Source organism: Paenibacillus sp. JJ1722 (genome assembly GCF_048282685.1).
In the GTDB taxonomy this organism is placed as follows: domain Bacteria; phylum Bacillota; class Bacilli; order Paenibacillales; family Paenibacillaceae; genus Paenibacillus; species Paenibacillus polymyxa_B.
This window is the reverse complement of the sequence record NZ_CP182500.1, coordinates 2,627,672-2,685,342: the sequence shown is the minus strand read 5'-3', so window position 1 is coordinate 2,685,342 and position 57,671 is coordinate 2,627,672. Positions and strand designations below refer to the sequence as shown.

The following is a 57,671-nucleotide window of genomic DNA, read 5'->3' as shown; positions in this document are numbered from 1 at the left end:
TAAAGCTGATGCACGATACCAATCCTGCTTGGGGACCACTTTTCGTACAGCATCCCGGCGATATTTCACGTCATCTGCTCTATCACCCTGCCACTCCAAACCTGATTTCCCTCTAAACAAGCCATAATCAGAACCCGCAAAATAGTTTGCTTAAGGACAAGCAGCCTTTTTGCGGGTTAGTTTAATTCTAATCCCTAAAAAAGACGCTAACATCCCCCTCAACGGCTACACGTTAGAAAGTCCATGAACACTTGGTATTTTTGCTTCTGCACAGGCTAATAATGATAGGTGAGAATTTGCAAGTAAAAAATCAGCCATAAAGGAGTGAAACACATGTCTGTTGATGTTTATCTTAACTTTAATGGAAACTGTCGCAAAGCAGCGGAGTTTTACGCAGAGGCATTTGGGACTGAGAAACCACATATCATGACGTTCGGTGAAGCACCACCCAATCCCGATTATCCTCTACCAGAAGAAGCCAAAAATTTGGTCATGCACACGCGGCTTCAAATTGATGGTAGTAATGTCATGTTTTCAGACGTTTTTCCTGGTATGCCTTTCGTAGCCGGAAACAACATCAGCCTCGCCATCGTCAATAAGGACGAAGAGAAAATTCGATCGTACTTCCATAAGTTAAAAGAAGGGGGGACCGTAAACATGGAGCTTCAAGAAACATTCTGGAGCAAATGCTACGGTAGCCTTAAAGATAAGTTTGGAATTGAATGGCAATTGAGTTATGACAATGAAGAATCGCCCAAAGAACAATAAAAAAGACGTTAACCCAGCCATATTTTGCATGGACATGGGTTAGCGTCTTTTCATTATGCATTTAACTGGCTTTCGACAGCAAGTAAAGGAAATAAGGGGTAACCAGTATGGTGATAATAATTCCGGTTGGAATATCAGCTCCAAAACTAATCGTCCGAGTAAGTGTGTCAGCAATCAAAATGACGAGTGCACCAACTAATGCCGTCGTAGGTAGCAATAGCTTATGATTGGGTCCTACTAGCTTGCGTGCTAGATGGGGACTGACCATGCCTACAAAAAAGAAATTTCCGCCAAGTGCCACGCTACCAGAAGCGAGCGCAACGGCAGCAATCGTCAAGCCGATAAACTCCCTTTTAATTGCTACGCCGAGCCCCGATGCTGTCTGATTCCCCAAATTCAACGTATTGAGTGTGTTCGACCTGTAAAAAACGTAAAAGCAAATGATAAGCACCCACGGGAGCAGCACCATAATATAGCTCCAGTCGTCCCCCCACAGGTCTCCAGCCTGCCATCTCAGAGCAAAGTCATACTGTTGCTTGTCTAGCCGGAGTGTCAACATCAGAGATAATGCGCTGTAGCCACTGCCCATAGCGACACCGGTTAAAATTAAGCCTGTAGGCGAGATGTCTCTTCCCCGCCTGAAAGCAAACATAAAAATCAAAAATGCTGCCGTAAGGCCGCCTGCAAAAGCCAGTCCTGGAAGAAGAATAGGCGATAGCAATCCTTCACTAGCGAACAACGTAATATACATAAGTACAAATAACCCTGAGCCTGAGCTGATGCCGAGCGTCCCCGGGCTAGCCATGTCGTTTTTGAGCAAGCTTTGCATAATACAGCCTGATATCCCCATGCCAATACCTACCAATATAGAAAGCACAATACGTGGCAGTCGAAAGTCAAACACGATCAGGTTCTGTTTGCTCGTTCCTTCGCCAATGATGACCTTGAAAACTTCGAGTGGAGAAAGGTTCATTTTCCCAACATTCATACTGAGTACAGCCACTAGCAGCGTCAGCACTACTAACAGTAAAATAATGCTAATCCCCCTGGTATTACGGGACAGTTTCAACTAAACTCCCTCCTCTGCTTGCGCACAAGGTAGAGAAAATAGGGTACGCCCACCAAGGCAAAAATAATGCCAAGGGGTGTTTCGTGAGGGCGATTGATCAGTCGTCCGAGTAAATCCGCCGCCAACAGAAAGACTGCTCCATACAAAGCTGAGGCCGGGATAATATACCGATAATCCGTTCCGACCAGATGGCGCATAATGTGTGGCACGATCAAACCAACGAAGCCAACAGGGCCGACCACAATAACCGATAACCCTGTTAAAATTAATACAATTAAGGTTGAAAACAGCTTAATCCTATTCGCACGAATACCCAAGCCTGATGCCACATCCTCCCCGAAGCTCAAAATCGTAATCGAGGGAGAAAGCGCGATGGCACAGACCAAACCCACTACAAACAGTGGCGCAATGAAAGCTAATTCGCCCCACTTGGCACTGGCTGTACCACCAGCAGACCAGTAATCAAGGGCTTGGCCAATCTCATACTTAATAGCGATAAACGTACTAAACGCACCAAAAAGCATGGAGATGGACATTCCTGCTAACACCAGTCGCTGAGGCGTCATTCCTCGCTTGCCTATAGAAGCGATGTAATACGTGATGCCAGTAGTGATTGCTGCACCTAGGCAAGAATACAGCATAGTTTCTCCGTAGGTACGACCAGGCAAAAAGGCCATACATAACGCAATAGCAAATGTCGAGCCTGAACTTATGCCAATGAGTCCCGAATCCGCTAGTGGATTACGAGTGGTTCCCTGCATAATTGCCCCACACACAGCCAAGCTGCACCCTACTATGATATCTGCCACGGTACGTGGAAAACGCAAGGTGTGAATAATCTGATGTTCCGTAATGTTGGGATCAAACTGAAATATAGCCCCCCACGCCAGCTTCAAGCTCATTTCCGCAGCACCAAAGGTAATAGATGCTGCGGTAACCACCAGGAGCAGGAACACGCCCATGATCATATAGCCTATAAAATGAAATATTCCTTTTTTATTTGGTTCTTTGTGAGTAGACATCGATTACACCCTTAGTTGGTCAATTATGCAACGTTACTTAGTCTGTTCCAGCAATTTGCTAATAATATAATCTAGCTGCCCCGTCATACTAGCAACGTCCGAATAATAGAACAGTCCTGCATATTTCGCTGGAATTTCGATGATATGTCCGTTTTTAACGGCTGGAATACTGCTCCAGATTTTTGTCTTCGCATATTCGGATTCTTTGCCTTCCTGCTTAAACCAAAGGACATAATCTCCAAAGTATTCAGCAGCTACCTCGTAGGATAAAGAACCTCGACGCTCTCCGGAGCTTTTAACCAATGTGTTGAGCTTTTCCGGTTTGTGAAGTCCAAGATAATTGTAAAGCAACGTTCCTCCACGTGAGCCTGTTTCATAATAAATTCCATAGGAGCCACTGCCCCAGTCCTCGAAAATGCTAAACGTTTTGTCCTTGAATATGTCGGAATTTAGTTTTTCTTTGGCCTGACTCAGCTTGCTTTCAAACAGTGAAATCACTTTGTCTGCTTCTGCTTCATGTCCTGTGGCCTGACCAAGAAATTTCAAACGTTCTAGGGAGGTCATTTTATCCTCAGGTATCACAAGAACAGGCGCAATTTTAGAGAGCTTATCATAATCCTTTGTATCATATGTAATGATGAGATCAGGATCATACTTCATAATTTCCTCAGTTTCCCACTTTTCGATATTGGGGATGTCGTTAAACTTATCGTAAAAAGGCATCGTTTCTTGTTTCCACCCCATGACTGCGGCCGGCTTAATCCCTAGTGTAAATACATCGCCAACATACCAGTTCACTACTACCCGTTGAGGATTAGCGGGCACCTTCACATCTCCTTTTACCGTAGAGACTGTACGCGTATCAGAATCACTGCTTACCTCTTCCTTCGTGGGCGACGCGGGTTTAGCAGATGAATCAGAGGAACTGCCAGCATTCCCACAACCTGAAATAACAAAAATCACTACGAATAGTGCACATAAAATCATGTGAAATTTCTTGTTCATCATACGATGCATGTTGTAAATCTCCTTTGAAATATAGTAAGTGCAAAACATACTTAAAATTAGTGATATTGATAATCATTATCACTAATATAAAATTGTAAATTTTATATTAGTGATTGTCAACTGTTTCTTTATTTTTTTGTTTTACTTTAATGGGTTCTCCAGTGCTCCCCTTCTATTCGCTTCATGCCATTCCTGGTAGATTCCTCCAATTTCATAAAATGCTTTGTTCATTGCAGTTGTCAGCTCCTTCGTGATTTCCTTGGTATATTTTAAATGAGTATTTATGTTATCCACTTTATATTTGCGAAGTAAATTTAGATGAGCAATGATGTGAATTGTATCTTCGATGATCCAATAAATCACATCCTCTTCCTCTTTCGTAAGCTTGTTCAGCATCTGTATGCCTCTTTCATACATCTGGAGCGTATAACCCCGCTTGCCCACTTGCACATACGGGCTCAGATCATCATAAAAATCCGTACGGAAAGGTCGTCTTACATATTGCTCATACTGGTCTTCATATATTGAAGTTTGTTCAAGCTGTTTAATAGTCATATCTATGAGTTCTTGTTCGCTATATATTTTTTTCATCAGATTTTCCCTTCCCTTTCTCTACTAAATAAATTCAAGTCATAATCATGTTAGATCACAAGTGATGCAATAAGAAGTCAAATTCTTTTTTTACCAACCATTAACAATTCTGTTTGATGCAAACGATAATTAGAATAGAGGGAATTTCCTCAATATATCCAACTGAAGGAGACAGGCGAATGAATAGAGTATGGACGAAAGCATCAGCTATTCTATTGGTAGTGGTATCCTTAATATTCAACGGAACGTACGCACTCGCAGCTTCGGCAACATCAACGTATATCGTTACGTTTCAACAAGCAACCTTGGTATCCAACGATCACGTAGGCAACGAATGGGCCATTGCTGCCCAGGTGGCAGATCAATCCATTAGTGAAGGTAACAGCGTGAAGGTGAAGGTCAAATCGAATGGTAGCATAAAGCTGTATGCGTACGCTGAGGAACAAGACAAAATTCCTGATGAAGGCGAAGCCACCAAGAATGTAAAGGTCTCCTCGGTTTCTGCTAAAGGTTCTACCGTTAAGTTAAGAGTGACGGTTACTGAAAACCGTGGACGTTATTCAGGTCATCAAGCCGTTTGGGAATTTACGTACAAGATTAAGAAACAATAATAGAATGCTAAAAAAAAGACCGTCACTCCCCAGGAGCGGCGGTCTTCGCTTTTACAAGTCGCTGTAACTGGGCACGTACCATTTCGGTATATAGGTTTGAAAGTAATTATACGCCTCCAAAACCTCTTCAGCTCGTTGCACCATATCGTCTACCTCTTCTTTGCCAAATGGAATGGCCCAGTGAATCGATGAAAGCTGATTGCTTGCAATATACAGAGCCATTAATCTAAAAAATAAATCAGGTACATGGTTATTAAAATAACTGTGGATACGGCCCGAAGCGAATAAAGGACTTAATGCTGCACACCAGGTAATTCTATTGAATTCCTCCCAAGGATCACCATAATCCATTCTATTAAAATCAATGATACCCAGTTCACCAGATGGGTTAACCACCATATTGCCTACATGATAATCCCCATGCTGAAAAGTCTGGGGACGATTTTCTAATAGATGGCGGTTTTTCTCAATAAAGCTTATGGCTTGATCTGCTCCCTTTAGGGGAATACCGCATGACTTATAGTTTGTAATATATCTGTTGATTTTGGCATTATAATGTTCAGCCCATGGGACTCGATCTTGCTCCGCATGAATCTCATGCATTTTTTTTAGTGCATCTCCTGCCTGAACTCCGAGTTGATACTGTTGTGCTGCGGTTAACGTGAGGATAATCTCTTCAGCATCTTTCCCTTCGATCCAGGTGAACAGAGAATACACAGATTGACCATCATGACAAATCCCAAATTCAAGCGGCCGGGACATGAACAGATTCTCCACGTGATTCAGCTTTGTTACAGCTTCAAACTCGCGTTTCTTTTTATCATAATGAATCATATCCGACATTCTTAGCAGCAAGTCCCTACCGTCAGTGGTTTGAATATAATATTTTTTGTCACTAGACCAGCCTTTATGAATCTCTTCCACGCTGCTCCACATGCTGGCACCCGGTATTTCACTAAAGAGTCGATTCACGCTCATCCCCCCACGTTAAGATAGCCTTACTTACTATATTTGCTTTCCATAGTTTACCTTTGAAATGACAGAGGAATCAATCTTCTTCCAGGAAAAACTCAAATAAAAAAGGCTGAAAAGACAAGTCGTCTCTTCAACCTCAATATTCACTGGGTTGCCATCGTGAACACCCATCACTTGTATTGTCAAATTAGTAAGAATAAGAAAACTCATGTTTAAATTCGTCTACCCGTTGAATGGTTTTCAAAATATTGCGACCTTCACGTGTGCCATCAATAATACGACGAGCTTGTTTACTATCCCCGATATTAATAACTTCTACTTGATGTTCTTTACCATATTCGAGCAAGCTGTCCATCAGCGGACTGTACGAACGCATACCCAAGCATACGAATCCAAGATCAAAAGGAATCTCAAACTCCTGTTCTCCATGCTTTACTTTGAAGCGGTCGCTGCACACTTCTGTCAAAGCTGTTTCCGTATGGACGTTCACTTCCCGCTCCTCTACCATTTTCATCATAGAAATGCGAGTAATCATATCCAGGTCTTTACCCAGTAGCGGCATCATCTCAATGATGGAAACCTCTTGTGCCCCACGCTCTGCGTAATATTCGACAACATCCAGTCCCACAGCTCCGCCACCAACTACAGCAATGCGTTTACCTTCAAACTCCTGGAATTTCTCCATGTTGTGCAAAAGATCAAAGATGGAGAACACTTTTGTGCCCGGTTTGCCCAGTTGTTCATGCAAACCTGCAATTGGCGGAAGAAGTGGTGTGGACCCCGTCGCATTGACAATAATATCAGGATTCAGGGCACTAATCATCGCCAAATCGGCTCGGGTCCCTGTTACAATGTTCAGATTGGTTAACTGTTTGGTGCGTTGAATCAGATAATCAGGGAAATCATTGATGCGTGTTTTGTCCGGCAAGCGGGCAATATCACGAGCCAAGCCACCCAACTCTGGTTTCTCCTCAAAGAGGGTTACTTTGCAGCCTACTTCGGCTGCCGTACATGCTGCTTCCATCCCAGCGGTACCCCCACCGATCACAACAACCTGAACATTGTTTTTAACACGTTGTTTCCGGTATTCAGCTTCCTTGAACAGATCCGGATTTACCGTACAGCAAATCGGTTTACTTTTGGAGATACGATGATCGGCACAACCAATGTTGCAAGAGATACATTTTCTAAGCAAATGTTCGTAGCCGTTTTGCACTTTAAGCACCCAGTTCGGTTCTGCAATCAACCCTCTACCCATAGCCAGCAGATCAGCGTCACCTCTCTCCAAAATATCCTGCGCAGCCTGTGGGCTCCGAATATTACCTGAGGTCATCGTGACCTTCCCGAATTTTTCTTTTACCGCTTTAGCCATATATGAGCGCCAACCATCCGGCAGGTTCATCCCGTCAATCTGGAACTGGATGGAATCATTCAGAGCAGCAGAAACGTTCAGAATATCTACCTCATCATTAAGATACTCCAATAACTCGAGTGTATCTTCCAGTGTGTTCCCACCTTCTGTGAACTCTTCCGCGCTAAAACGTAAGCAAATAGGGAAAAATGGACCGACCACTGAACGAATTTCATCAATGACTAATCTGGCAAAACGAGTACGGTTTTCTGCGCTTCCGCCAAATTCATCCGTGCGTTTATTATACATCGGTGAAAGAAACTGACTCAGCAAGTAGGAGTGTCCCGCATGAATTTCAACACAGTCAAATCCTGCTCGTTGCGCTCTTCCCGCTGCTTCTCCGTATTTGCGCACAATGGCGTAAATTTCTTCTTTTTGCAGAGGTCTTGGAATAGCTCCGCCCTTTTTAGAAGGAATATTCGAAGAAGATACAGGCTGAACTCCGTTCAGTCGTCCCGCATAAGCCGAAGCACCCGCATGGTTAATTTGTACAGAAACACAGGCTCCATAAGAGTGCAGGGCTTCTGTTAATCTAAACAGTCCGGGAATAAACTGGTCGTTATCCATACGCAACTGGGTTGTTCCGTTTGTACCCATCGGGAAATCCAGACAAACATTTTCTACTGTTATCAAGCCGGTACCACCTTTGGCCCGTTGCACGTAATAGTCAATATGATCCTGAACAAAGCTTCCGTCCATGGCAGCAAAGTTAGTTCCCATCGGGGGCATAACAATCCGATTTTTCAAGGTCATGCGTCGTATGGTTAGAGGTTCAAAGATAGCAGGATAGTGGTTCATTGTTCTTCCTCCTTGCGAGTTTACAAATTTCATGTTCAAGTTTCCATAAAGCATTCTCATATGTGATTTTTTTCACTTTTGGGAATATCGAGATGTTATTGAGTACGATCATTCCTTATGACTTGATTTTATATCATCTAATCCATAAATTCTAATGCTATTTTATGTATCAAATCATAGTTTCAGTCTATAGATTAACTGGATTTAGACATAAAAAAGGAACAATCCTATGAGAAATGTTCCTTTAGTGTGAAAAATCATGCTTATATTCCGGACCATCTACCGATCCGTTCTTTTGAAACCGTTGGGTACACGCTCCAAAATCCCTTCCCTAACATATTTGTCCAGCAGCCCACACATTGCGGCATATCCATTTTTTCTGAATAAAGGTACGTAGGCTGTGGCTTTAGGAGAGATTCGAAGTTGTGAACTGTGCGAGCGATTGGTCTATACCCTTACGCCTCATTTCTATTTTCCTTCCTCCTATCCATCACTAGAAGTATTCCATTCAGAAACCAAAAATCCCCTGCCCGAAAAGCCGGGTGAGTCCAAAGAAAGGAAACACCTCAGCTTGACGTCAAGGGAGACTTGTCTAGATTATACTTTTAAATCACCATCATAGGTGGCAATCATATTGTACAGTTCAGGACGACGGTCACGGAAAATGCCCCATTCAATCCGTCCTACTTCCAGCTCATCCAGGTCAAATTCAGCAGTAAGCACTTCCTCATCGGTACGACCCGCTTCTGCGATCTTGTTACCTTGATGCCCAGCAATAAAGGATGAACCGTAGAATGTAATACTGGAGTCCTCGTCTGTTTCAGTTCCGATCCGATTGGAAGCAATGACTGGAATCAGATTGGAAGCAGCATGACCCAGCATACAAGTCTGCCAGTGATCTTTGGAATCAATGGCAGAATCCTGCGGTTCCGAGCCAATAGCTGTCGGATAGAACAAAAGTTCTGCACCCATGAGCGCCATACAACGGGCCGCCTCAGGATACCATTGATCCCAGCACACACCTACCCCAATTTTGGCATAACGTGTATTCCATACTTTAAAACCGGTATCGCCCGGATTAAAATAAAATTTTTCCTCATACCCAGGACCGTCTGGGATATGACTTTTGCGGTATTTACCCAACACTTCACCGTCTGCATCAATTACAGCAAGACTGTTGTAGCGCGCGTAGTTTTTCTTTTCATAAAAACTGATTGGCAGCACAACCTGTAATTCTTTGGCGATCTTCTTAAAATGGTTAACCGCCTTGTTGTGCTCCAGCTCAGTTGCATATGAATAATAATCAGACTTTTCCTTCTGACAGAAGTACGGAGTTTCGAACAACTCCTGCAGCAAAATAATTTGTGCGCCCTGCGCAGCCGCTTCACGTACTAGCTTCTCTGCTTTGCTTATATTTTCTTCGATATTGGTAGAGCAGCTCATTTGAGTCGCTGCCACTTTTACTTTTCTCACTTTAGTCCTCCTTTTAGATGTTGTATCGTTCAACGCTTTACAGCAGGCATCTGCTGGGTCGTACAGTGTACGTTACCGCCTTCACGGATGACCGCCATACCGTCTACAGTCCGAATGGTGCGATCTGGAAATACATTTGCCAGCACTTGCTCAGCTGCAAGATCGCTCTCAGCGGCAGTGCCGCCAAACACTGGCAAAATGATACCGCCATTCACAAAGTAGAAGTTAATATAGCTCAGTGTCAATCGGCTGTCTTCATAATCCACACGCGGCGGCTGACCGATCCGAATCACTTCCAGCTTACGGCCTTGGGCATCCGTTGCTTGCTCCAGAATACGCAGATTTTCCTGCGTGATTTCGTAATTTTCATCCTCAGGATCATCACATACTTGCATAATGACCTTGCCAGGAGCTGCAAAGCAAGCAATATTGTCCACATGGCCATCTGTTTCGTCGCCACTAAGACCACGTTTTAGCCAAATTATTTTCTCTACACCTGTATACTCACATACATACCGTTCAATTTCTTCTCTGTTTAATTCCGGATTTCGGTTGGAATTGAGCAAACACTCTTCGGTTGTAATCAGTGTGCCTTCGCCATCTACGTGCAGTGAGCCGCCTTCCATCACAAGCGGTGCATCAAACCGTGGAACTCCAAGTTTGTCCAAAATTTGCGGCGCAACCTGATCATCCAGGTCCCATGGAGCGTATTTACCACCCCAGGCGTTAAACTTCCAGTTTACACCTGCCAGCTGACCATGCTCGTCTGTGAGAAAAGTAGGGCCATTGTCACGCAGCCACGCATCGCTGTGTTCAATCGGCAGCAGTTCTACACGTTCCCCAAGTTCAAGCGCCTTAACGCTCTCCAGATCATCCGGATTTACGACCACAGTAACTGGTTCAAATTCCGCCATGGCGCGTACAATTCCGGCATAGCCCTTGCATACATCAGCATGCATATTCGGGTAAACCATTGAAGATTTTACAGGCCAAGAAATATACGTGCGTTCATGTGGCGCCCATTCAGGCGGCATCTTATAATGTGAATCCTTAATTTGCATGTAATGAAGCTCTCTTTCTTTTTCATAATGTAGACTCCGCTCCTATCATACAATAATATGATCTTTGTCTCAATCGAAGCGGAAAAGTTTTAATAATTTACAATCACATTTGAGTAAATTACTTTGAAAACGTGATTGCTTTCACCGTATTCCCATCAAAATCCTTCACAGTGAAATGTGCTCCCTCCAGCACACCGTAAGAGGATGGATAGTTATCTTTTGGCAGCGAGATCGAACCGGGGTTCAGTATAAAGACCCCATTTTCCACATCCGCTACCGGAATATGAGTATGTCCCTGGATGAACACATCTCCCGCTTCCAGTGGTGGTAAATTTCCGATACTAAAGCCATGTCCGTGCGTGACATAGATTCTCCGTCCTTCATGATACAGCCAAGCATAATCACCCATCATAGGAAACTCAAGTAGCATCTGATCCACCTCTGCATCGCAATTCCCGCGCACAGAAACCGCAATGTGGGACTTGTACTTATTCAGCAGAGCGGCCACTTCTGCCGGATTATACCCTTCTGGTAACGGATTACGTGGTCCGTGGTACATATAATCTCCGAGCAAGACAAGACGATCGGCTTTCTCCTCCCTGAACTTTTCCAGTGCCAATTGCAACCAGTGCAGCGAGCCGTGAATATCTGAAATAAACATCAATTTCATGATTGTTCTTTCCTTTCTGAATAGGCTAAAAAACATTCCACTTAAGTACATTATTGCATTATTCCCTGAACAAATCTGTGCAAAAATTTTCTCTCGTTTGATAATACTCTTTTAAGAAAATAAACTACAGCTCCGAGTGAGCTGTAGTTTATTATTAGTTCCTTTTGTACTTGGTCTTATCATCTTCGGTGATTTTACGGATTACCGTGCAAGGGTTTCCAGCAGCAATCACACCAGAAGGGATATCTTTGGTAACAACACTTCCTGCACCGATAATGGAGTTATCGCCTATAGTAACACCAGGCAGAACGCTGACATTACCACCGATCCACACATTATTGCCGACTGTAATTGGAAATGCAATCTCCAATCCCTCATTACGTTGTTCTACATCAAGAGCATGACCCGCAGTATAAAATCCGCAGTTAGGAGCAACAAACACATGATCACCAAAAACGATTTTTGCCCCATCAAGCAAAACTAGATTATGGTTACTATAGAAATTTTCACCGATTTCAATGTTATAGCCATAGTCACATACGAAAGGTTGCTCAATCAAGAATCTATCAGTTGTTTTCCCAAGTAAAGTTTTGATGAGTGTTTCTCGTTCTTCGATATTTCTAGGATGGAGCTGATTATATTCGTGGCAGAGAACTTTAGCGTGTAAACGTTCTTCAATTAACTCTTCATCATAATTAGCATTGTATAGGAGTCCTAGTTGTGATCTTTCTTTTTCTGTCATGTCCATCCTCGCTTTGCTTATTTAGATACAGAATTCAGATTTCTTTTAAAGCTTCATTGTAGGATTCCACATGCTCACTCTTCAGAACTGGAAAGCTACTCACATTGAAATTTCCACCAAATTACCTTCTGGATCTTTAATTACGCTTTCATAATAGCCGTCACCTGTCAATCTTGGCTGACCCACAACTTCATATCCTGCATGCATGAGCTGCTCTGTCTTTTCATTCACCCGTGCTTTACTTCCAACGGAAAATGCCACATGAGCCCAGCCCGTAATATTTATCTGTGGTGAATGATCTACTCCCGTTTTACGCATTACCTCTAACCTTGCTCCATCCTCAAAGGTGATAAAATAGGACTCAAATCCTTTTGTAGCGTTATAATATTTATCGTTAGATTTTCCATCAAAATATTGCTCGTAAAAGCTTTTCATCTTTTCTAAGTCTCTCACCCAGATCGCTACATGCTCAATCTTCATTATTTTCCTCCTTCTGCAGCCCTCATCATTAATTTATACTGGACTCAATTTTTAACATCGTTATTATTAACGTTTTAATAAGTCTCAATATATCTCAGTAATTAATTTTTGTCCAATCTATTTATCATCAATTACCAATAAATAACGCTTACGAATCATTCATGAAAGCTCTTTCGTCCTCAGCTTGTAACCCGGTTGCTAATACCCCTAAAAAATTAGCGACCGCTTCGTAAAAGAGAAGAAGCGGTCGCTATCTATAAGCCTTCATTGTAAATTTAATACTTAATCACTGGTTTATTTATAAATTAACGTTTCAAGCTTTCACCGTTCGTAGCAATAACTTCTTTGTACCAATGGAACGATTTCTTCGGATATCTTTCAAGTGTACCGCTGCCATCATCATGACGGTCTACGTAAATGTAGCCATAACGTTTTTTAAGCTGAGCGGTCGATGCGCTGACAAGGTCAATACATCCCCAAGACGTGTAGCCCAAAACCTCTACTCCGTCCTCAATAGCTTCTCCAACTTGAACCAAATGATCATTCAGGTAGTTGATCCGGTAGTCATCTTCAACCGTTTTTTCGCCTTTTTCATTCGTGATCAGTTCATCAACGGCGCCCAGGCCATTTTCAACGATGAACAGTGGTTTTTGGAAGCGATCATAGAACGTATTCAGGACATAACGCAGACCTTGCGGATCAATTTGCCAGCCCCACTCACTTGCCTCGAGATGCGGATTGCTGACACCACCAAGGATGTTACCTTTACCTTTGACTTTTTTAGCTTCGTCAGCTGTCTCACAAGTACTCATATAATAGCTGAACGAGATAAAATCAACGGTATGCTTCAAATCTTCGGCATCACCTGGTTCAAAGTGAATAGAAATTCCGTTTTCTTTAAAGAAACGTTTCATGTAACCTGGGTATTGACCTCTTGCGTGAATATCGGCAAATGCCATGTTTCTGTGATCAAATTCCATCGCAGCAATCACATCGTCCGGATTAGGTGTCAGCGGATAAGTAGGCATGCTCAGCACCATACAGCCAATTTTGAAATCAGGGTTGATCTGATGACCGATTTTTACTGCTCTTGCACTCGCTACAAGCTCATGGTGAATAGCTTGATAAAGATCTTGTTCACTAAGTTGATCTTTTGGTGTGCTAATTCCTCCACTCATGAATGGTGCTTCAAGAATGGAGTTGATTTCATTGAAAGTCAACCAGTATTTAACTTTATCTTTGTAGCGATTAAATACAGTTGTAGCATAGCGCTCATAAAAATCAACAAGCTTACGGTTTACCCAACCATCGTATTCTCTGGACAAATGTAAAGGTGTTTCATAGTGAGATAATGTAACGAGTGGCTCAATTCCATATTTGTGAAGTTCATCAAACAAATCATCATAAAATTGCAAGCCTTTTTCGTTAGGCTCCAGTTCGTCACCTTTAGGGAAAATACGTGACCATGCGATAGAAGTACGGAATACTTTGAAGCCCATTTCTGCAAAAAGTTTGATATCTTCTTTATAATGATGATAAAAATCAATACCGATCAACTTCATGTTATCTTCTGTTGGTACATCCGTAACGGGCCCCCAGCCACCACGAGGAGTTACATCCTGAATGGACCAGCCTTTTCCATCTTCTTGATAAGCGCCTTCGAGCTGATTAGCAGCAACTGCTCCGCCCCACAGGAAATCTTTTGGAAACTGTGTACTCATATTTTCTCCGCCTTTGCTGATGTTTTTCATTAACTAGGATAGAAATACGTTACCTCTATGCTAATGTGTTATAAAGTACTTCTAACTGAATCTTAAGGTTTGTAACGCGTTTCATGTCAAGTATTATTTTAAAAACTTCCAGAGCTTATAATTGTATTATCTCCAATAATTACCCCCATATTTATAACTCTTCTATTATTGAGTAAAATGGCTATTCTTCAAATGGCGGATCTACATGAATGTCTCTATCTGGTTCAGTGCTTACCCAGCGAGTAAAGATAACCTGAAAACCGGCTCGAGTCGGCGCGCAGGCAAAAGGACCCGCCTGTTGTCCCGTTTCATAAGGAAAACGTGCTACACGTACGGTGCGCCAGCTTTGATTTTCGGTTCGGGCTCTAATGATAACTGCATCCTGTAGCTGTGAAGCACGAATCGTCACATTTTTCCCTACCCAATCAGGTACAGGAGCTAATGACCAATCGGAATAGCCATCCGTGACTACGACTGCCAGTTGAGGAATTCCATCATTTAATTCGATTCCGGCTTTAATCCACTTTTGCTGTCCTTGATACAGCATTATACCGGCCTGATCGTAGAGCTCCGTAAATGAGCCTAATTGAAACGTGACTTCGATGGCAGAGCCTTCTTCCCAGTCTGTAAGCAGGGAATGTCCGCTACTGCGTTCAAATCCATACAAAGTTTTTTCCCAGTAGTCGCTTCCTTCTCTGGTTTCAACTTTAAGGAACTGATCTTCTTCTATGGATGATACAGGGTGATTAGTCCATGTCCCTGTAGTCCATGCAATCGATTTTTGAGTCATTAATCTCATCCTCTCATGCTTTATTAAACGATGCCCTATTTCCTTTTCTCCACCAATTGCAAATTGTACGTCAGACTTTCAAGGGTCACCGAAATCAACCCACGCATGTATTCATCATGCGTATCATTTTTCACAAAAATCTCGGGCATATGTTCTTTGGGTACATCTTTTAGACAGCCGTTATAAATATCGTCCAACAGAGTCGGCTTGGATAACTCTCCAGTCAAAGCGATAGATACAGGGTCTATGATCGCAATAATGGAAGTTATCGTTTTGATCGCCAAAGGAACAAATCCCTCTGTGCTATTTAACTGTTTAAGCTGTTCCTCTCTTGTTAAATCAAAGGGTAAGAAGGAAACCTCCCCAGCAAATTTGGTATTTCCTTTTAACAAATGTCCATCGACAATAAAACCCGCGCCGGGGAAATTGTCTTTGGGAAACGTAACAATAGCAAAGGTTTTATCCTCATCATAATTCTGCATGTTATAAAATCCGTAGACTGTCAAATGCATATCATTTTCAATGGTAACTTCTAATCCGTATTTATCTTGAAGCCGTGGACCTACAGGGACTCCTATGAGCAGGTCGAGATCACAAACATCGATAATCCCTTGATGAACAACCCCGGGGATGCCAATCCCAATGGCTTTGACGTTTCCATAGTTATTAATCAGCTCTCCAATTTGGGTTTCTATGACCTCATAATCAATATGAGGCACATTGGAAGTATTCTCGATGATGATATCACCAAGCAAATTGGCAACAGCATAAGTAAGAGAATGTATACCGCCTTCCGTTTTCACATTTAAACAGATAATATAAGAATAGTCAGCGTTATATTTGTAACGTCTAGCCGGACGTCCGCCATTCGACTCTTCCAATTCCGTCTCTAATACTTCCCCGGTTTGAAGAAGCTCATTCAAAATATTTCCGCAAGTTGCCACACTAAGACCTGTGATACTGGCTATGGATGACTTGGTTGCATATTCCTTGGATTTCAGTGTGTTTTTAACTAACTCTACATTAATTTGTTTAACCCGAATGGTATTATTGGAGACTGGTTGTATTTGAATACACTCCTTTTCCAGTATTTATTAAAAGGTTTATAATAAGTTGTAATATAACGCTCTGCCTGCAAAAAGTCAATTTGTACACATTTTCCTCTTCTCTTCGATCATCATGCTATACTAGAAATAAGAATCAAATTTTTAGTGCGGCATCTTTGCGATGAAACTAAGTGAAATTGGGGGGATTCTGTTGTCAGCTATTGAGTATATAGCAATAATCGCGTTGCTCCTCTCCGTCATACTTTTAATTAAGGTCTACAGCCTTCAATCTCGGCTTAATGACTTGAAATCCGACGTGGAGCGTCTTGAAAATCGTTCAGGAATACAAGGCGCATCGCTGTCAGGTACCATCGCTGCCACTCCTCCACATATTCTAGATGCAGGAGCTTCAGAAGATATCAATGAAAGGTTGCTCCTGCTAATTAGGGAAGGTAAAAAGATTCAAGCCATAAAAGAGCTGAGAACCGCTAAGGATCTTTCCCTTAAGGATGCAAAGGATTATGTGGATCACTTGGAAAAACTCTAAAGAAAGGAAGAAATAAGATGAGTGCCAGCAAAACAAACGCCATGCGCATATTGGACGGGCAACATATACAATACAATATTTTGAGTTATGATCATCAAGACGGAAAAATAGACGGGATGAATGTGGCTGAGAAAATCGAGAGAGCCCCGGAAATGGTTTTCAAAACTTTGGTTGCACATGGCAAACAAAATCTGTTTGTTTTTGTGATTCCTGTACATAAAGAGCTTGATCTCAAAAAAGCAGCCAAATCCGCGGGAGAGAAAAAAATTGAAATGCTTCCAGTTAAGGATTTGCAAAAGTATACGGGATATATTCGCGGTGGCTGCTCCCCCATAGGAATGAAAAAGCTCTACCCCACTTTTATCGACGAGCCTGCATTGGAACTGGAAGCCATCGTTGTGAGCGGTGGGAAAATTGGGACCCAACTGGAGTTGAGTCCACACGATTTAGCTCTAATCATTCAGGCACAGTTTACAGATCTGACGCATACAGCATAAAACTCACCACATGATCATAAAATCTTTATGCGTATTTTCTCTTATCCCATACTTCATCAAGCTTCAACCTGGAGAGGAAGATCTAATGATGCATAATGATTGCCCGAAAAATGCAAGAATCCCCCAACCCATCAGAAGTGATGGTGCTGGGGGTATCGACAAGGGTCCACGTGATGTGATGAGGGATCTACAGAATCCTGATATGCTGGTTCCCCCCGTAACGGACAATGGTCTCATTCCGAATATGAGATTTTCTTTTTCTGATGCTCATATGCAGCTTAATCATGGTGGGTGGTCAAGAGAAGTAACAGTAAGGGAATTACCTATTGCTACAACCCTTGCCGGGGTGAATATGAGTTTAACACCGGGTGGTGTACGTGAGCTTCACTGGCATCAGCAGGCGGAATGGTCATATATGCTGTTGGGAAGTGCTCGCATTACGGCAGTTGACCAAAATGGACGTAATTTTATTGCTGATGTGGGTCCCGGGGATCTCTGGTATTTTCCTCCTGGCATTCCGCACTCTATACAGGGGCTTGAGGATGGGTGCGAATTTTTGCTGGTTTTTGATGATGGCAGTTTCTCCGATCTGAACACCCTATCCATCTCGGATTGGTTCGCACATACTCCCAAAGACGTACTTTCTGCAAATTTTGGTGTACCAGAAGCTGATTTTGCAGCGATTCCTCAAGATCAAGTATACATCTATCAGGATTCCGTTCCCGGTTCAATCCAAAGCCAAGCGGTTCCCTCTCCTTACGGGACATTGCCCCAATCCTTCAAGCATGAATTACTAGCCCAGCCCCCAATCAAAACGCCGGGCGGAAGCGTACGAATCGTTGACTCCTCCAATTTTCCGATTTCCAAAACCATCGCAGCCGCCCTTGTTGAGATTGAGCCCGGAGCCATGCGAGAAATGCACTGGCACCCCAATAATGACGAATGGCAATACTATCTGACAGGGCAAGGAAGGATGACTGTCTTTGGTGGTAATGGCGCGGCCCGCACATTTGATTTTAGAGCCGGAGATGTCGGATATGTGCCTTTTGCTTACGGTCATTATATTCAAAATACTGGCTCTAGCTCACTATGGTTTCTTGAAATGTTTAAAAGTGACCGTTTTGCAGATGTTTCCTTGAATCAATGGATGGCTCTCACGCCAACAGAACTGGTTCAGAGTAATTTACATGTAGGTACTGATGTGATCTCTAACTTACGAAAGGTAAAATGGCCCGTCGTCAAATATCCTGGTTATTCTTATGACCCTAAAAAGAAATAACCGGGAACGGTATCACGCTCGCCACTAGATTAGTGAACCTTCTTTTTGAATATGACGGGTTGATTCAATTGCCCCCTTCATTATTACTTCCATTTTCACGTATCCTTCTATCCAATCCCGCCAACATATCTGCATACTCTTCAGGCATTCCAGCGTGAACCATTCCCACTTCCAACTCTTCATCAGACAACGAGATATGCTGAATCGGTTGGCCTGTTACTTTCCCGATAATCTCAGCCACTCCGCCAAAGATTAGCGACTGAGGTCCGGTGATGACTATACAAAAAAAACACCGTATCGGAATACGGTGTTTTTATAAACTAACTAACAAAGACTATTCCTCAGAGTCTACATTGTGGTAAACCTGCTGAACATCCTCCAAATCTTCTAATGCATCAATCAATTTATCGAATTGAACCTGTGCATCTTCTGGAAGAGAAATATCATTTTGGGCAAGCATGGTGAGCTCCGCAACGGTAAACTCAGTCACTCCTGCTTGTTTGAAAGCTTCCTGCACAGCATGGAATTGATCAGGTTCTGCATATACGATGACGGCTTCATCTTCTTCAATGATGTCACGTACCTCTACATCTGCCTCCATCAGCAGCTCCAGCACTTCATCTGCGGTTTTACCCACCAGACCAATAACTGCTGTTGAATCAAACATGTAGGCTACAGATCCACTCACGCCTAAGCTACCGCCATTTTTAGTAAAAGCAGAACGCACATCTGATGCTGTACGGTTAACGTTATTGGTCAGTGCATCTACAATGACCATGGAACCGTTCGGTCCAAAACCTTCATAACGAAGCTCTACGTAGTTTTCATCGCCAGCACCTTTTGCTTTTTCAATAGCACGGTCAATGATTGCTTTGGGTACATTGTACGTTTTTGCACGTTCTAAAACGACTCTTAATACCCGATTGGATTCAGGATCAGGTTCGCCCTGTTTGGCTGCCACATAAATTTCCACGCCAAATTTAGCATATATACGACTCGTATTAGCATCCTTGGATGCCTTCTTTTCTTTAATGTTATTCCACTTACGTCCCATAATATCCCGCTCTCTTCCTGTATGAATATACACAACGAACTTCATTATATCCTTGTATATTATATCTCCTAAAGGACATACGAACAAGTTCAAACAACTCCGTTATGGAAAAATAAACAATTCTACCTAATTAGGGATGCTTGGAAATGTGAACTTTCAATTCTCCTCATCTATGGACAATCCCCCTATCAATCTCTAAGATGAGGAGGAAGTCTGACTTGAAGGAGATCATTCACTTGGATGTCTTGTACAAAAAGTTGAGCCATAATCATGAAATCACAGTATACGAAACCACTGAGCTGTATGGTGAAAAGGGATTATTTCGAGTAATGCAGTTTTCAAATACAGCCGTCCAAGGCGCGGTGGACTTGAATCATCCGCAACGCATTGTGTTCGAATATCCGAGAGCAATCATCCATCTCATGGAGCTGAACGATCCGTCATTTGAAGATGTATTTGTTATTGGGCACGGTATAGGTACAATAGCGGGTCATTTTACAGATAAACGCTTTAAGATTGCCGAGCTGGATGCACAAGTCGTAGAGTTCAGCCGAACATTCTTTGGATACGATCAGGATAATGTGACTGTTGGCGATGGACGACGCATTCTGGAGAAGGAAGCGCCGGATGCTTATGACTATATTATTTTGGACGCCTTCACGGAGCAGGGTACACCCTTGCATTTAATATCCTGGGAATTTTTCAAGATGACCAAAGAAAAGCTGGATTCCGAAGGCTCCCTGATCATGAATTTAATGGGCAAAAGTGAACACGACCACCTGATCAATGCCATTCACACAACGTTGCGTGAAGAATTCGCCTATGTCACAACTTTCTCGCTCCCCTCGGAAGGCGCTGCCGACATTCAAAATATCATTATGATTGGTCGGGACAAGCCCATCCGGTTTCAGGCACGTCAGATGGCGGAATTTCATGAAATTACACTTGGAGAAGGTTATATTCTACGGGATACAGATGGTTAGTGTAGTTCCAATATTCGTCTCTCTACATCTTCGATATGAATCGTCTCTTTGTTGCAGCTTTTTCGTTCCACTAACTCTACTTTCCCGTGTTCGGCATCTTTACCAACGACGATGCGCACGGGAATACCTACTAAATCGGAGTCTTTGAATTTAACCCCGGGCCGTTCCTCCCGATCATCCAGCAGCACCTCCACGCCACGATCCTGCAGCTGGTTGTATAATTTCTCGGCTATTTGCATCTGAAGCCTGTCTTTCACAGAAATCGGAATAATATGAACTTGAAATGGGGCCAGCGCATAAGGCCATATCATTCCGTTCTGATCGTGATTTTGCTCTACAATGGCGGAAAGGATCCGGGATACGCCAATGCCATAGCAGCCCATAATCATCGCTTGCTCAGTTCCGGAAGCATCCAGAAAAGTCGCACCCAGCTTCTCACTATATTTGGTGCCTAGTTTAAATACGTGTCCGATCTCAATCCCACGATGAAGTTTCAATTCCCCTTCGTCACATCGAGGACATCTATCCCCTTCTATGGCATTCCGCAAGTCAGCCACATGCCGAAGATCTATATCGCGCACTGGATTCACATGTCGATAATGATAATCCAGCTCGTTGGCGCCTGCGATACCGCTGGACATTTGGACAACGGCGTAATCTACCCACATAGGGATCGTCAATCCGCATGGGCCTATGAACCCCGAGGGGGTTCCAGTCGCCTTTGACACAGTGTCTGCACTTGCTATTTCGAATTTTTCACTACCTAAAATATGTTTAACTTTCACTTCGTTGACCTCATGATCACCCCTGACAACTACAGCAACAGGTTGATCGTCAGCCATATAAATCAGTGTTTTGATGATTTCTTCAGGTTCTATGTGAAGCGATTCAACCAGTTGATCTATTGTACGCAGACCTGGAGTATGGAATTTTTCCATTTTAGCTGTATCGAAAGAAGGATGGCTGACATGTTCATTTTCATCTGAGACTGGGGCTATTTCTATTTCCCCCGTCGACCGCGCCACGGCTTTTTCAAGATTAGCTGCATATTCACAGCAGGTACATGCTACAATTGTGTCCTCTCCAATATCAGCTAGAGCCATAAATTCATGGGTTTCACCTTCGCCACCAATGGCACCCGCATCTGCTTCTACAGCACGAAAATTTAGACCACAGCGGGTGAAAATACGATGATATGCCTGGAACATGGTCCAATAGGTATGATCTAGTCCTTCCCAATGTGCATCAAACGAATAGGCATCCTTCATTAAGAATTCTCTGCTGCGAAGCAGGCCAAATCGAGGACGTCGTTCATCCCGAAATTTGGTTTGAATTTGATACAGGGTTACAGGCAATTTGCGATAAGAATTCACTTCATTTCGTATTAAAGACGTAATGACCTCTTCATGTGTAGGCCCCAAAGCAAACTCCCGATCATGCCGATCTTGCAAACGCATCAGCTCAGGACCGTAAACATCGTATCTCCCTGATTCTTGCCACAGCTCCGTTGGCTGCAATACAGGCATCAGCAGTTCCCCAGCCCCTACGCGATCCATTTCATCCCGTACGATTTGCTCTACTTTTCTGAGCACCCGTCTGCCCAGTGGCATGTAGGTGTACATTCCAGCCGCCAGTTGACGGATAAATCCTCCCCGCAGCATAAGCTGATGACTGATCACTTCGGCCTCTGCGGGTGCTTCACGCAAGGTTGTCAGTAATAATTGGCTTTGGCGCATGTGTAGCTACCTCCTTATATGGACGATAAAATGTACGCAAAAAGACACATCCGTCAGGGACGAATGTGTCGTGGTACCACCCTTAATTTGACCGTAACCATACACGGAACGGTCCTTCATCAGATAACGGCGTCTAGCCGGTAACGGTTTATCTTACAAACCGCTACAGCTCGCAAGGCAGGGAAACGTTCATTCGCGGCGAGAAACCTTTCAGCCCATGAGTTTCTTCTCTGTACAGCGGGTATTGAACCTTTGATCCTTGGTCTACACTATTCCTATATATTACAATTTTCACCACTTTACACGAAACGTAAGTTCTAGTCAAGGAGATGATCGTCTATCTGGAGCTGTCCAGGGACATGAACGATATTTAGATTTCAAGATAATCAAATTCCGTTGGTTACCATATTGCATAATGAGCGGCCAGATTTTAGGACGAATACGCCTGCGAAAACCCAGAACAAAACGGACAAAGCGAGGCGAAATATCCCAAATACGAACTGCTTCCTCCTTCACTCCTTTAGGTAGCTCCTTGGAAAACAGAAAACGGTTGAGCGAACGTGTGATAACGCCTGTTATTGCTTCAAGCGTACTAACATCCATTACAATGATCGTATCGGCGCGCTGGAGTCGCTCGGTAAAATAACGCTCATGATAATTCCCTTCGATGATCCACTCTTCCCTTTGGAGCACTTCACCCAGCTGTTTGAGAAATTGTTTGTCAGTGCTCCGCTTCCACTCCGGGCCCCAATACAAATCATCCAAAGAGATATACGGCAATTGAGTCCACATGGAAAGACGTTTGGCCAAAAAAGTCTTACCGCTTCCCGGCGAGCCGATCACGATAATACGTTTAGCGTGCTGCACAGCACGAAACTCGTTATCCTGTCCTGCATGTAAGGGCCGCATGGAATAGATCAATCGATAGAGTAAACCTACTACCAAAGAACCTCCCTTTAAAAGCAAATAAAGGAGGCACAGTGGCAGAAAAACAATTACGTATTTCACACTGTCCATCAGACAACATGCTCCTTTTACAAATTCAATAATTGAGGCCATTACGTACGTGAAGCTCCAAATACGCGTTGTTGTAGGGTAGAGTTCTCTTGATTACTTATGTATCTTTCTTTTTAAAATACACGCCCTTGAAAAACACAAAATTTTGCGAATGTGTGCCATACAGCTCCTGAAACCTAGAATGGAGTTTATTCATAGAAAGGGTCTCTGAAACCGTCCGATCCGTTTGCAGGGTCAAGTCGACACAGCTAATTCCAAATTGGCACACTTGCTCCATAGGATAACCTTGGGTAATACCATAAATCATCCCGGCAATAAAAGCATCATCTGCGCCTGTGACATCAATGACCTCTTGAACAGGATGCATAGGAATTTGTCCATGAGTTCCATCCTGAGAGGCGTACAAAACACGATCAGCACCGCAGATAAAAATGACATTTTGAACCCCAAGTTTGTGAAAAATCCGGGTGGCATCCAACATATGCTGATCATCTGTAAGTTCTAGCCCCAAATAGGCTTCAGCCTCCACCGGTTTACATACCAGCCATTCCACCCCATGCAAATTTCGGGGAAGCTTTCTCATCTTGGAGGCTGATACCGAAGAAACGACAATCGGAACCCGATGCTCATGGCAGACATGTATGGTGGCCGCAATTACGTTCATAGAGAAATTAGTGTCCAGCAGAACCAGTCGGGACGAGGCGATTAAAGGAGCATTTTCAAAAATTACTGAAGGACGAATCTGATCATAAATCTCCATTTCTGCTGTCGCTACAATCAGTTCACCACGCTCGTTCAGCAAGGCAGTATAAACTCCAGTTGACGGTTCACCTTTGACTTGCAGAGGAACCACGTGCATGTAACGGCTGGACTGCTCGATAATAAATTCACCTTCCGCATCGTCTCCAACCGCAGTTAGCAGGCTGACCCGCTGGCTCAACCTCCCTAAATTTTCAGCTACATTTCGTGCTACCCCACCGCAAGATTGCAGCCTTGTACTGCTCGGATTGGAGGTATGAAGCTGAAATGTACCTTTAATCATGATTTTACGATCCAGATTGGCCCCCCCGATACATAATATTGGTTTGCTAGAGGGCCAAGGCTCGTCCTGTTCATTTTTGTGGATTTTTTTTAATTTCATCATTTGACTCCTTTCTCGAGTCTATTCGTTAGAATGATTTAAATTTGTACAGAAATAGGCACTATATAAAATTAACACGTTCCAAATGTCATATTCCCAAGAATAATGTCGAGTTCGTTAAAATATCCTAAAGTTACACATGCAAAAAAACACCCTATCGTAAAGATGCCTTCCACTTTTACGATAAGGTGCTTGGGTTGGAACTGCGCATAGTTCTTCCTTACATTATTTCAAAATAAATAGAGCTGCTCCGTGAGGAGGTAAATCTGCGGACAGTTCTTGTGCTAAAACACCTAAATCTATATGGTTCCATAAATCTCTGGCATTTGCCTGCCCTTCAATACCAAGGTCTTTTAAGGATACACGCACCTTTGAAGCTTCATCTCCAGCATTAAACAAAGCTACATATACATGACCCTCCTCGTTATGTGAAGTCCAAACGATATGTTCATCCTTTCTATACACCTGCCGCGCATTCAAACCGTTACGATGAGCATTTAACACTTCTTCATTAGTTAGCAAGGAAAGGGTCCATGCATCATTATCCCGCAGTTCCCCCCCGAACATCAGTGGAGATCGGAAAATGCTCCACAAGGTCATCATCGTTAGCTGCTCATCCTTCGTAAAGCGTGTCCATCGGTCATGGCTGCCGGAATCTACCGAATCTACCGAACGAATACCCAGATGACCCAGTGGTAGCATGTCGCAATCCGGCCAGTGACCTGGACCTACATGTTCCGCCCATTTTTCGCAGCGCTCAAACATACCATACAGTAAAGGCCATACATCCCAGAAGTCATCCGTCATACGCCACATATTCGCGTTTGCGATTAAATCGGATGCATGCTCCAGCGGTGCCGGACCAGGCGATAGACTCAACACCATCGGACGTCCGCATTGGGCGATAGCTCGCCTAATCAATTCAATTTCCGCCAAATGAATACCATAGAGACGTGATGCAGCAATGTCATCTACTTTGACAAAATCCACACCCCATTCCGCATACAGGTCAAACAATGAATTATAGTACTCCTGTGCGCCCTCCTTGGATGCATCTACCCCATACATATCTGTGTTCCAAGGACAAATAGAGTTGGGATGCGCAATTTGTCTCGCCGTGGCTGTGGTTCCCAAAATCGGGGTATCCTGGTGCACCGCCTGACGGGAGATGCCTCTCATAATATGTATACCAAATTTCAATCCCAGTCCGTGTACATATTCCGCAAGAGCTTGGAAGCCTCGTCCATCTGCTGCCGAAGGAAAACGATTCACCGCTGGAATAAGACGTGAAAATGAATCCATTTCCAATGGGACAAACGGGCGATACTGTGAAGATACTGCTCCTGACTCATACCACTGAATATCTACAACGACATATTCCCAACCATATTCCTTCAGGTGCTCCGCCATATATTGAGCATTTCCCCGTACTTCCTCTTCCCGTACTGCTGCACCGTAGCAATCCCAGCTATTCCACCCCATAGGTGGTGTATGCGCTGTCAAATGATGTTTCATTTCATTCATCCTTTCATCTTGTATAACTCATCCTGCTACTAAAAATCCCCTCAGTACTACGTTACTATTATAATGTAAACCCTTACTTTTGTCGCTCGTCATCTTTTCCATTTCCACTTTTTATACATTTAAGTTGACTAACTTAAAGAATGTGGTACATTTAAAATTGCTTGTTAAAAAACTTTGACTTGAATCAGAGGGTGATTTTACGTGTGTGAACATGCTTATCGAATTTTGTTGTTTTACAAATATGTCAACATTGAAGATCCTGCCACCTTTACGGCAGAGCATCTGGCTTACTGCAAGGAGCTGGGCGTCAAGGGAAGAATCTTGATTGCTGCGGAAGGAATCAACGGAACACTGTCTGGTACAGTAGAGCAAACTGAGCAATATATGCGTGATTTGCGCGCCAATCCGAAATTCCACGATATCGTTATTAAAATAGATGAGTCTGACGGTCATGCGTTCAAGAAAATATTTGTACGCCATCGTCAGGAGCTTGTTACGCTGCGTCATGAAGATGAGCTGGACCCTAATGAAATTAGCGGTAAGCGTCTGTCACCAAAGGAGTTTTATGAACAGCTTCAAGATGAAGATGTAGTTGTTCTGGACGGACGTAATGACTATGAATATGACATCGGTCATTTCCGTGGGGCTATTCGCCCCGAAGTCGAATCGTTCCGTGAATTTCCACAATGGATTCGCGACAATATGACTCAGTTCAAGGACAAGAAAATCTTGACGTACTGCACCGGAGGTATCCGTTGCGAAAAGTTGTCCGGTCTTCTGATCAAAGAAGGATTTAACGATGTAGGCCAGTTGGATGGCGGCATTGTGACTTACAGCAAGGACCCGGAAGTACAAGGACGTTTATTTGACGGTAAATGCTACGTGTTTGACGAACGAATCTCGATTCCGATCAATCATACGGATGAGGAAGTCATTGTTGGCAAGTGCTTCCATTGTGAAACGCCTAGCGATCATTATATCAATTGCCCAGTGTGCAATCTCCAGCATATCGTATGTCCGGATTGCGAAGAACAGCATCAGCACTATTGCTCTGACGATTGCCGAACCAAAGCGGAAACCGTGGCTACTGCATAAATCAGCAGCATCATTAGTTCATTATAACAAGAGGGATGCCCTATTAGCCGTTCAACATGGCTGTGGGCATCCCTTTTGTTGTTTTCACAATAAGTGTCGAAAGCTTCATAGTATGTACCTATGACCTTGATTGTATTTTCATCTTGGACGGGCTCGAAAGTAGCGTTTTATAATGGAAAATGTCATTACAGAAAGGATGGGTGGAATTCATGATTCAAATCGTACTTTCAACTCTATTATCCGTTATCGTTCCGCTGTCCATTCCGGTGATCGCCGGATTTTTACTCGGCAAATTCATGAAGCTGGAAACGAAACCGCTCTCGACTTTGTATTTATATTTTTTAAGCCCCGCAATGATTCTGGACACGCTACTCAAAGCACAGCTTTCCTGGCATGATGTGGCGCAGACTGCCGCTTTTTCAATACTGAACCTACTGCTGTTGTGGGGAATTGCACAATTAGCGGGGAAAATCTTTAGACTGAGCACTCCGGAAACGGCTGGACTTACCTTAATCTCTACGCTGACCAATAGTGCAAATTATGGCCTGCCCCTTATTTTACTTGCCTTTGGGCAGCTCGGTCTGGATAAAGCCTCCGTGTATGTCGTCATCCAGATGATTATGGTCAATACCATTGGCGTTTACTTTGCAGCCCGCTCTGAATTTTCTGTTCAAAGTGCTGTTAAGTCGGTGTTTTCACTTCCTGCGATCTATGCAGCTCTACTTGCCATGGGATTGCGGTTGCTGGACTGGCATCTTCCCTCAGGGATTCAGTCAGGCGTCTCGATGATTGCTGCCGCCTATTCTCCAGTCGTGCTTGCGATCCTTGGTACCCAGATGGCTTATGTAAAAATATTCAAGCTGGAGTCGTCTATTAAAAAAGCCAGCTATGCCGGACTAACAATTCGGCTTCTGCTCTCGCCGCTTGCGGCTTGTCTTGCTATGCTGATACTGGGAATTTCAGGCCTTTTGTTCTCCGTTCTCTTCATTTTGGCCTCGATGCCGGTTGCTGTGAATGCTGTCATTTTAGCAGAAAAATTTAATGCATCGCCAAAACTGGTTTCCACCTGCATCCTGTGGAGCACGCTTGCCTCATTCCTGATTTTGCCTATTCTGATTATGTTGGTAGCAGGTTAGCGAGCAAAAAAGACTCTCTACACCATAGAGAGCCATGCGCGATTCTGTCTCCATTCTACTTGCACAGGCGTTTCAAAAAAAGCACTAAGCGTTTCACTGCTTAGAATATCAGTCGTTTTACCTTTGGCAAATACCGTGCCCCGGCGGATTAGAATCGTATGCGTGTACATCGGTAGAATTTCTTCGATATGATGTGTAACATACAGTAAATTCGGCGAAGCCGGCGACTCCGATAACTGGCGAACGCTATCCAGCAATGCTTCCCGGGAGAAAAAGTCCAAACCATTACACGCCTCGTCCAAAATCAGTAGCTTGGGCGAGGCCATTAATGCACGGGCGATAAGCACTTTTTGCTTTTCTCCCTGTGAGCATCCCTGATACAACCGATCCACCAGATGAGCACACCCCAGTTGCGTCATAAGCTGAACGGCCTGTTCATAATCTGTATCCGTCGTCTGATCATAAAGTCCAATGGAGGCAAATTTGCCACTAATGACAACATCCTGCGTACGCTGACTCCCATTAATTCTTTCCTGTAAAGAGGAACTGACCCAACCGATAGATTTGCGCAGTTCCCTCAGATCCACATCTCCAAAGGTATGGCCCAATACACCGACACTACCTGTGGTTGGCCATATGTAACCGTTAATCATATTGAGCATCGTTGTTTTACCTGACCCATTCAAGCCGAGTACAGCCCAGTGCTCTCCCTCAGCTACCTGCCAATTGATTTGGTCCAGTATGGTGCGGTTATCTCTCTTCCAGCTTACATTGTTAAGTTCAATGACAGAATTCATGGCATACATCCTTTCTATTCGTCGTATCATCAGATGTTTATACGCATAGTAAAGATCATCGTTAGTACGTCTAGCTTCTCTTTCATGTAAGCATAGCATAGGGTCACTGGTTGTTCAATTTTAAATAACCCACTCCATTGTTCATATAGGAGTGGGCTCAACATGTACTGCTCATGTAAATTCTCTCGCTTCATCTACTGTTTCTTACGTTCGCGAAATCGACGTACCTTCATCAAATTACCGCACATCTTATCGTCGCAAAATCGCTTTGACCGATTTCGGGTATCATCGTAAAACACCCATCGGCAATCGGTGTTATCGCAAATACGAATTCTGGAGCCGCCGCTATTGACGAATGCCTGGGCAAAATCGGCTACCACCTCTGCCAGCACTTTTTTCCAACCATTTGCCACAGGTTCCAGCACAATGTTGAAATGCTCATCCTGTTGCTTTAATAAGCGAGTGACCGGCCCCCCTTCTATCATCTTCCGGTTAATCGTATCCACCAGATCAGATGTCATTTGTCCTCCGGAAGTCAGGTGCTCAGCGAAGCTACGCAATTCCCGCCGGAGAATTTGCATTTCTTCGATATCTTCTGCACTGGCTGGGACCGGAGCGGAAAATTGCCACTGTATGAGAAAGTCATTTTGCCATTCCGGCTTCAACAAACGATCTTCTGAACGCCCGCTACCTCTCCAGTCATGCCATTCGCTGTTTACAAAATCAGTCCAAAGTGTATTCAAAAGAGTTCCCCCTACCGCCTGTAACCACTAAAATCATTTTAACTGGTTGCAAATCTTATTTTGTCATGCTACATTATTAATTGTAACGATTTATTCTACATTTAGCGAGTTACATCCCTACAAAAGGAGTTGGGTTAGGTGAGCCGAGATCGAGTAAATATGCTGGTATTGCAAAGAGAAAATTCATGGGATAAGGAAGAATGGATTGTTCCTCTTGCCGCAGCACTTCACGGTGTGAATACACAGGAAGCCACTTGGACACCACCAGGTGGAGGAAACACGATTTGGCAAACGGTTCGTCACATTAATTATTACAATGAGCGTATTTTGAGACGTTTAACTGACCGACCTGTAAGCTCAACTGGAATAAGCAACGATGAGACATTCGGTCCGCCAGGGGATACTGAAGACCATGAAGGATGGCAGAAGACACTGAAAGAAGCAGAAGCTATTGTAAACCAACTGCTTGTCGCCATTACTGCTTTGACTGATGCTGATCTGGATAAGCCTTTCGGCTCCGAAACTCTCGGTGCAGAATTATCGCGGTGGACGCTGCACGATGCATATCATAGTGGACAAATCGTACTTATACGTAAACAACTGGGTACTTGGCGCGTTTAAAAATAAATATCCTAATTAAAAAGGATGAATTATGAAATATTCATCCTTTTTTCTGTATTAGCTGCTGGCAATGAAGCAATCTACTGGTCAAGATATTTTTTCTTTTTTTGAATCTTTAATTACATTCTTATTTTTATCTTTACTCTTATCTTTATTCTTGTCTTTATTTGTATCTTTGCTTGGGACGGAGACTTTCCTTTTTTCATTAGCCAGTCGCCAATAGCTTAACACTTTACTGTACATGGACTTATCTGTTAATTGGTTAAAAATATATGGGTCCGGCTTCGTATTCACCTCAATAATCCACGGGATAAAGCGATGATCCAGTCCAATGTCCACACCAATTTGCCGGAAATTCGGATATGTTTTTTGCAGTTGTTTGGCGATGGTAAGACCCAGTTCATTTAGTTTCTTGACCAGCTCCGCCTGTTTGCTTTGCGATAAATGGGATTTTAGTAACTGCTCCAAGGCCATCGGCTTACCACCACTATGATAGTTAGTCACGATTTTACGAGGATGACCAAGACGTCCAATAATTCCGGTAGACTCCCATAGCCCTTTTTCATTCCGCTGCACCATAACCCGAATATCAAAATAACGCATTTGATGGCGTAGTAAATGGATTCCCTTTTGAATGAGATAACTTTTCTTCCCCGTATGTTTCGATAGGCTGGTATATAGTGTATCCAAATGTTTGAATTCTTGACGCGTTTCCTCATATTGATAGGCGAAACGCTGGCCGGCCTCCTGCTCTACTCTCATTACACCTTTACCAAAGGTACCTCGCTCGGGTTTTACATAGACCATACCGTATTTCTCCAGCATTGACTTCAAATTTGCTTTGTTATATTTGCGAGTTTCTGGTACATAAGGTTTGATGCTTCCATGCTGGAGCAACAATTGGGTTTTATGCCATTTGCTGCGCAACGCCTGCGCTTTTGAAGAATTCACTTGCCCCTCTCCTCTCTACTCTCAGGTAGAACGCTCCTGTTAAAAAAGATCAATCTATCGTATGCGCTAACTCCCCATTCGAAGCTTCATCAGCCCTGTCCTGCATAGAAATGGACGTTTGACCTTGCCCGGTCGAAAGCGCCTGTCCAAGCATACGATATTGTGAGACGCTGGGAGCATATATTTGCACATATAGGGAGTGAATAACATGTCAGCGCAATCGGATGGGCCACGGAAGGGTTCCCTTACAATCGATGTTCTGATTCCCGCAATTGATAAAGATATTGCCACACTACCGCTGGTGATTGATAGTCTGCGCCGTCATGTGCAGCACCGAATTGGAAATATTTATATCGTTTCACCGCAAAGCACCGGGATTCGCCGTCTGTGCGTAAACAAGAAATGTACATTTATAGACGAAAAAACGGTGCTGCCCATCACCAAAAAACATATTCATTACGGGACAACGCGCTGGGACCGCTCAGGCTGGCTGTATCAACAATTGCTCAAAATGAATGGCGACAAAATCAGTAAAGCCTCTTTTTTTCTCGTCATTGACGCGGACACGATTTTGATTCGTCCACATACGTTCCGTAAAGACGGAAAAACGATTTTTTACTACCGCAGCTGGAGCCAGCCTGAGTATTTTCGCACCTATCACAAGTTGATGGGCGTTAAAGCGCCCTCACCAAAGTCCTTTGTTACTCACTATATGCTTTTTGAAAAAGCGCGGCTTACCCAGCTCAAGCAAGTTATCGAGGCCCGACATGGAAAACCTTGGTACAACGCAATTATCCACAGTATAGACCGGACAAAACAGTTTGGGTTTTCCGAATATGAAACGTATGCCAACTATTTATACAGCAATCAGCCCTCTCGGATGATTTTGCGCAAGTCATTGAATAAAGCGCTTCATAGTCGGGCTTCTTCCCTGTCGCAAAAACAATTGGATGTCTTGGCCAAGAGCTATCGCTCCTTATCTTTTCATCAACGCAAGGTGTACCAGCTTGCTCCAAAAACAAAGATTGAATCATCGCTAAAATAGTTCTTAAAATCCTGCAAAATGATGCAGTACAATGGATCTGCATTGAAGGAGGAAACGTCCGTGCGCATCGTATTGTTATGCGGTGGTGCCGGAAAACGGCTATGGCCACTATCCAACGAAATCCGGTCGAAGCTGTTTCTCCGGTTGTTGTCCGCTCCTGACGGGCGAAAGGAATCTATGCTCAGCCGGGTGTACCGTCAGCTCACCTTAGCCGGGCTGGATTCCTCAGCCCTGCTTCTGGCTCATCGGAGTCAGGTAAATCTAGCCTTTCGCCATACAGAAGGTCGTCTGCCCGTTCTAGGCGAGCCTGCCAAACGGGGAACCTTCACCGCAGCTGCACTGGCGGCTGCTTATTTTCACACCAGAGGCACGGGGCTGGATGAAGTTCTCTGCATTGCTCCAGCGGACATGTATGCAGGGGAGGATTTCTTCCATAGCATAGCAGCGCTCTCCGGCTTATTGCTTGAGAGCGGAGCCGATCTGGCTATGCTTGGGACAAGGCCTACTCATCCCTCCGACCAATACGGCTATGTCGTTCCGGGTCTGCAAATGATACGGGAAGGGAAAACTTCTTATGCGCAAGTTGCCCGCTTCACAGAAAAGCCGGATCTCTCCGGGGCACAACAGCTTATTCATCAGGGCGCGCTGTGGAACTGTGGTGTTTACGCTTTTACATTACGGTATATGCTGTCCTGTATGGAGCGAAGTTATTTGCCGCTGAACGATAAAGCATTATGCGCAATGTATGATAGCCTCCCGGTTCGCAGTTTTGATGAGGAGATTGCAGAGCGTGCCGAACATGCCATCGTCCTGCCCTACGATGGCGAATGGCACGACATCGGCAACTGGCAGGCCCTAACAGAGCAGCTAAGCAGCCAAGTGATCGGGCGTGGACAGATTAGTGGTCAGACTCTTGGTACGCACATCGTCAATGAGCTGCCCTATCCAATTCATGTCATTGGCGTGGAAGATATTATTGCTGCTGCGAGTCCCGACGGCATTCTCATTGCGTCCAAGAGCCATGCCCACGTAATCAAGGAGCAGCTAGGTAAACTTCAACTTCACCCCATGCATGGTGAAACCTCTTGGGGCAGTTACCGGGTGCTGGACGAGTTTGATCATCGGAGTCTGAACGATATACTGGCCATACGGCTGACGGTACTGCCAGATCACCGCTTGAATGGCCGTATTCACGGCAGTGGACTTAAAGTATGGACGATTGTGTCCGGTCGTGGAGAGGTCATGCTGAACGGAGAGCGTTTTGCTGCCGCAAGCGGTTCTGTATTTAGCATTCCGGTTGATACGTATCACACGATCCGTGCCGATCTGGATACACCACTGGAGCTGATTGAGGTACGTCTGGGGAACAGCTTGGTGAATGCCTTCTATAAATCCGAGGCCTGACAACACATAGATCAGGATTTTGCAAAATTCGATTCCAGTCGCTCCAAAGTGCAATATATAGACGAACTAGAGCATTGCGATCTATATATTGTTCATTGGAAGTCGCTTATTAGATTTTTGCAAAATCCTCAGATATAACATAGCACGCTACGGATTCTGAACGGAGGTCGCACATAATAAATCGCTCCTGAGCAAGGTGAAAAAATCCTTGCTCCAGAAGCGATTTTATTTTGTGATGCCATATTTTCTTGAGATAATAGTTCTAACCTTGGCAGATAAATATACCTCGTTGCCTTTGACTATTCCGGCTTCTTTTAAAAAATGCCGGACAATCTCTAACTGATAGTGTATGCGTACTTTCTTGGGCAGGCTCCAACCCGTTTCCACGGTAACCGCGCGTGTACCTAAAATGCGGGCTGCAGCAGTGCGGGAGGAACCTGGGAGCTCATGCAGCCGAATGTTGAAATGTCGGTCGCTCACCTGGATGGAGCGATTCATTCGCTTAATAATCCGGCGAACCGCAGGAACCACCGAATTGGCTTTGTTGGTGATTAGCGTTTGACCAAGCACCTTGGAATCCTTTTGTGACAATCCGTTAGCCTCATGCAAGTCGAGATACCATTCCGGTTGATGCTTTTGTGTTAATTTGAATAGAGCAGCGGAAAGTGGTTGTGTTGCCAGCTGCTTTTTTTTGCGCGGAAAGGTTCGATTAAGATCAGGTATTCCTCTAATCCGTTTGCGGTAAGCCTCTTGATTTACAATCGGTACAATTATAAGCTTACCCTGGCTAAATCGCAGTTTTTGCTGATTCAAAAGCTTTACCAGTTTCTCAGCAGCTCGTATGCTTGCTATTTCTTTACCATGTATTCCCGCCACCACCATCACACACGGACCTTTCTGTGCCCCTGTGGCTATATAATAAGGAGTTGCCCAAGAGCCCTTTCCGAGCATATACCGTTTAACCTGCATTCCCCTCACCTCCGTGTAGGCTGTCGTTGTCCTCTCTTTTGTTCTCGCCGACGGATGATTTCACGGTATAGTCTTAAGTAGTTACTGGTCATCTGTTTGTTGGTAAATCTTTGAGTCACATACAAACGCAGCTTCGCTGGTGACGGGTAGTTTTTTTGCTGTGCTTTTCGTGCCATTTGGCTAACCGATTTGCAAATCAACTGTGGAAAGCCCGAGAGCACCTCGGGAACGGAGCCGTTTTTTAATGCCAGCACCGGTGTTCCACAAGCCATGGCCTCAACCATAACGAGTCCAAATGGCTCTTCCCACAGTGTCGGAAACAACAGACACTCTGCATGTTTCAGCAATTTCTGTTTCTGATCGCCTCCAACTGCCCCCACATAGCGTATATTCGGATTACGCTGAATTCGTTTCTGAATCTCTTTGCGGAAAAATTCTGGAGCTTTGATAGGACCTGCAATAAGCAGTTTTTTTCCTGTTCGTTCTGCAACCTGAATGGCCTGCAATACACCTTTATTTCGTATAATTCTGCCCATGAACAGCAAGTAGCCACGCTTCTCACTGCTGAACTCGTATTCATGTGTGTTAATGCCGTTATAGATATAAAATCCTTTGCCCCTGCCCATCAGCTGACGTGCTCGTTTACTGACATATACCGGGTTTTTACCGTGTCTCTTCACTGGAAGATGAACGGTGCATACTGATGGACAAGGCAGCTTCCTACGCCCTACAGCAGAACGAAAGGTATGATCATGAATGATATGTGTGTCGGAAGGCATATGCCGGAGTACATATTGGGGGATCTGACTATGTTTCAAACCCTTGGGATAGGTAATCAACCGCGCACTGCTCCTGCTCCCAAGAGCGGCAAAAAGAGATACATGATGCCCTCGTCTCACCAATTCCTCAGTTAATTCATGCACGACCTTTTCCGTGCCGCCCTTGTTGGAGGGTACCGGCTGTGCATCTGGATAGTTAGAAATGACCTGAACAATGGTTAGACGCCGTTTTTTGAGTGCTTTATTCTGTTTTGAAGCCATACGAATTCCCCTTCCTGACCGGAAATACGGTGTGATCCTTACAATGTCAACGGGAATCAGAGCATACTCCCGTACAAGTTATAAATTGTAGTATATAGGTATGTATATTTTGCGTGATTGCTTGTGCCAATCGTCTGCAAGTCGCTTTTTGTCATACGAGCCTATCTATAAGTGGAGTCTATACAATTTGTCAAGCCAAAATTAAGGAGAAAATTCTCATCGTTTTCTAATAAATGAGGACAAAGCGTTGGGGTAACAGGTTTGTAACCATGAGTGGTAAATTCCGGATATTTTATTTGTGTTATTGTCATTTCAGGACATCAACACAATACGAATAACGGAGGAATTTATATATGAAACATACTTCTAAAAAATTGTGGATGGGTATTTGCTTTACTATGACTTTGGCATTGAGCGCAGGGAGCTTCGTCGTTGGACCAGCCACCACTCATGCTGCTTCGGTAAGTAAAGCTGATCGGATTATTTCTAAAGGCTCCCAGTTTATGGGCGTGCGTTATGAGCATGGAGCCCCAGCTGGCAATACAAGCTCTTTTGACTGCTCTTCATTCACTCAATATGTATTTGCACAAAATGGCATTAAGCTACCACGTTCGTCTAGACAGCAATCAACTGTTGGCACTTTTGTACCGCGTAGTCAGCTGAAAAAAGGCGATTTGGTCTTTTTCTATGCACCAATTCATCATGTAGCCATTTACATGGGGAACGGCAAAATTCTGCATACGTATGGTAAAGGCGGCGTAACGGTTACAGATCTAAATTCCGGATGGTGGAGTCGCAATTACACAACAGCACGTCGTGTCCTTTAGAATAAATTTTAGATGATAAAAAGGGCTGTCCCGCTAGTAGATATATCTACTGGAGGGACAGCCTTTCCTGTTGTCTTTGGGGCAGCGTGACGATGACTACCGTTCCTTCTCCTTCTACGCTCTCCATGCGTATCGTACCCTGATGGGCATCTGTAATTGCCTTGGCAATTGGCAACCCCAGCCCCGTTCCTCCGGTTTTACGATGCCTGGAGCTATCTACCCGATAAAATCGTTCAAAGACCCGCTTGATCTCGCCCTCAGGTATTCCGATCCCATAATCCTTAACCTGGATATAGACATCCTTTTCATCTGTAGATAACCCTATTTCGATCTCATCCGAGCTGTATTTTAATGCATTATCCAGCAGGATCACTAGCAACTGCTTTATTTTTGTCAGATTGGCATCCAGCCAAATTTCGTTCTCTTCTGTTAAAATAGAAATTTGACGATCATGTACAGGCTTGAGATGCGCTACCACCTGTTGACAACAACCGATCATTTCTATCCGCTCATGCGGCTCAGGATCTTTCTGCTGTGAGGAGGCAAGAGTCAGCAACTGCTGTGTCATCGTACGCATTCGCTGAGTTTCTTCATAGATCGATTCAATGGATTCCTTACGAATGTCCTCGTCACGCGTGCCCCACCGCCGCAGCATGTTGGCATAGCCCTCAATAATCATAAGAGTGGTGTTCAGCTCATGTGAGGCATCTGAAACAAACTGCTGCTGGCTCTGAAAGCTTTCTTCTAATCTCTCCATCATTCGGTTAAAAGTGGCGGTCATTTGGGACAATTCATCTTGATTATGACTGCCAGCGGGGATTTTTTTAAATTTCAAGCTTCTTTCAATTTCCTGCATCGTTTGAATACTACTGGAAATCGGCAGCAATATGGCATTCGCCAAAATCGTGCTTCCTACCAAGCTTAGCAACATAGCCCCTACAGTCGATGTGATGAGAATCGTATTTAAAATATCGAGATTGGTTTCGAGTGCATCCCATTTTTCCACGATTTCCAGCGTCCCCTTCTGATTGCCCTCCAGAGAAAGCACAGGCAGATGGATAACCAGAATTTTATGACCCTGTACATCTGTCAGTTGAGAGCTTTGAGAAGTGTTAAAACGTATATCGCCCAGCTTAAAGCGGGACTGGCGACTTACTTCATACAAAAGTCGGGATTGCTGATCAAATACCCTCAAAATGGTATCTCCAGAAAGCTCATCTTTCAGTTTGGGGCCCCATGCATTCTTCAGAATCATCGTGGGTCCGGTTTCGGCAATGATTTCAGTCCACTTATTTTGCAGCACTTCTCTTTCATTTCGCGTAGCGATTTTAACGAACAATAGGTGAACTGTAACATCCACAAACAGGAGTATCGACATCACTAAAATAGAACTGAGCAGGGTGATTTTGGTCCGAAGCTTCACTAGTCTTCCTCCCGGATGAAGTACCCAACACCGCGCACGGTTTTTATCAATTTCTTTTTGTATCCATGATCAATTTTTTTGCGAACATACCGGATATACACATCTACGACATTCGTATCACCGACAAAATCAAATCCCCACACGTCCTGAATCATTTGATCCCGCTGCAATACCTGATTTTTGTGCTCCATCAGATAAAGAAGCAGATCATATTCTTTTGGCGTCAGTTCGATTCGGTTTCCTTCCCGCACTACTGACCTGGTTTTGCGTTCCAACACCAAACTATCCACTTGGAGCCTAGACGGCGGCTTGTCCTCTTCTTGTAAAGCGGTAGCTGTTGGCTCCATTTGATGCCTCATACTGGCCCGCATCCGCGCTAATAACTCCTCGATCTCAAAAGGCTTCGTAATGTAATCATTGGCACCTTCATCCAGACCTGAAACCTTATCAGGAGTCGTGTTACGTGCAGTGACCATAATTACTGGTGTATGATTGTCCACTTTTCGAATCTGCTTCAGTACCTCGACCCCGTTCATCTCCGGCAGCATTACATCCAAAATGATGATATCCCATGTACGTGCTAGAGCTTTTTCCAATCCTTCTCTGCCCGTCTGTGCGATTTCAACTGCATATCCTTCATGGGATAACTCCAACTGAAGCAATCTGGATATCTTCTCTTCATCATCAATGACCAGCACCGACTTTTCCATCGCAAAACCACCTATTTTCTATAGAAAAAACAAATGAGTAATGGAAATGACATTCATTTTTTATTTGATTTTAAGCTTTTATCCGTGTAGTCGCTCTATAATATAACTTTGTTATTCAATTTTTTGATGTTAAGGAGTAATTTATTCATGTTAATTAATGTAGATTATGCTTTATTTCACTGGATCAATGAACTGGCTAATTCCCTCGCCTTTTTGAATGGAACCATGCGTTTCTTGGCGCAATATGCACCATATTTATTCGGAGTGGCTTTGCTGATTTACTGGTTCACTTTTAAAATGCCGCATCGGATGATGGTTTTAGAAGCCGTTATAACGGTTTGTATCGGTTTTGTAATTAGTTGGGGCCTTGGACTTTTGTTTTACAGAGATCGACCTTTTGTCGGACATTCAGTCATTCAGCTTGTTCACCATGATCCTAATGCTTCATTCCCAAGTAACCATGCACTTGGAGCGTTTGCTCTGGCTTCCATTTTATGGCTTCATCATCAAAAATTCCGTGTTCTCTGGGTTATCTTGGCTGTACTCATCGCAGTATCCCGCGTGTGGACCGGAGTGCATTATCCCTCGGATATTTTGGCAGGTGCGCTTATTGGTGCAGGTTGTGCCATTGGCGTTCATCAATTCATTCGAAGCCGGAAGCTTCCTGGCATCTTCATGCAGGCGGCTATTATATTTTATGGAAAATGGGAGCAGAAGCTGGGGCTCAATCCTGGTGAACAGGCCAGAACTAAGATGACTGAACACACTTCCTCTGTCCAAATGAAAAGCAGACGCTAAAGCGTCTGCTTTTTTATATGCTTCATTTATTTATGCTACCTATTATGCTGTCGATTTGGAGCGAAGTGGCAGCATTCGTCGTTCTTCGTACCGCTGATAAAACCAAATACAAGCCGCCATCCAGCAGCCACTCATAAAATAGCCACCCACAACGTCGCTCGGATAATGTACGCCCAAATAAATGCGGCTCGTTCCGATTGCTACAATCAGCAGACTGCTGAGCACAATAAGAAGGATACGCCCCAGCCTAGAAGGAACATGCTTCCACACTAAAAATGTCAGCGCAGCGTACATGCTGAAAGCTGTCATGGAATGTCCGCTCGGAAAGCTGTATCCATTCTCTTCAATAATACGGTTAATCTCCGGTCTCGCACGCTGAAAAAGCAATTTCAGTATCGTATTCAGCATTACCGATCCCAACACACCAGCCGCCAAAAAAAGCAGTTCTCTGCGGTGTCCCAATACTCTATAAAGCACGAACATGGCAATTAAAATGATGATCACAACTGGAATCCCGCTGCCGATCATGGTGAAAAATTTCATTAGACGGGTCATGGCGGGCGACTCCAGCTGTCGAATAGCCGTAATAATTTTCTGGTCAAAATACCGTATTTGATGGTCGCTCACCCATAATGCGATTAAGCCAAAACCGAGCGCACATACTATACATGTGAGCAGTGCTAAGGAAATGGGCAGCTTTGTTGGTGTTTTCTTCATTTTCTATAGTTCCTCCATAACATTCATTGCGTGATAAAACAAAGTCCAGCATTAGCTTTCGTATATATCTTACTTTACCCATTTTTCTGTTATCATTTCATTCAAAGACTAGGTGCATCCTCCACATGTCGAAACCCATTTTTTTGGAAAAGGTGGGATCAGGCGCCCATGAGGTATCCCTGTTGGTATATAGCCGGGTGCTTTTTGCACGCTTCTCATGCAATAGCATCCGTCCTCCTTTATTTGATGATCATATCATTCTATGGACGTGGTTGGAGTTCTCATATAGCCTCTCCCAACTTTAAGAATCATTTTATAATATAAGGATTTCATATTGACTACAAAATCACAAGCGGAATGTAGCGAAAAAGCAGCATCAAAAAAGGACGCCATTCTAAGCCTTATAAACGGCTCGAATGACATCCTATGATTACACGTGGCATACTACAAGCGCAAATCTTAAGTTAAACAAATATCATCTTCTATTTAGGTTGGTGTGACTTCTCCAAGTTTAACCTTACTCTCTGCTTCCTCTATTGGATAGCGTCTGCGGAACCACAGCGACTGAAGCAGCAAAAAGGTGCCGCTTACTGTCCAATATAATGGCATGGCAGAAGGGGCATTAAAGGAAAAGACCGCCATCATAATCGGTGAAAGATAGCCCATGATCGCAAATTGCTTGCGCTGGTCAGGCGTCATCTGAAGCTGAGAAAGCTTGGCCTGTGCCAAGTATACAACTGCGACGACGATTGCCAAAATCCAGTCCGGCTGTCCGAGCCGGAACCATAGGAAGGAGTGAGACGCCAGCTCCGGGGTTAAGCGGATTGCAGTGTACATACCGCTCAAGATCGGGAGCTGAATGAGAATAGGCAGACAACCGATATTAAGCGGATTGAATTGATGCTCTTTATAAAGCGACATCATTTCCTGCTGCATACTCTGCTGGCTGGTGGTATCTTTCTTGTTTTCATACTTCTTCTTAATTCGGTCCAAGTCGGGCTGCATGGCGCTCATCTTACGCTTCATCCCCTGCTGGGCACGCGTTTGACGCATCATAAGAGGCAGTAAGGCCAGCCGGACAATGAATGTCAAAGTCATAATCGCCAGCCCAAAGCTTCCACCAAACCATTGCGCCAATTGCTGAATAAGCCAAGAAAGCGGGAACACCACGTAATGATTAAAAAATCCGGGTGTCTGTGCATTTATCTCCGCAGCATTCGCACCACAACCAGACAGCAGCATAACCACCGCCAACGCTACCATTAATCCTAATATCCGTTCTTTTTTACCCCAAAAGGTGAATCCCTTGAATCGTTTCATATGTTCCTCCTCGTTGATTGGCTGTGCCATCGTTCAACGAGGGAGAACAATCGGATGCATCTTCATCCGGCGCTTCCTTACGCCGGATATGTCGGGCCAGCCGGACAGGCATGTCCTGTCCACGGGCAGACATCGGCATCTGTGGAGAAGCATGCGACCTTACGGGCCCGCCTTCAACCCAGCATTCGGGTACATTGCCGTGCAAATGAGCGAGATATGCATAAGTCACTGTGCACAGCAAGCCGATTGTAAATAAATAAGGGAGTAGGTCCTGGAGCTCAAACAAGGGATTCACCTCCTTCGGTTTGTTGCTACAATTATAGCACGAAAACCGGACAAGCGACTAATCTTTAATTAGAGATACAGGTTGGACACAAGCAACTGAATTTAAGTATTTATGCTCAAAACAACCAAAATGTAAATACAACATGAAACTTTTGGGTTTATTTACAGTCTAATCAAAGGTGACTTTCTATAAAGCCTTACTCCCCTATTAACCATTAAAGGAGCCAGCGCGTATGAGAAAAACGATACACAGCACATTGTTTACAGGATTGGCGTTAGCCAGCATTGGGCTGCCCTTAATCAGCGATGGATTCACTGAAAAGGCAAGTGCAGAGCAATCTGCAGTCTCCATGAGTAACGCCGCTTATAGCACCACAATCCAGGCACCTGTGATCAAACCTTCCTGGTCTTTTCCCGTTATCCCAATCGATAGAAACCGATATCCAGATAAGGCGGTAGCAATAGCGGAAAACGGTAAGGTATTCGCGGTTGACTCGAACCATAGACTGGTTGCCCTTGAGGCCAGTTCGGGTCGGAAATTGTGGCAATATGGTGATCAACTTACCCCTGTTTTAACGTACAACAAAGGTATCATCTACGGAATGACACGAAGCGGTTCTATCTATGCCGTTACAGAAGCTGGCAAGAAAGTGTGGTCCACTCCGCTTGGATTTACTGAAGCATATGGTATTCAGCGCATTGGTCCAACTATATATATTATGCAATCGGTGCAAACGGCTGCCATTGATGCTGTCAGTGGCAAGGTGAAGTGGAAAATCAGTGAGGATAAGAACTCATACAGTGGTTTGGGCGAAATAATGGAAACTGACGGTGTGCTTATCCGCAACTATAATGTACAGGGCAGCCTGACCTTTGAACAGATTAATGCCTATGACGCTAAAACCGGCAAAAAGCTTTGGGACAGCTTTAGAACTTCCTTTCCACTGGCGGTTAAAGACGGATTTGTCTACTCTGTAGCCAACACGTTTATGATTGATGATGACCCGGTAAACCATAAAGTTACGATCGCACAGTACGACCTCAAGACAGGTAAATCCAAAGGAGACCGTCAGTATCGCTGGACCGAGCCTGAAAATAAAGACGGTGTCTACCGATCTGGAGGTGTATATGGTTCTGCTTTTTTGTACGGTAAAGACCTTTATGTCTTTCAGGGAAAGATACTAGCTTCCTATGACTTCTGGAACTATAAACCAGATAGCAAACCTGCTCGCAAGTGGGCGCAAAATGGCTATGATCAACTTGTTCCTTTATTGTCTATTCATGAAGGTCGCATGTTCTACCAAGATTTTAGTACATCCAGACTGACTGCTATGAAGCTGTCCTCAGGTCAATTCATTCATTACGACGGCGATAATCCGACCGTTCAAGCTGACGTATTCGGTAAAGGAGTCTATGTCGGGCAATCAGATGGCGTATTTCATGGCTATGATTTGATGAGCTTAAAGCCCGTGTTTGCTGTCAACACAGGCTCACGCTCCTTCGGTCCAACGCTCAAATCCGGTGGAATGATATTTATTCAAAGCGGAAACCGCCTGCTTGGCGTCAAGCTCCCTGCTTCTTTAAAATAAAACCAAATATTTTAAGCAGCATTCTCGCTGGAACAGCAAAAGGTTAACGGATAGCAAGCATACGATTCAATGCTAGTACAGCATCCTGTCTGATCTGAGCATCCACACGAATCACACCCACAGGCTCACCCCGATCAAACTGCTCCATTGCCCACAGCAAATGGGGAAGATCGATCCGGTTCATGGTCAGACAGGGACACATATCGGGATTGAGCGATTCAATCTGCTGTTCAGGGTACTGCTGTTTGATTCGTTGCACGAGATTCATTTCTGTGCCAACAGCCCATTGGGTTCCCGGCTCTGCCGCGCGAATGGTATCGATGATGAATTTTGTGGAGCCCGCGCAATCTGCGAGCTGTACGACCTCATAAGAGCATTCGGGGTGCACGATGACCCGGATGTTCTTATCACGCTCGCGGACATTGCGAATGTGATCTACTGTAAACTTTTCATGAACAGAGCAATGTCCTTTCCATAAAATAATTTTTACAGTTGCCGGGTCCTGTTCAGTCTCCAGCTGATCGGTCATTGGATTCCACACGGCCATTTCATTTAGCGGAATTCCAAGATCGTAAGCTGTATTGCGACCTAAATGCTGATCCGGCAAAAACAAAATACGTTCCTTTTGCTTCAGCGCCCATTCCAGCACTTGTTTGGCATTCGAAGAGGTCACGGTAGCCCCGCCATGCCGTCCTACAAAGGCTTTGATCTCTGCTGTGGAATTTACATACGTTAACGGAATGATCGTATCTCCTACCAACTCCTGTAAATGCTTCCACGCTCGTTCTGTCTGCTCTATGTTCGCCATATCTGCCATTGAGCAGCCTGCGCGCATATCCGGCAGTACAACAGTCTGTCGATCGGTAGTCAGCATATCCGCTGTCTCCGCCATAAAATGTACCCCACAAAATACAATAAACTCCGCTTCCTGATTTTGTGCAGCCATTTGAGCAAGCTGTAGAGAATCTCCTGTTATATCAGCAAATTGAATAACCTCGTCCTTCTGATAGTGATGGCCTGGTATAAGCAGCTTGGGTCCCCATTTTTGTTTCAGCTCGGCCACTCGCTGCTCCATGTCAGCAACCGTCAGTGTCTTATAATGCTCTGGTATAAGCCCTCTATTTCCTTGTAAAATGTCAAGCATAGACATTAGAATCCCTCCATATCGATGCGGCTGATCGTTTCCGCTCTCACGAACAGATAACCGCTTTGTGTACATAACTGTTTACAAGTGTCTTGACACTTATATTTACACATGCCTACAATAATCTCAAGAGTTTTTGAATGGAATTATTTTTAAGCAGGGAGGAATTGCTGTGATTTATCTGGACTATGCCGCTTCCACACCTATGTGTGACGAAGCTTTAAATATGTATAACGTATTAAATAAGGAAATGTTCGGAAATGCCAGCAGCCTCCATGATGCGGGCGGCCAAGCAGCCTACACGCTGGATTACAGCAGGCAACGAATAGCAAATATGATTGGCGGGCAAAAGGAAGGCATCTATTTTACAACCGGGGGAACAGAATCCAATATGTTGATTGTGCAATCAATCCTGAACGGGTTGCCGCCGCATAAAAAGCATTGGATCATGAGCGCTTTGGAACATCACTCGATGTACAACCTTGCTACTTTGCTGGAACGTCAGGGCTATGAACTGACCATTGTGCAACCGGATCGGGAAGGACGAATGACTCGCGAAGCTCTTTTACCTCACCTGAGAGAAAACACCGGACTTGTATCTGTACAACACGCCAATTCGGAAACGGGACTGGTTCAGGACCTTGCTGCCATATCTCCCCTGCTACACGAACGGGGTATTTTGCTGCACAGTGATGCGGTACAGACATTTGGGAATATTCTCTTAGATGTAGAAGCCATGGGAGTAGATGCACTCTCTGTATCGAGCCATAAAGTGTATGGCCCCAAAGGTGTCGGTGCTGCATATCTCAAACCCGGAACCCCGTGGCGTCCCGTGTACCCTGATACGCTACATGAAAACGGATTTCGTCCTGGAACGGTTAATGTTCCCGGGATTGCAGCCTTTGTCGCGGCGGCAGAAATGATGACCGAACAGATGGAGTCGCATCAGGAGCGATATGCTACCCTGAGAAGACACTTTATTAGGAAAATTCAGGAAAGATCCATTCCGTTACGTTGGGTCGTACAGGAAAGCGAGAATAAAGCAGTGCTTCATCATATAGTTGGATGTTTTTTTCACGGTTACGAGGGACAATATGTTATGCTGGAATGTAATCGCAGAGGTGTCTGTATATCAACCGGAAGCGCATGTGCCGCCGGACACCACGATCCTTCGCCTGCCTTACAAGCGCTTGGAGCATCCGACCGTGAAGCATTACAATTTATCCGTATTTCTTTCGGAAGGGCAACCACCATCGAGGAATTGAATGTACTGGTAGATATTTTGACAGACCTGACGCATCGACAAGAAAGGAGCTTATCCCGTTGACTGAATCTTTAAAGCGGTCAGGTACGGATCGCCGCGAGCAGCTGCTGTTGTGGCTGAAGAGCGAATCACCGCTGACCGGGAGCGAACTGGCACGCAGATCCTCCGTTTCCAGACAAGTAATTGTACAGGATATTTCCCTGTTAAAAGCAAGCCAAGAGCCTATCCTTGCAACGAGTCAAGGATACATTTATATGGAGCCTGCGGGTCAGACAGCCCCCTTAGCCTCACGTATTATTGTGTGTAAACATCGACCTGAACAGACAGAAGAGGAACTAAAGCTGATTGTGGACTACGGTGTAAGTGTGCAGGATGTTATTGTTGAGCATCCGGTATACGGGGATCTAACTGCTCCGATACGGGTTGGAACTCGCAAGGAAGTGGACGATTTTATCCGTAAAATCAGTTCCACCCAGGCCACTTATTTGTCCCAGCTGACGGGAGGCATCCACCTGCATACCTTGAATGCCTCGGATGAAGATAAAATTAACGATGCCTGCGCTGCACTGGAGCAAGCAGGCTTCCTGATGACGGACTAACTTAGTGCGCTATAGCGGAGTAAAGAAAATCCTGTCCAGTATGTGGAGTGCAACTGTGCTCCACATGGACGGTATGTAAGTAGCGAGAAATAAAAAAATCCCGGCCCCCTCATATAAGGGAATCGGGAATGAACTATGTGAGCTTAATTTCAAGCAACTCATATTTGATTACAGCCATGGGTGCATCCACATGAATGATACTGCCCACTTCTTTCCCCAAAAGTGCCTTGCCTAAAGGACTCTCATAGGAAATTTTGTTATCCAGAACATCCGCCTCAGCAGGACTTACAATTTTGTATTCCATCTTCTCCGAAAATTCGATGTCATTCAGAATGACAGTCGATCCGATACTAACGGTTCTAAGGTCTAAATTACTCTCGTCCACGACCCGGGCTTTGGTCAGCATCTTCTCCAATATGAGAATGCGGGTTTCCATAAATGCTTGGTCGTCCTTGGCTGAGTGATACTCACTATTTTCCTTCAAATCACCGTAGCTGATAGCCAACTTAAGCCGTTCGGCTAGCTCCTTACGTTTTACGGTCTTCAGTTCCTTAAGCTCATCCTCTAGCTTGGCCAATCCCTCTTTAGTTAACAATACTTCTTCATTCGACATATTTTATCTACAACTCCTATTTCAGCATTTGCTTAATTCCAATTCAACGCTCAAAAATACAATAAACGAACTAAACCGTTTCGGTCTAAACATTGCTGATTGGAAACGCTCTTGGGATGTATGCAAATTGCTCATTTGGCTTGCTTTATTGTAGTTTACTCTAAATCGGACCAACATGCGAAATAAATTACTGATAATAGTAGCCAACTACCTTCAGCCAGGGTGATTCTTATAGTAACCAATGCTCTCTTATTCGCATATCGTATGATCATAACGTATATTGATGAGCACATGCAGTGCCGCTGTCCTTGTCCCGAATTTTGTGAAAACCAGGCAGGAGCAGTATATGGCGGGAGGAAGATTCAATGGCTTCCTTAGGAAAGAATGGTAATGGGAATGGGAATCGTAAATCCAAATCCCCCCCCAACGGTCAAAAGAAAAATGGATTAAACAGTAATTCGGCTATCTTTTCTGCTCTTCAAGGGAAAAATGTGGAGGTCTTAGTGGCAGCCCTCCTACTAACGGGAAAACTAAACGTCGATTCCGTGACTTTATACAGACAAGCAACATTATTTTTAGGCCTCACTGGAAAATACAAAACATTAGCATCTACTCCTTCCAATGTCGATAATATGGTAAAATTTTTAAATGATAATGGAAATATGACACTTGATCAAGTAATACAGGCCTTTTCACAGAAAGTAAACAATTAACAAGTGGCGAAAGGAGATACTTGTGGTGAGTGAGTTTGATGGAGAATATTTTGCAGAGGTTGTCATTATTGTGATACTAGTTGCCTTGTTCTTCTATGGCTCCTCAGATATAGAGGGACTGTCTGCTCAACCAACACAATCCTAAAATGATAGTACCCGCTGCGGGTACTTTTTTCATGCTTCTCTCTTATATAAATACAGCTCGACAGAACACCATAGTGGCAGACATATCGTAAAAATAAAATAGAGCATCTATAGACTCTCACGAGGTCAATAGATGCTCTTACTTTTTAACGGACCATCCTTTCTACTTAATGGCCCTTTACTTCTACACTTATCGTTTGACTAGAAACTTCTCCTGAAGCATTGACTAACTCGGCCCGATACTCGTATGTACCCGGCTTTTGATTTTGGATGTTGGTGACTGCACTTTGGGCCTGCGGGCTTTGGCTTGGAAGATCCTGGGCGTCGATCAGTTCTCCATTTTCATATAAGTTGTATTTTGTCGCATTCGTGCCCCACCACATGTTCATTGTAAGGGTGTAGGTGCCGTCACCGTCCCAATTGTCATGAGACAGCACTGGAATACCAGGCGAAGCATCGGTCACTTCAACAGTTAACGGGTCGCTGGTCGTTTTACCAGAAGCGTTGATCAGTTCTACAGTATACGTGTAGGTACCATTGGTCTTGCCTGTAACAGGAATGACTGCATGCTGTGCTCCAGGGGAAGCAGCTTGCAATGATTCGGTGCCAATCAGCTTGTCGTTTTCATACAACTTGAGTTCATCACCATTCGTACCCCACCACAGATTCATGGTGATGTTGTAGTTGCCATCCTTCAGTCCAGTGTCCTGCCCGTTATCATGCGACAGCACAGGTTTTCCCGGCACTTCACCTACAGCAGTCTTTTTGACTCTAACGGCTACAGGATTGGATACCACTGTTTGACCGTCCAAGGTGACGCTGGCTGTAATCTCCGCGCTCCCCTCTTTTAGGGCCTTAAGTTCTCCATAAGTATCCAGTGAAACGGATTCATGACTGCTGATATACTGAACAGAAGCGCGGCTTAAATCAGCTTCGCTGCCATCTGTCAGCGTACCCTTGAGATGTGTCGCTGCCGTATCCCCAATGTTGAGGGTCGTTTGATCCAGTGAAAGCTCTACTTCCTGCAATGCTGCGCCTGTCTGAGCTGAAAAATCATCCAGTCCACGCGGTTTTAACTGATAATTCCCTTTGAAAATCGCCGAAATTCCCTTCAGCTTCACTTGCTGTCCTTCTTGATATGGAAAAGATGTCCGTGTTAAGCCTGTACGTGCATCGACGCGCACATGGTGACTTCCTTCACCAGATACTGCATCAAATTCAAACGAACCTACGGGAGTCGCGTCTATCACATTACGAATCATTGCCGTAGGAAGCTCAACTAACTGTCCTTGGTTCGCATCACTGAGTTCGGTGACTTGTACAGCTTCCGGCGTTTGTCCTTCTCCCGTTTTTTCAATTGCCACTGGATCGGTTAACTCTAGCTCACTATTATACAGTGCCAAGCTTGCTGTAAGCTTTACTCGATCACCTTGGTGAAAGCCGCTTTGGTTCTGATATACATAAATCCCACCACTTTCATCCTGCATGTAAAAGGCTTGACCGCCGAATGCACCTGGTTCTGTCGTCACAACACCCTCTAAGGTCACGACTTTGCCAGCCGGGAGACTCCGTGCTTCTGCGACACTGATACGAGCTGGAACCGTATTGCCTTCCTCAGGCAACGGCTGGGCCGGGACATCAGCCAGCACGACGGATTGGGTCAGCAGATTGCTGCCGTTTTGCCTCAGTCTAAGATTAGCTGAACCACTGGTTCCCGGCTTGATCCGCACCGTCAAGTCCTTATAGGCATGCCCTTTGCCGTTGGACTCCAAACTAAATGTTCCGCTATAGCCGTAAGAGGTTGGCCAGCTTCCATCCGGATTTTGAATCTGGGCTACTTGATTGCCGCCCGCTACATAAATACCTGTGCTAAATCCGCTAATCGTGCTGTTAGGAGCCAGTTGGTCGGCAGTAACTCGAATTTGAAAAGGCTGTGCATTGGGCAGCTGCTCTTGACGAACGATGCTGTACACTGGTTGCACACTGGCTGTAGATCCGCCATAGGACCCTGCCTTGAATGTTCGCTGATCCCACCATTTGTAGCCGGCTGCGGGAGCGGACCAAGGCTCGGCTTGTGGTTCCGTGGAAGTCTGTGGCTCTTCAAAAGGCAGTAATGCCGTCGGCTGGTCCAGCTGTAAGCTTTTCACTTCCGTCAGGCTGGTATACTCCTCCTTGTTGGACAACCAGTCTACGATATTGACCAGTAACACGGCGTCATCCTGCTCCTTAAAGCCGTCATACGTTGTCTTCTTGGTTCCTGTCTCTTCGCGCAAATATTTTGGCGTTGCATCTTCAACAGGAGACGAGTCCCCAATGAAAGCAGCTTTGCCTAGTCCTACTTTCGATACAGCTGCATAAGGTCCTTCTGGAATGCCGCCTCCGTTATAAACGCCCTGATCTACCGCGTTGCCCCAAGCCTGATTGGTTTTAGGGAGATATACGATTCCCTTGGCTTTCGCCGGGTCGATAATCGCGAGTGTTGATCCTGCATGCATTGCCACATTACTCACTCCAGCTGTAATGCCGAACGCCTGCGCTGGCTCGACAATCTGATTAGCCGTGATATCGCCTAATGCATTGTAGCGAAAGCGCACACCAAACTGGCTGCCCAGCCAATCTGAGCTGACTACGCCCTGCATCGCTGCTGAGCTTTTTTCTTCTGCACTCATTCCCTTCGCAGGGTCTTCCCATGCACCACGACGGTAGCCATTAATGCTCTCCGATCCGTCCCAGCGATTCTTGTTGCGGTCCGCGTTATAATGATCTCCAATGAAAAAAATACTATTGCCTGCTTTTACATACTGCTCCATTGCAGCCTGTTCGCTCTGTTTAAAAGGAATATTTGGCTCTGCCGTAACAAATACATCATAATTCTTTAGATCATTGTAAGTAATAGGCGTAGATTGGCGAAGCTCGTGTACATCATAGCCATTGCTCGCGAGGGCTTGGCCGAAGTCTGAAAATCCACCATCAATCACCCAATCTGCTGCGCCAGCTGTCTGTCCATGTGTATTATCAAACAGCACTTTTCTACCAGCGTTCTCATTGACCACTTTCGCAGCAATGAAGGGGGCTGGGTCCGCCGGACCTTCTGCCCGTACCGGTTGTATGCTGCCCGCAACACCAGCGTACAACGATAAAGTGAAAACCATAGCAGTTGCGTATTTGAAGCTACGGGATGTAAAGCGACGAAAGATTCCCATTATTCTCCTCCTGTTTGTTGGTTTAAAGCCCCTCTGGGGGGCATCAGATACAAATTTTAGCATTCATTTATGTTCGAATATGCATTGTTTTGTAAATCTTTAGGAATAATGAATAGGAAGTAAATTCCAATAAAAGAGATACACCGTATGCAGCAATGTGAGTACCGCAAATAGGATTTTCCCAGCAGCCCGGGGTCTCCTTTCCCCTGTAATCAGCTTTGCGCCATTCACGATCAATACCCATACGGCAATGAGAGCTGAAATGAGCGGTAACGTGCAAATTCCCCAGATATACCAGGCGGAATAGCCATACACGATCTGATTGTTACCATAGATGACCTGCACCCCGAGAAAAATCGAATTTAGTGACGCAATGAATGCAAGGTTGGACGAAATGTGATTATTCGTTTTACGGATATCTCTGATCACATATCTTACAATCCAAATCAGCAAGGTTGTGATGAAAAATAAGGAGGCGGCAGCGTAGCTGACAAGCAGAGTCCAGGTACGGTGCCAAAGTGTCGTCTGCTTCATGGTCTTACTGTCTGGGGCAACCATCATCCAAGTACCGTTTTCCTGATACAGCAAAATTTTAAGCTGGCCCCCCTTTTCCACAAACAATCCATCACCTGCTGCTTGAAACACTTTGTCTGTTGCTTCATTCTCATTTGGGTGTTTTCCTTTAACAATTAACGTATGATCATCTTGAATTCGCACGGTGTATGTAATGCTTCCCAGTATCCGAATCCATTTTCCCCAACCATGAACAGGATTAGAATCCACCTGATATACGCCCTCGATCTCTGGCGAAAGTTTCACTTGTGTGGAAGAGCGAGCTAGTGACTGCGAAACGGCCTGCGGCTCTGAGGGCAGCATTTGGGCTATCGCATGGATGACTTTTCCATGTAGCAGGGTGTCCGTGTCAGCTGAATTAATGATCACAAAAATACCAATCTTTTGGGACGGAATCAATACCATCTCAGAAATAAAATCATCAATTTCCCCGGTAGCCCACAGCATAGGTACTCCCGTCTCCAAATGACCACGAAAAAATCCGTAGCCCACGCCATCCAGGCGTGCATCGACTGCAAATTGCTGCGCATGCATCACTTTTACCGTATGTGGCTGAAGCACCACTTTGCCCTCATACTTGCCTTGGTTTAAATGAGTGATCAGATAATGGGAAAACTCGTTGGGTGTGACGTTCAACGCTCCTGCTCCCGGCAGATTGATATACGACAAAGGCTGTTTCAAATACGCTCCGTCCTTCCACTGATACGACTGGGCCAGTGCAGGATGATTTAACGGCAATTCCAGTGTCGCGCTGGGCATATTCATCGGCTGGAACAGATGTGTACGGAGGTAATCATTCAGTCCCTGACCGCTTACTTGCTCCACGATATTACCGATCAGACCGTAGGCGACATTGCTGTAATCATACTGAATTCCAGGTTTGCGGATGGGAGGCTGATTTTGAAAATACGTGCTGAGATACTGCTCTGTGGGCAAAACGCCTGCCCGAGTCGAGCTGTTAATGTCGTACAGCGCTTCATCTAATCCCGAGGTATGTGTCAAAAGCTGATGCAAATTGAAAGGCTGATTTTGGTATTGCGTAGCTTTATAGCTGTGGAGATAGCTGTTCACGTCTTCATTCAAATCAAGCTTATTTTGCTCAACCAGCTGCATCGTGGCGCTTGCACTAAATGATTTGGTTAGAGATCCGACACGAACAATGGTCTTTGCTGGATCGAATACCACTTTCCGCTCCATATCTGCATATCCATAGCCTTTACTAAAAAGGATTTGGTTTTCCTGGGTCACGACGACTGCAGCCCCCGGAATATGCAATTTTTCCAATTCTGTACTCATAATATTGTCCACTGTTTTTTCCAATGAATCAGGTGTTATGCTGTCTGTTGCCCATGCCGAAGCAATGAGCAGGTTCGAGAGAAACAACGCTGCTAAAAAAGCGGATAGGTAGCAAATGCCTTTATTCTTCATATTGAAGTACCATCCTTACGTATGAAGTTGATTTAATGATTTGAACCGTGCGGTGATTGCATAGCGAGCAGATATTTATACTCCATATGGAAGCCATCAGCATGGCGCTATGGAATCATCGCACTTCCCATCGCGGGAGTGCACATAATAAAGCGAATCCTGATCGAGTCGCGTAAGCAGAAGGCTTCTTACCTGTCGATCAGGATTCATGTGTTACAGATTAAAAATTAGTGATTCAGTTCGTTACATCATCGACCGTAGATTTTCAAGATTTATGATGTGCCAAGTCTTGTGTCATGTCTTTGTCCGTGTTCCGAGTTATCTTTTGTATGGTGGCACGGATACTTTTTACATTTTCCTCGATAAATCCGGGTTCCAGCAGTTCATAATGATTGCCAATCAAGCTATGCTCTTCATAGCTACCTTGTGTAGCGTCTTTCCATAAAAGTCGATTATCTCCTGTACCCTTGACCGTTTCCGATCCAACGGCGACAAAGCCGTGAATATTCGCCTGAACGCTCTCTGTATTCACAAGCTGGTTGCCATATACCGCGTAAGCGATCATTTTACGTTGGTACGTTTCATTCAACAGCTCACGGTAGGAGTAGGGAACTTGTTCCAGCATGTCATGAATTTCATGCTCTGTTTCTTCAACTGTGAAGGGCAGGGCTTCCGCCCTTTTGACCGAATCGAGCATAAAAATATCGGATACAGTATGACCTTGACGTTCCAGTGTGTCAGCAACCTTATGCGCCAGATTACCACCTATGGAATAACCAAGCAGCACATACGGACCTTGCGCTTGCGTGCTGACGATCAAATCAACGTAACGTGCCAGCATGGCCTGCTCATCCGCAGCATCATCTACGAACTCCAACCCATACACGACTGCGTCCTGATCCAGTTGTTTCGCAAGCTCCGCGAACGACAGCCCGTATCCAAGCATAGGAGGAAAGCAGAAGATGGAGATCGGACCGTGTTCATTCAACCGAATGATTGGACTATCGGCCTTGTATTCCAGATCGGCTTTCAATAATGTGAGCGCCTGCGCTTCTATAGTCGGGAAGTCCAGAACACTACGGATGGGAAGCTCAATATCTGTAGCAAGGTGAACTTTGCGTATAAGCTCCAGTACTTTTAAGGAATGTCCACCTAACGTGAAAAAGTCATCGTGGATACCCACTTGTGGAATTTCAAGTACTTCCTGCCAAATGGCTGCCAGCAACTGTTCCACATCAGTTCGCGGTGCGACATATTCTATACCCGTGTGCAGCCCTTTGTCCGGCACAGGTAAAGCTTTGCGGTCGATTTTGCCGTTTGTCGTCAGCGGAAACCGATCCAGCTGTACAAATGCGGATGGAATCATATAGCTCGGCAGACTGGCCGACATCGCAACTCGAATCTCACGGATGGTCAGCTGTTCATCGGCGGTGAAGTAAGCACATAATTGCTGCTGACCCGCTCCATCCCGCAAAGCAATAACAACGCTATCCCGCACGGACGGTACACTTGCCAGCCGCGCCTCCACCTCGCCCAGCTCAATCCGGTAACCGCGAATTTTAACCTGTTGATCAATCCGTCCAGCGTATTCCAGTATGCCGTCTTCACGCCAGCGAACAAGGTCTCCCGTACAGTACAGGCGATCTCCGTCCACCCACGGGTTAGCTAGAAATCTCTCAGCTGTCAGCTCAGGACGGTTCAGATAACCACGTGCAACTCCGTCTCCGCCGACAACCAGCTCACCCCAAGCTCCGACCGGCTGCAGGTTAAATGACGAATCCACAACATACGCCGTCGAATTGCGGATGGGGCGTCCGATCGGCACAGAATCCAGCTGTTCTTCCGTAATGTGATACGTCGTCGAAAAGGTTGTATTTTCCGTTGGCCCATAGCCGTTAATGATGTTGATGTCCGGATTATCGCGCAGGACCCGGTTAATATGGGGTGCAGACAAAACATCACCACCAACCAGCAAATACTTCACATCGCCGAAAAGTTTACTATCCTGCTGTGAAAGCTGATTAAATAACGGAGTGGTCAGCCACATCATGGTGACGCGATGATCCCGTATCGTCTCTTTAAGCTTGGCCGCGTCCAATAGATCATCCTTATGCACAAGAACAAGCTGACCGCCGTTCAGCAGCGCGCCCCAAATTTCAAACGTAGATACATCAAATACAAACGCGCAAGTCTGCAGCATTCGGGTCGATTCATCAAATGGCACATAATCCGTATTGCGGACAAGGCGCACGACACTTTGATGCTCAACAACGACACCCTTAGGCTTACCTGTTGAACCTGAGGTATAAATGACATAAGCAGCATGATTACCCGCTCCATCTATACCCAGATTGGAAGCATCTGCACTGTAGGACGTATCCTCATTCAGATTGACAATCTGTCCGTCAAAATAGCAACGATCCAGTAAATCCTGCTGGGCCAGCAGCAGCTTGGCTCCAGAGTCCTCCAGCATATAACGGATACGGTCCTCCGGATATTGAGAGTCTACCGGCACATACGCGCCACCAGCCTTCAAAATAGCGAGTGTTCCCGTAATCATATCCAGTGAGCGCTCCGTCAAAATGCCCACAGGTTCATCGGATTTCACCCCTGCATCACGCAGCGTATGCGCTAAACGGTTGGCTATCTCATTGAGTTCCCGATAGGTCAATGATTGATGACCCAAAGCTACGGCAATATGATCCGGCGTGCGCTCTGCCTGCTCCTCAAACAGTTTTTGGATCGAGTGATTGCTTGGATATGCAGAGGCAGTGTCATTAAACTCTCCTGTAATTTGTTGTTTTTCCGCCGCTGTAACCAGTTCCAGCTCTTCTACGCAAACATTCGGGTTAAGCAAAACTTGCTCCAACAGGTTCACAAAATGTCCATGCAGACGCTCAATGCCTGTTTGATCATAACTTAACGCGTTATACATAAAACGAATCTTGATGCATTCTCCCGGCATAACGACTAAGCTCAGATCATAGTTAGTCTGCTCTGCAGCCACCACATTGGAAATCGAGAATGTATCCTGCCCGTCACTTCCCAGTTCCTCGACCTGCTCATCTACTGGATAATTTTCAAACACCATAATATGGTTAATTAAATCCTGTTTCTGGTCGGTCAATGCCTGAATCTCAAACAGTGGATACGTATCATATGCATGAGAAGCCAGCGCCTGCTCCTGCGTTTTCTTCATAACTTCTGCAAAAGATTCCCCTGCCTCACTAAGAATGCGAACGGGAATGGTATTAATGAACAAGCCGATAATATCCTCTACCCCGATAATATCTGATGGACGGCCTGAGACGACACTGCCAAATACGACATCACTGTGGTTGTTATATTTTTGCAGCACAATCCCCCATGCGGTTTGTAATAACGTATTCATGGTCACTTGATATCGCTTAGCCGTCTCCTCCACCCGGAGGGTCAACTCACGTTCCAAAACCGTCACCCAATCACTAGCCGTGTTGCCTTCACTCTTGCGACCGGATTTTACAGCTGGTAACGCTGTTTGCTGCTCATATCCGGATAAATAGCTGCTCCAGTAGTCGGTTGCCGCCTTGCGATCCTGTGCTTCCAGCCATTCAATAAAGCGGCTGTACGGCACTGCCGGTGCCAGTTCTGGTACTCTGCCCTCCTGAAGTGCTGCATAGCTTTCAAACACTTCTTTGTTTATAAGGGACAGACACCAGCCGTCCATGACGATATGATGAAAGCTCCATACAAAATGATAGCTGTCTTCTCCGGTACGTAAAATCGCTACACGCAGCAGGACATCCCGACGCAGATCAAAGCCCCGTGCTTTATCTTGTAGCTTGAAATTTTTCACCCAGGAATCTATTTCATCCTCATCTAGATGGTGTAAATCTTCATATTGAAAGCCGTAATCCCGATTTCGATACACCACCTGCAACGGTTCCGTATTTCTGCCAAAATAAAAATTTGTACGCAGCGCCTCATGTCGCCGAACCAGAATATTCAGGCTTTCTGCAAAAGCCCGAATGTCCATCTGACCTCGCATATCATAAGAAACCTGCTCAAAATACGCGTCATTCGCAGCTGCTTGACTATCTAGCTGGCTGTGAAACAGCATCCCTTTCTGCATCGGGGTCAGTGCATATACATTGTCAATCTCACCCGCAGCACCCATTTCAGATAAGAGGCTGTCCAAGCCCTCCACACTCATTCCTTTATAGGAAATATCACTTGGGGTAAGCTCCGGGTGTTCTTTATGGATGCAATGCGCCAAAATTTCACGCAGGCTCGATTCTAGAAATTTCGCCAATCGCTCGATCGTCTCCGCTCTATAGCTCGTACGGCTATAGCTAATCGTCAGACCCAGTTGGCCTCCCGAAATGATGCCGCCAAAATCCAGTGTATACGTTCGAGCCATGGTCGGGCTCAGCGGCATCCCACCCTCATATGAGGATGATTGCAAGTCGTTCCCTTTCATATCTTGATCGAACTGTC

53 protein-coding genes (2 of these 53 running past the window's edge) are annotated in these 57,671 nt (G+C 44.8%); 18 read left to right on the top strand and 35 right to left on the bottom strand.

The genetic code is table 11. The annotated features are described in order from the left end of the window. Window positions 1-116: the 3' portion of a hypothetical protein gene (locus ACM1ND_RS11985; protein ID WP_053325381.1), read on the top strand. It extends 1,297 nt beyond the left edge of the window; the window shows 116 of its 1,413 coding nt (coding positions 1,298-1,413); its start codon lies beyond the left edge, outside the window; it ends in the stop codon at window positions 114-116. Window positions 117-333: 217 nt separating this feature from the next. Next, window positions 334-768, top strand: coding sequence for a VOC family protein (locus tag ACM1ND_RS11980; protein ID WP_418027787.1), 435 nt, complete (start codon window positions 334-336; stop codon window positions 766-768). Window positions 769-829: 61 nt separating this feature from the next. Here ACM1ND_RS11980 and ACM1ND_RS11975 read toward each other — a convergent pair whose 3' ends face one another. From ACM1ND_RS11975 to ACM1ND_RS11960, 4 genes are all read right to left on the bottom strand, one after another. Continuing rightward, window positions 830-1,837: a FecCD family ABC transporter permease gene (locus tag ACM1ND_RS11975; RefSeq protein WP_023988496.1), complete on the bottom strand. Its 1,008-nt coding sequence runs from the start codon at window positions 1,835-1,837 to the stop codon at window positions 830-832. Beyond that, window positions 1,834-2,859 (bottom strand): FecCD family ABC transporter permease, encoded by a 1,026-nt coding sequence (locus tag ACM1ND_RS11970; protein ID WP_025721067.1) that lies wholly within the window; start codon window positions 2,857-2,859, stop codon window positions 1,834-1,836. Before ACM1ND_RS11970 ends, ACM1ND_RS11975 begins: the two co-directional genes overlap by 4 nt. A 33-nt stretch (window positions 2,860-2,892) precedes the next feature. Continuing rightward, window positions 2,893-3,876, bottom strand: a complete 984-nt coding sequence (locus ACM1ND_RS11965) for an ABC transporter substrate-binding protein (RefSeq protein ID WP_023988494.1) — start codon at window positions 3,874-3,876, stop codon at window positions 2,893-2,895. Window positions 3,877-4,008: 132 nt separating this feature from the next. Further along, a complete protein-coding gene (locus tag ACM1ND_RS11960) occupies window positions 4,009-4,458 on the bottom strand; it encodes an Imm63 family immunity protein (protein WP_028541366.1) in 450 nt (149 codons plus the stop codon). A gap of 179 nt (window positions 4,459-4,637) precedes the next feature. Between ACM1ND_RS11960 and ACM1ND_RS11955 the strand changes: the two genes are divergently transcribed. Continuing rightward, complete coding sequence (locus ACM1ND_RS11955; RefSeq protein ID WP_028541367.1) at window positions 4,638-5,069, top strand: hypothetical protein; 432 nt, start codon at window positions 4,638-4,640, stop codon at window positions 5,067-5,069. A 51-nt stretch (window positions 5,070-5,120) separates the two neighbouring features. Here ACM1ND_RS11955 and ACM1ND_RS11950 read toward each other — a convergent pair whose 3' ends face one another. The 10 genes from ACM1ND_RS11950 to ACM1ND_RS11905 all read right to left on the bottom strand — a co-directional run bounded on the left by ACM1ND_RS11950 (window position 5,121) and on the right by ACM1ND_RS11905 (window position 16,164). Beyond that, window positions 5,121-6,041, bottom strand: coding sequence for an aminoglycoside phosphotransferase family protein (locus ACM1ND_RS11950; protein ID WP_028541368.1), 921 nt, complete (start codon window positions 6,039-6,041; stop codon window positions 5,121-5,123). Between the two features lie 190 nt (window positions 6,042-6,231). Continuing rightward, window positions 6,232-8,253 carry an NAD(P)/FAD-dependent oxidoreductase gene (locus ACM1ND_RS11945; protein WP_069080122.1) on the bottom strand — a complete coding sequence of 674 codons (2,022 nt, stop codon included), beginning with the start codon at window positions 8,251-8,253 and terminating at the stop codon, window positions 6,232-6,234. Window positions 8,254-8,850: 597 nt separating this feature from the next. Then, complete coding sequence (aguB, locus tag ACM1ND_RS11940; RefSeq protein ID WP_025721082.1) at window positions 8,851-9,726, bottom strand: N-carbamoylputrescine amidase; 876 nt, start codon at window positions 9,724-9,726, stop codon at window positions 8,851-8,853. Between the two features lie 29 nt (window positions 9,727-9,755). Beyond that, complete coding sequence (locus tag ACM1ND_RS11935; RefSeq protein ID WP_068938729.1) at window positions 9,756-10,787, bottom strand: agmatine deiminase family protein; 1,032 nt, start codon at window positions 10,785-10,787, stop codon at window positions 9,756-9,758. Window positions 10,788-10,905: 118 nt separating this feature from the next. Then, a complete protein-coding gene (gene yfcE / locus ACM1ND_RS11930) occupies window positions 10,906-11,457 on the bottom strand; it encodes a phosphodiesterase (RefSeq protein ID WP_023988488.1) in 552 nt (183 codons plus the stop codon). Between the two features lie 154 nt (window positions 11,458-11,611). Further along, window positions 11,612-12,199 carry a sugar O-acetyltransferase gene (locus tag ACM1ND_RS11925; protein WP_023988487.1) on the bottom strand — a complete coding sequence of 196 codons (588 nt, stop codon included), beginning with the start codon at window positions 12,197-12,199 and terminating at the stop codon, window positions 11,612-11,614. Between the two features lie 99 nt (window positions 12,200-12,298). After that, window positions 12,299-12,679, bottom strand: coding sequence for a VOC family protein (locus ACM1ND_RS11920; RefSeq protein WP_023988486.1), 381 nt, complete (start codon window positions 12,677-12,679; stop codon window positions 12,299-12,301). A 305-nt stretch (window positions 12,680-12,984) separates the two neighbouring features. Further along, window positions 12,985-14,400 (bottom strand): glycoside hydrolase family 1 protein, encoded by a 1,416-nt coding sequence (locus tag ACM1ND_RS11915; RefSeq protein WP_071559638.1) that lies wholly within the window; start codon window positions 14,398-14,400, stop codon window positions 12,985-12,987. Window positions 14,401-14,611: 211 nt separating this feature from the next. Then, window positions 14,612-15,220, bottom strand: coding sequence for a DUF1349 domain-containing protein (locus ACM1ND_RS11910; RefSeq protein ID WP_013310225.1), 609 nt, complete (start codon window positions 15,218-15,220; stop codon window positions 14,612-14,614). Window positions 15,221-15,255: 35 nt separating this feature from the next. Beyond that, a complete protein-coding gene (locus ACM1ND_RS11905) occupies window positions 15,256-16,164 on the bottom strand; it encodes an ROK family protein (RefSeq protein WP_025721092.1) in 909 nt (302 codons plus the stop codon). A gap of 283 nt (window positions 16,165-16,447) precedes the next feature. Between ACM1ND_RS11905 and ACM1ND_RS11900 the strand changes: the two genes are divergently transcribed. The 3 genes from ACM1ND_RS11900 (at window position 16,448) to ACM1ND_RS11890 (ending at window position 18,589) form a co-directional block, all read left to right on the top strand. Further along, a complete protein-coding gene (locus ACM1ND_RS11900; protein ID WP_068938727.1) occupies window positions 16,448-16,813 on the top strand; it encodes a ribosomal protein L7/L12 in 366 nt (121 codons plus the stop codon). A gap of 17 nt (window positions 16,814-16,830) precedes the next feature. After that, the gene (ybaK, locus tag ACM1ND_RS11895) at window positions 16,831-17,310 is read left to right on the top strand and encodes a Cys-tRNA(Pro) deacylase (protein WP_418027781.1); all 480 of its coding nucleotides are present in this window, start codon (window positions 16,831-16,833) and stop codon (window positions 17,308-17,310) included. Window positions 17,311-17,398: 88 nt separating this feature from the next. Next, complete coding sequence (locus ACM1ND_RS11890; protein ID WP_053325374.1) at window positions 17,399-18,589, top strand: oxalate decarboxylase family bicupin; 1,191 nt, start codon at window positions 17,399-17,401, stop codon at window positions 18,587-18,589. Window positions 18,590-18,653: 64 nt separating this feature from the next. Here the strand turns inward: ACM1ND_RS11890 and ACM1ND_RS11885 are convergent, their stop codons facing one another. After that, on the bottom strand, window positions 18,654-18,830 hold the full coding sequence (locus tag ACM1ND_RS11885; RefSeq protein WP_226887860.1) for a hypothetical protein: 177 nt from the start codon (window positions 18,828-18,830) through the stop codon (window positions 18,654-18,656). 93 nt (window positions 18,831-18,923) lie between these two features. Continuing rightward, window positions 18,924-19,643 carry a YebC/PmpR family DNA-binding transcriptional regulator gene (locus ACM1ND_RS11880; RefSeq protein WP_013310214.1) on the bottom strand — a complete coding sequence of 240 codons (720 nt, stop codon included), beginning with the start codon at window positions 19,641-19,643 and terminating at the stop codon, window positions 18,924-18,926. A 218-nt stretch (window positions 19,644-19,861) separates the two neighbouring features. Between ACM1ND_RS11880 and ACM1ND_RS11875 the strand changes: the two genes are divergently transcribed. Next, window positions 19,862-20,626: a spermidine synthase gene (locus ACM1ND_RS11875; RefSeq protein ID WP_418027779.1), complete on the top strand. Its 765-nt coding sequence runs from the start codon at window positions 19,862-19,864 to the stop codon at window positions 20,624-20,626. On the opposite strand, the gene ACM1ND_RS11870 is transcribed toward ACM1ND_RS11875, so the two are convergent. The 4 genes from ACM1ND_RS11870 to ACM1ND_RS11855 form a co-directional block, all read right to left on the bottom strand. Next, window positions 20,623-22,362 (bottom strand): proline--tRNA ligase, encoded by a 1,740-nt coding sequence (locus tag ACM1ND_RS11870; protein WP_341063784.1) that lies wholly within the window; start codon window positions 22,360-22,362, stop codon window positions 20,623-20,625. The genes ACM1ND_RS11875 and ACM1ND_RS11870 overlap by 4 nt on opposite strands. A 321-nt stretch (window positions 22,363-22,683) precedes the next feature. Beyond that, window positions 22,684-23,379: a hypothetical protein gene (locus ACM1ND_RS11865; protein ID WP_076160904.1), complete on the bottom strand. Its 696-nt coding sequence runs from the start codon at window positions 23,377-23,379 to the stop codon at window positions 22,684-22,686. 97 nt (window positions 23,380-23,476) lie between these two features. Continuing rightward, on the bottom strand, window positions 23,477-24,520 hold the full coding sequence (locus tag ACM1ND_RS11860) for a carbohydrate kinase family protein (RefSeq protein ID WP_023988477.1): 1,044 nt from the start codon (window positions 24,518-24,520) through the stop codon (window positions 23,477-23,479). Window positions 24,521-24,745: 225 nt separating this feature from the next. Next, a complete protein-coding gene (locus ACM1ND_RS11855; protein WP_075154161.1) occupies window positions 24,746-26,035 on the bottom strand; it encodes a glycoside hydrolase family 27 protein in 1,290 nt (429 codons plus the stop codon). 210 nt (window positions 26,036-26,245) lie between these two features. Between ACM1ND_RS11855 and ACM1ND_RS11850 the strand changes: the two genes are divergently transcribed. Both ACM1ND_RS11850 and ACM1ND_RS11845 read left to right on the top strand, forming a co-directional pair. Then, window positions 26,246-27,139 (top strand): rhodanese-related sulfurtransferase, encoded by an 894-nt coding sequence (locus ACM1ND_RS11850; protein WP_076160901.1) that lies wholly within the window; start codon window positions 26,246-26,248, stop codon window positions 27,137-27,139. Window positions 27,140-27,348: 209 nt separating this feature from the next. Next, window positions 27,349-28,275: an AEC family transporter gene (locus tag ACM1ND_RS11845; protein ID WP_053325370.1), complete on the top strand. Its 927-nt coding sequence runs from the start codon at window positions 27,349-27,351 to the stop codon at window positions 28,273-28,275. Window positions 28,276-28,292: 17 nt separating this feature from the next. Here ACM1ND_RS11845 and ACM1ND_RS11840 read toward each other — a convergent pair whose 3' ends face one another. Then, window positions 28,293-29,072, bottom strand: a complete 780-nt coding sequence (locus tag ACM1ND_RS11840; RefSeq protein ID WP_023988473.1) for an ABC transporter ATP-binding protein — start codon at window positions 29,070-29,072, stop codon at window positions 28,293-28,295. A 194-nt stretch (window positions 29,073-29,266) separates the two neighbouring features. Continuing rightward, window positions 29,267-29,815: a CGNR zinc finger domain-containing protein gene (locus ACM1ND_RS11835; RefSeq protein WP_023988471.1), complete on the bottom strand. Its 549-nt coding sequence runs from the start codon at window positions 29,813-29,815 to the stop codon at window positions 29,267-29,269. 138 nt (window positions 29,816-29,953) lie between these two features. Between ACM1ND_RS11835 and ACM1ND_RS11830 the strand changes: the two genes are divergently transcribed. After that, window positions 29,954-30,436, top strand: a complete 483-nt coding sequence (locus tag ACM1ND_RS11830; RefSeq protein ID WP_023988470.1) for a DinB family protein — start codon at window positions 29,954-29,956, stop codon at window positions 30,434-30,436. Window positions 30,437-30,523: 87 nt separating this feature from the next. Here the strand turns inward: ACM1ND_RS11830 and ACM1ND_RS11825 are convergent, their stop codons facing one another. Further along, window positions 30,524-31,387 carry a YheC/YheD family protein gene (locus tag ACM1ND_RS11825; RefSeq protein ID WP_076265379.1) on the bottom strand — a complete coding sequence of 288 codons (864 nt, stop codon included), beginning with the start codon at window positions 31,385-31,387 and terminating at the stop codon, window positions 30,524-30,526. 208 nt (window positions 31,388-31,595) lie between these two features. Here ACM1ND_RS11825 and ACM1ND_RS11820 point away from each other — a divergent pair, with 208 nt between their 5' ends. Continuing rightward, window positions 31,596-32,432, top strand: a complete 837-nt coding sequence (locus ACM1ND_RS11820; RefSeq protein WP_076265378.1) for a DUF6492 family protein — start codon at window positions 31,596-31,598, stop codon at window positions 32,430-32,432. A 60-nt stretch (window positions 32,433-32,492) separates the two neighbouring features. Further along, a complete protein-coding gene (locus ACM1ND_RS11815; protein WP_023988467.1) occupies window positions 32,493-33,836 on the top strand; it encodes a sugar phosphate nucleotidyltransferase in 1,344 nt (447 codons plus the stop codon). A gap of 225 nt (window positions 33,837-34,061) precedes the next feature. Here ACM1ND_RS11815 and ACM1ND_RS11810 read toward each other — a convergent pair whose 3' ends face one another. Both ACM1ND_RS11810 and ACM1ND_RS11805 read right to left on the bottom strand, forming a co-directional pair. Beyond that, window positions 34,062-34,805: a succinylglutamate desuccinylase/aspartoacylase family protein gene (locus ACM1ND_RS11810; protein WP_076265377.1), complete on the bottom strand. Its 744-nt coding sequence runs from the start codon at window positions 34,803-34,805 to the stop codon at window positions 34,062-34,064. Between the two features lie 5 nt (window positions 34,806-34,810). Further along, a complete protein-coding gene (locus ACM1ND_RS11805) occupies window positions 34,811-35,845 on the bottom strand; it encodes a glycosyltransferase family 4 protein (protein WP_023988465.1) in 1,035 nt (344 codons plus the stop codon). A 353-nt stretch (window positions 35,846-36,198) separates the two neighbouring features. On the opposite strand from ACM1ND_RS11805, the gene ACM1ND_RS11800 reads away from it, so the two are divergent. After that, window positions 36,199-36,672 (top strand): C40 family peptidase, encoded by a 474-nt coding sequence (locus ACM1ND_RS11800; RefSeq protein WP_023988464.1) that lies wholly within the window; start codon window positions 36,199-36,201, stop codon window positions 36,670-36,672. Between the two features lie 46 nt (window positions 36,673-36,718). On the opposite strand, the gene ACM1ND_RS11795 is transcribed toward ACM1ND_RS11800, so the two are convergent. Both ACM1ND_RS11795 and ACM1ND_RS11790 read right to left on the bottom strand, forming a co-directional pair. Further along, entirely contained in the window at window positions 36,719-38,095 is a 1,377-nt protein-coding gene (locus tag ACM1ND_RS11795) for a sensor histidine kinase (protein WP_028541385.1), read from the bottom strand. After that, window positions 38,095-38,805 (bottom strand): response regulator transcription factor, encoded by a 711-nt coding sequence (locus ACM1ND_RS11790; protein WP_075154156.1) that lies wholly within the window; start codon window positions 38,803-38,805, stop codon window positions 38,095-38,097. Before ACM1ND_RS11790 ends, ACM1ND_RS11795 begins: the two co-directional genes overlap by 1 nt. 147 nt (window positions 38,806-38,952) lie before the next feature. Between ACM1ND_RS11790 and ACM1ND_RS11785 the strand changes: the two genes are divergently transcribed. Then, window positions 38,953-39,603, top strand: a complete 651-nt coding sequence (locus tag ACM1ND_RS11785; RefSeq protein ID WP_418027773.1) for an undecaprenyl-diphosphatase — start codon at window positions 38,953-38,955, stop codon at window positions 39,601-39,603. A gap of 42 nt (window positions 39,604-39,645) precedes the next feature. Here the strand turns inward: ACM1ND_RS11785 and ACM1ND_RS11780 are convergent, their stop codons facing one another. From ACM1ND_RS11780 to ACM1ND_RS11770, 3 genes are all read right to left on the bottom strand, one after another. Beyond that, window positions 39,646-40,320, bottom strand: coding sequence for a phosphatase PAP2 family protein (locus ACM1ND_RS11780; protein ID WP_076265375.1), 675 nt, complete (start codon window positions 40,318-40,320; stop codon window positions 39,646-39,648). A gap of 486 nt (window positions 40,321-40,806) precedes the next feature. Then, window positions 40,807-41,640 (bottom strand): membrane protein insertase YidC, encoded by an 834-nt coding sequence (gene yidC / locus ACM1ND_RS11775; protein WP_023988458.1) that lies wholly within the window; start codon window positions 41,638-41,640, stop codon window positions 40,807-40,809. Then, entirely contained in the window at window positions 41,606-41,935 is a 330-nt protein-coding gene (locus ACM1ND_RS11770) for a hypothetical protein (RefSeq protein WP_231118746.1), read from the bottom strand. Before ACM1ND_RS11770 ends, yidC begins: the two co-directional genes overlap by 35 nt. Before the next feature lie 223 nt (window positions 41,936-42,158). Here ACM1ND_RS11770 and ACM1ND_RS11765 point away from each other — a divergent pair, with 223 nt between their 5' ends. Next, window positions 42,159-43,514: a PQQ-binding-like beta-propeller repeat protein gene (locus ACM1ND_RS11765; protein WP_418027771.1), complete on the top strand. Its 1,356-nt coding sequence runs from the start codon at window positions 42,159-42,161 to the stop codon at window positions 43,512-43,514. A 43-nt stretch (window positions 43,515-43,557) separates the two neighbouring features. Here ACM1ND_RS11765 and nadA read toward each other — a convergent pair whose 3' ends face one another. Continuing rightward, complete coding sequence (nadA, locus tag ACM1ND_RS11760; protein ID WP_023988455.1) at window positions 43,558-44,664, bottom strand: quinolinate synthase NadA; 1,107 nt, start codon at window positions 44,662-44,664, stop codon at window positions 43,558-43,560. A 166-nt stretch (window positions 44,665-44,830) separates the two neighbouring features. Here nadA and ACM1ND_RS11755 point away from each other — a divergent pair, with 166 nt between their 5' ends. Both ACM1ND_RS11755 and ACM1ND_RS11750 read left to right on the top strand, forming a co-directional pair. Further along, a complete protein-coding gene (locus ACM1ND_RS11755) occupies window positions 44,831-45,985 on the top strand; it encodes an IscS subfamily cysteine desulfurase (RefSeq protein ID WP_028541389.1) in 1,155 nt (384 codons plus the stop codon). Further along, complete coding sequence (locus ACM1ND_RS11750; protein ID WP_028541390.1) at window positions 45,982-46,521, top strand: transcription repressor NadR; 540 nt, start codon at window positions 45,982-45,984, stop codon at window positions 46,519-46,521. Before ACM1ND_RS11755 ends, ACM1ND_RS11750 begins: the two co-directional genes overlap by 4 nt. 133 nt (window positions 46,522-46,654) lie before the next feature. Here the strand turns inward: ACM1ND_RS11750 and greA are convergent, their stop codons facing one another. Then, window positions 46,655-47,134: a transcription elongation factor GreA gene (gene greA, locus ACM1ND_RS11745; protein WP_013310174.1), complete on the bottom strand. Its 480-nt coding sequence runs from the start codon at window positions 47,132-47,134 to the stop codon at window positions 46,655-46,657. A gap of 365 nt (window positions 47,135-47,499) precedes the next feature. Between greA and ACM1ND_RS11740 the strand changes: the two genes are divergently transcribed. Further along, window positions 47,500-47,847, top strand: a complete 348-nt coding sequence (locus ACM1ND_RS11740; protein WP_023988452.1) for a hypothetical protein — start codon at window positions 47,500-47,502, stop codon at window positions 47,845-47,847. 311 nt (window positions 47,848-48,158) lie between these two features. On the opposite strand, the gene ACM1ND_RS11735 is transcribed toward ACM1ND_RS11740, so the two are convergent. The 3 genes from ACM1ND_RS11735 to ACM1ND_RS11725 form a co-directional block, all read right to left on the bottom strand. Continuing rightward, entirely contained in the window at window positions 48,159-51,194 is a 3,036-nt protein-coding gene (locus ACM1ND_RS11735; protein WP_075154151.1) for a chitinase N-terminal domain-containing protein, read from the bottom strand. A 99-nt stretch (window positions 51,195-51,293) separates the two neighbouring features. Continuing rightward, complete coding sequence (locus ACM1ND_RS11730; protein WP_028541392.1) at window positions 51,294-53,195, bottom strand: serine hydrolase domain-containing protein; 1,902 nt, start codon at window positions 53,193-53,195, stop codon at window positions 51,294-51,296. A gap of 265 nt (window positions 53,196-53,460) precedes the next feature. Further along, on the bottom strand, window positions 53,461-57,671 hold the end of the coding sequence (locus tag ACM1ND_RS11725) for an amino acid adenylation domain-containing protein (protein ID WP_418027767.1). 7,003 nt of this gene lie beyond the right edge of the window; the window shows 4,211 of its 11,214 coding nt (coding positions 7,004-11,214); its start codon lies off the right edge, out of view; its stop codon occupies window positions 53,461-53,463.

Coding starts and splice junctions, on each gene's coding strand:
- ACM1ND_RS11935 (WP_068938729.1), bottom strand. CDS start 10,787: ATGCAAATTAAGGATTCACATTATAAGATGCCGCCTGAATGGGCGCCA.
- yfcE (WP_023988488.1), bottom strand. CDS start 11,457: ATGAAATTGATGTTTATTTCAGATATTCACGGCTCGCTGCACTGGTTG.
- ACM1ND_RS11960 (WP_028541366.1), bottom strand. CDS start 4,458: ATGAAAAAAATATATAGCGAACAAGAACTCATAGATATGACTATTAAA.
- ybaK (WP_418027781.1), top strand. CDS start 16,831: ATGAGTGCCAGCAAAACAAACGCCATGCGCATATTGGACGGGCAACAT.
- ACM1ND_RS11855 (WP_075154161.1), bottom strand. CDS start 26,035: ATGAAACATCATTTGACAGCGCATACACCACCTATGGGGTGGAATAGC.
- ACM1ND_RS11965 (WP_023988494.1), bottom strand. CDS start 3,876: ATGCATCGTATGATGAACAAGAAATTTCACATGATTTTATGTGCACTA.
- greA (WP_013310174.1), bottom strand. CDS start 47,134: ATGTCGAATGAAGAAGTATTGTTAACTAAAGAGGGATTGGCCAAGCTA.
- ACM1ND_RS11945 (WP_069080122.1), bottom strand. CDS start 8,253: ATGAACCACTATCCTGCTATCTTTGAACCTCTAACCATACGACGCATG.
- nadA (WP_023988455.1), bottom strand. CDS start 44,664: ATGTCTATGCTTGACATTTTACAAGGAAATAGAGGGCTTATACCAGAG.
- ACM1ND_RS11865 (WP_076160904.1), bottom strand. CDS start 23,379: ATGGACAGTGTGAAATACGTAATTGTTTTTCTGCCACTGTGCCTCCTT.
- ACM1ND_RS11900 (WP_068938727.1), top strand. CDS start 16,448: ATGAAACTAAGTGAAATTGGGGGGATTCTGTTGTCAGCTATTGAGTAT.
- ACM1ND_RS11870 (WP_341063784.1), bottom strand. CDS start 22,362: ATGCGCCAAAGCCAATTATTACTGACAACCTTGCGTGAAGCACCCGCA.
- ACM1ND_RS11735 (WP_075154151.1), bottom strand. CDS start 51,194: ATGGGAATCTTTCGTCGCTTTACATCCCGTAGCTTCAAATACGCAACT.
- ACM1ND_RS11805 (WP_023988465.1), bottom strand. CDS start 35,845: ATGGCTTCAAAACAGAATAAAGCACTCAAAAAACGGCGTCTAACCATT.
- yidC (WP_023988458.1), bottom strand. CDS start 41,640: ATGAAACGATTCAAGGGATTCACCTTTTGGGGTAAAAAAGAACGGATA.
- ACM1ND_RS11740 (WP_023988452.1), top strand. CDS start 47,500: ATGGCTTCCTTAGGAAAGAATGGTAATGGGAATGGGAATCGTAAATCC.
- ACM1ND_RS11765 (WP_418027771.1), top strand. CDS start 42,159: ATGAGAAAAACGATACACAGCACATTGTTTACAGGATTGGCGTTAGCC.
- ACM1ND_RS11955 (WP_028541367.1), top strand. CDS start 4,638: ATGAATAGAGTATGGACGAAAGCATCAGCTATTCTATTGGTAGTGGTA.
- ACM1ND_RS11980 (WP_418027787.1), top strand. CDS start 334: ATGTCTGTTGATGTTTATCTTAACTTTAATGGAAACTGTCGCAAAGCA.
- ACM1ND_RS11730 (WP_028541392.1), bottom strand. CDS start 53,195: ATGAAGAATAAAGGCATTTGCTACCTATCCGCTTTTTTAGCAGCGTTG.
- ACM1ND_RS11800 (WP_023988464.1), top strand. CDS start 36,199: ATGAAACATACTTCTAAAAAATTGTGGATGGGTATTTGCTTTACTATG.
- ACM1ND_RS11840 (WP_023988473.1), bottom strand. CDS start 29,072: ATGAATTCTGTCATTGAACTTAACAATGTAAGCTGGAAGAGAGATAAC.
- ACM1ND_RS11890 (WP_053325374.1), top strand. CDS start 17,399: ATGCATAATGATTGCCCGAAAAATGCAAGAATCCCCCAACCCATCAGA.
- ACM1ND_RS11860 (WP_023988477.1), bottom strand. CDS start 24,520: ATGAAATTAAAAAAAATCCACAAAAATGAACAGGACGAGCCTTGGCCC.
- ACM1ND_RS11880 (WP_013310214.1), bottom strand. CDS start 19,643: ATGGGACGTAAGTGGAATAACATTAAAGAAAAGAAGGCATCCAAGGAT.
- ACM1ND_RS11820 (WP_076265378.1), top strand. CDS start 31,596: ATGTCAGCGCAATCGGATGGGCCACGGAAGGGTTCCCTTACAATCGAT.
- ACM1ND_RS11785 (WP_418027773.1), top strand. CDS start 38,953: ATGTTAATTAATGTAGATTATGCTTTATTTCACTGGATCAATGAACTG.
- ACM1ND_RS11920 (WP_023988486.1), bottom strand. CDS start 12,679: ATGAAGATTGAGCATGTAGCGATCTGGGTGAGAGACTTAGAAAAGATG.
- ACM1ND_RS11780 (WP_076265375.1), bottom strand. CDS start 40,320: ATGAAGAAAACACCAACAAAGCTGCCCATTTCCTTAGCACTGCTCACA.
- ACM1ND_RS11915 (WP_071559638.1), bottom strand. CDS start 14,400: ATGAGTACACAGTTTCCAAAAGATTTCCTGTGGGGCGGAGCAGTTGCT.
- ACM1ND_RS11810 (WP_076265377.1), bottom strand. CDS start 34,805: ATGCAGGTTAAACGGTATATGCTCGGAAAGGGCTCTTGGGCAACTCCT.
- ACM1ND_RS11970 (WP_025721067.1), bottom strand. CDS start 2,859: ATGTCTACTCACAAAGAACCAAATAAAAAAGGAATATTTCATTTTATA.
- ACM1ND_RS11845 (WP_053325370.1), top strand. CDS start 27,349: ATGATTCAAATCGTACTTTCAACTCTATTATCCGTTATCGTTCCGCTG.
- ACM1ND_RS11925 (WP_023988487.1), bottom strand. CDS start 12,199: ATGACAGAAAAAGAAAGATCACAACTAGGACTCCTATACAATGCTAAT.
- ACM1ND_RS11910 (WP_013310225.1), bottom strand. CDS start 15,220: ATGACTCAAAAATCGATTGCATGGACTACAGGGACATGGACTAATCAC.
- ACM1ND_RS11790 (WP_075154156.1), bottom strand. CDS start 38,805: ATGGAAAAGTCGGTGCTGGTCATTGATGATGAAGAGAAGATATCCAGA.